Source organism: Enterovibrio qingdaonensis (assembly GCF_028683135.1).
Classification (GTDB): Bacteria; Pseudomonadota; Gammaproteobacteria; order Enterobacterales; family Vibrionaceae; genus Enterovibrio; species Enterovibrio qingdaonensis.
This window is the reverse complement of record NZ_JAJUBB010000014.1, coordinates 57,672-115,342: the sequence shown is the minus strand read 5'-3', so window position 1 is coordinate 115,342 and position 57,671 is coordinate 57,672. Positions and strand designations below refer to the sequence as shown.

Here is a 57,671-nt window from a genome sequence, read left to right as displayed (position 1 = left end):
CCGAAACGAAAAAAGCAGCCAATGGCTGCTTTTTTTGAATCCGTCGCATCATAATGCCGTTTTTTTGTGCACCGACACAGTGTCGAAAAATGCATCACAAGCTTCTTTAACACGAGAAAAGTCCCTAACGTTCTGTGTTCGTTAGCGACCTTAACCTCTTCATCTTGCAATACTTCCACAACACTCTTCAAGCACTTTATGGAAATTTAACGCCAGAGATTTTGGGATGATCACAAATAGCGTTTCCAGTCAAAAAACACAGACCAAACGTGATCAATATCACGTTTTTTCCTCACCAGAAACGTAATCTGAAAGTGAGCCCAGCAAAGGGCAAGCAAAAGAGGAAACATCTATGAGAGTTGAAATTACTGGTAAAAACATCGACGTCACAGCTGCCATCCACGAACGAATTACATCTCGCTTTGAAAAGTTAGAGAAATGGCAGGTCGCTCTCATTAACCCTCATGCCGTTATCAGCGAAGAGCCTGGTAGCAAGTTTAAAGTCGAAGCGGGTGTTTCCGTTCCAGGGGCAAAACTGATTGCATCAGCAGAGCATGAAGACATGTATGCAGCAATTAACGAAGTCGGCCAAAAATTGGAGAAACAACTGAATAAGCAAGCGCACAAAGGCGAAGCACGTCGAGCCAGCCATGTGGAAGTCCCAGCAGAAGAGCCTGACGTGGTATAAATTCACCATCGGAATAAATCAATGTCTCAGCCCTGCATTATGCAGGGCTGATTCGTCTTGACATGAAAGCGTCAGCCCAATAAGGTTGAGTAATATTACGCCAATCAACAGACTATCGATGACACCGACTATCTCGTTTTTCTTTCGCATTTTTAACTGCTTCTAATGAGGCGGGGCTAAGGGCGAGCATCGATAACGAAAGATTCCCAGAAGCCTCCCTCAAATAGGGAGGCTTTTTTGTATCAGTCAGGGTCAGAATAACCAGCACAGGAAGAGGGAATGACCAAACCAACATTGTCACTGGATGAAATCCGCGTCGGCGTCAGTACGATCGATCAACAAATACTGTCTTTGCTAGCTGAACGCAGAAAACTGAGCCTTGAAGTTGCGAAAAGCAAAATTCAAACGCAAAAGCCAGTGCGCGACATAGAACGCGAGCAAGCACTACTCGAAAGGCTGGTTGCCGATGGTCGTACCCATGAGCTTGATCCTCAGTACGTCACCAAAATTTTTCACACCATCGTCGAAGACTCAGTCCTTTATCAGCAAGCCTTCCTGCAAAGATTGGCAAATCCAGACAATGAACAACCGCTAGCGCGCGTCTCTTTTCTGGGTGGTAAAGGATCTTATTCTAATCTGGCTGCACGTAATTTCTTTGCGCGCAAACATACGACGCTAGCTGAGATCCAGTGCCAGAGCTTTAAAGAGGTATTGGAAATGGTCGAGACGGGCAATGCCGACTACGGTGTGCTTCCCATCGAGAATACCAGTTCCGGCTCCATCAACGATGTTTATGACCAGCTTCAACACACGCGATTATCTATCGTCGGTGAAATTACTCAGCCTATTGAGCACTGCCTGTTAACCGCTGTTGATACAGATATTGATCAAATTCATGTTCTATATTCACACCCGCAGCCACACCAGCAATGCAGCGAGTTTCTGCACTCTTTGGGCGACATAAAACAAGAATATTGCTCAAGCACTGCCGAAGCGATGAAAGAAGTAGCTGCGCTGAAAAATCCGAATGTGGCTGCCATTGGAAACGCCACCAGTGGTGAGCTATACGGACTGAAACCACTGAAGTTTGGTATTGCCAATCAACAGGAAAATCACACGCGCTTTATTGTCGTCGCAAGAAAGCCAGTTGACGTTAACGCCCTGATCCCAGCAAAAACCACATTTATCATGTCTACTGGGCAAAAAGCCGGTTCTTTAGTTGAATGCCTGTTGGTACTTCGTAGCCACGGTATCAATATGACCAAGTTGGAGTCTCGCCCTGTTCTGGGAAACCCTTGGGAAGAGATGTTTTATGTCGACGTCGAAGGAAACATGCGTTCTGACGTTATGAAGCAAGTCGTCGAAGAGCTGATTTCACTTACCCGCTATATCAAAGTTCTGGGTACCTACCCAATTGAGAACGTTACTCCAACGGAAATTGACGTTTAAACTATGAGCGTCCAAGAAAAAGCCTGTGAAATCACACCACAGGCTTTTTCTATTTCCGTATTTAATTAAGCAGCTACTTCACCTTCCCCCAAAGTTGGGTAGTCGGTATAACCTTTGTGGTCTCCCCCATACAGCGTTGAGGGATCCATCTGATTAAGTGGTCCATTGTCGCGAATACGCTCAACCAAGTCCGGATTTGCAATAAACAAAGCACCAAACGCGACTCCTTCACACAACGCTTTTTCCAGTACATCGCTAGCAATTGCCCCAGAAACGGAACCATCTTCTGCGCGGCAGTGCGGATTAAGAATCAAAGGGCTCTTGAGCCTCTTCGTTAAGCTTTCCGTCACATCACGCACGTTCGCTTCCATGATGTGGACGTAGGCCAATATCGGCAGTTTTTCGACGAGTGCCGTGTATATCTCCAACGTGTCATCTTCTTGAATATCGTTATAAGGATTCGCGGGAGAAATTCTGACGCCCGTCTTATCAGCTCCGATTTCAGCAATAACAGCGGCAATCACCTCTCTTGTGAATCGCAGTCTGTTTTCCATGCCACCTCCATATTCATCAGTACGTTGGTTGGCATTTGACGACATAAATTGATGCAACAAGAAGCCATTGCCTGCGTGAATCTCTACGCCATCAAAACCCGCTTCAATGGCATTTTTAGCTGCTTTAGCAAAACCTTTAATCGCCAAATCAATGTCTGTTTTTGTCATAGCTTTCGGCATAGGAAAATCCGCCATGCCCGCTGGCGTATAGGTTTGACCTGCTGCCTTCAACGCTGAGGGCGCAATGGACTGGTGCGCTGATGGATAAAGCGAGGGATGGCCAATCCGTCCACAGTGCATGAGCTGAGCAACTATTTTCCCGCCCCCTTTCTTCACTGCATCGGTAACCATGCGCCAACCCGCGACTTGCTCCTTAGAATGCAGACCCGGTGAGTTGATAAAGCCTTGACCCAACACATCAGGTTGAATGCCTTCTGATACAATGAGTCCCGTAGAAGCTCTTTGTCCGTAATACGTTGCCATCATCTGCGTAGGCACACCGTATTCCGTTGCACGGTTGCGACTCATCGGTGCCATAACCAGACGGTTTTTCACGTGAATAGAGCCATAAGAAGTTGGCGTAAAGAGTGTATTCATTGTTCAAATCCTTTCGTTACTGAATGAGCGTCTTGCTGGTTGTGGCGATGGTGTCGATGTGTTCTCCGCACTTTTACCTGCGCGTTGAGCCATAAACATCGCGCTAATAATCAAAGCAGCACCAATGCCTTGTTCTATGTTGAGCTGTTCATCCAATACCAGATATCCCAACACAGTGGCAGACAGTGGACTCAACAGCGTAATAATTGACACGAGGAACGCAGGCAGACGCTGAATGCATCTAAACCAGATGATGTAAGTCATCAGTGCCCCTACTAAACAGAGGAACCCGAGACCAACGTAGTTTTCCATTGTCATGGATTGCGGAAAGGGCTCACTCCACATCGCCAACGGCATCAATACTATGCCACCAACGGTCAACTGCCAGCCTGTCACATCTAACAGGGACACGCCTTCCGGTTTACCCCACTGCTTGGCCAACACAACGCCCAGTGCCATACAGATTGCACCAAGGATGCTTGCAGACACACCAACTGCATTAAGAGAAGCATCAGATTGAATGACCAACCCAGCGACACCGAGTGCACCGACAACACATGCCAAGATATGTTGAGCCGTGAACGCTTGGCGCAAGAGCGAAGCCCCAAATAGCAGCACCCATAATGGTTGCGACGAAATCAGCAGTGCTGCAATGCCGCCAGGCATGGAGTAGGCAGCTAAAAACAACAGATAGAAAAACGCACCGATATTCAGCGTTCCTAGCACCAACGCTCGCCACCACCATTGTCCCTGCGGGAAACGACGACAAAAAACAAGCAACAGCAGACCTGCAGGCAAAGCGCGAAAAACGGCACTCCATAGCGGCGCTCCCTCAGGTAACCATTCAGTGGTAATGACGTAAGTGCTTCCCCAAATGATGGGTACCAACATTGCCAACAACATATTAGGTAGCATTGCGTGCATCCTTCCCTCCTTGCGCAATCGCTCCAACGTTTCGGTTGGTAAACCGTCGTTCTTCCTTTTTATTACAAGGACTCGCATCCTTCATTGTATTTTCCATTAGCGTTCTCACTGATACGTTGAATCGCAGGTAGCAAAAGAAAAAATAAATTTCCCATCTTTGCTTCGAACAGGGATAACTATAAGGGGGAGTAAGTGAGAGGGTAAGCTGGAAGATATATCAGGTATGTCCGCATTTTTGACTATGCAGGTTGAAGAGAAAGACAAAAACCTTTCAAGGTTTAGGGATGAAAAATTATTAGAATGTGCAGCCAGAGTATGGGTGATTTTATTTATAAACACCTCAGACAGATGTAAATATATATAGTCCAGAGGAAATCTATTGCGTTGGCGTTAGATCATGGGCCGTATAATCCCAAGTATGATGGCTTTAGAAACAGCTTGATAACGGTTTGTACAGCCCAGCTTGTTGGTTGCATTAGTCAAATGAAAAACGACAGTTCTTTCAGAACAACCAATAATAACGGAAATTTCCCAAGAGCTTTTTCCTTCAGAGACCCAAAGCAGACACTCTTTTTCCCGCTTCGTTAAGCTGATATCAATGGGGGCGTTAAAGTTTTTTAGTTTATCCAGCAGCACAGGAGCAACAACCTGCGCTTTCACAATGGCCGAATTGAGCATTGAATGATCGCTGCTAGAACTGCCAAAACTGAACATACCAAATTCACTCTGCGCACCATGCAGCGGAATGCTGAAGCCTGTCTTCAATCCAGAGTCTTTGGCTTGACTCATGACGTCTTTTTGTGAGTTTCTCAAGGGTAATTCACCGATCTGGTGCCATGTTATCGGTGCGGATCGCGACAAGCTATATTCCACAGTAGGATCGTGCTGAACGAGATTTTCATTGTCGTAAATCGCGCGCCAATCTGATGGGTAATTATCAATGATAGTTGTTTCAGATGAGATCATGGATTCAGCTTTGGTATAACCCAGTAAGTAATACTCCAACCCAATAAGTGAAGATAACTCTTCAACAATTCCACTAAGTTCATCTTTCGACTCAGCAACTCTTATATTTTCGATGATTTCGATAACGTCTTTCATGAATCCAACAGCTATAAGTACTTAGCGCAATGTTAAATCATTCTTAACGTAAAAGCTGTCCTCATCCCTCCCGAACTTTATCGAATATCTGACTTTCATTATTTTGCAATGCACTTGGTGAGATTGGTTATAATATCAACACCGCTCTAATTCCATAAAAATAACAGGGAAATATAGCAAACACACCAATGATGCATTTATAAACAAACGATGCGTCATTTGAATTGTTTTAAAATTCGATTTTACATATAAAAAAGCCAAGCCCTAGATGGCTTGGCCTTTTTATCATGTGATTATTTAACTTCGGTGGGTAGTATCGTTTGCTTGCCTTAGCAGCGTCTGACTTTCTTTCATAAAGCGAGGCGCAAAGTCGCCAAACCACCCCTCAACCTGATTAAAGGCGGACACAAACCCATCCTTATCCTGCTCATCCAGCAGGTTGATGGCTTCACCGAAGCGCGCATGGAAACGCTTAATCATGTCGATGTTCTGCGAAGATGACATGATGATGTCACCGTAAAGCTGCGCATCTTGCGCGAATAGACGCCCAACCATAGCGAGCTCCAAACGATAGATGGGAGAGCTCAATGCGGTGAGTTGATCAAGGTTAGGGTTCTCTTCTGCCAGGTGAACACCGTAAACAAACGATGTAAAGTGGCGCAGTGCCTGAATAAGCGTCATGCCCTGATCGTGCTCGATAGCACTGATGCGGTGTAAGCTCGCCCCCCAAATACGGAACTGCTCCAATAACCATTGATATGACTCAGGGTTGCGGCCATCACAGTAAACAATGACTTGCTTTGCAAGGCTGCTGATATCTGGACCAAACATCGGGTGCAAACCCACAACTGGCCCTTTGTGTGATTCCAGCATCGCCTGCAGTGGTTCGCTTTTGATCGACGTTAAATCAACCATTAAGCAGTCATCTGGCAAATTGCCTAGTTGATGGATCACAGAGCTCGTCTTATGAATAGGAACCGTGACAACAACCATACCGGCATCAGCCAGAATCTCATGAGCGTTATCCCAATCTTGGCTACCCAGCACTTTCACCGTGTAACCTGACAAGCGGAACAATTTGCCAAACAGCTTTCCGAGTTGACCGTTCCCCCCCACAATCACGATAGGGCGAAGATCTGGGTTTAGACACTTGAAGCCGGAATCATTTTCACTGGCGTAAGATTCACGCATCGTTCTACGAAGAATGTCTTCTATCAAATCTGGCGGAACACCTTTTGATGCGGCTTCTTCACGGCGGGAAGCTAGCATGGCGGCTTCACGATCAGGCGCATAAATTGGCAGCCCATGTTCGCTTTTCACTTCACCGACTTCTGCAACCAGAGCCAAGCGACGGGCCAAGAGCTCCACCATTTGTTTATCAACTTCATCAATCTGATCCCTCAGACGGGACAACTCTGCAACCATGTGGCTTATTTCCCTTGTAAACGCTGTTCTAAGAAGGGTGTCAGTTCATCGTGTGCGCGATTGAGCAAGTTTTCCGTATCTTGCCAGTCAATACACGCATCCGTGATAGACACGCCATAAGCCATCTCTTCACGAGGCAGTTCCGCTGACTGGTTACCTTCATTGATGTTACTTTCAATCATCAAACCGATAATGGAGGTGTTCCCTTCACGGATTTGATGGAAAACATCTTCCGCAACCAACGGCTGACGACGGAAGTCTTTGCGAGAGTTAGCATGGCTGCAGTCTACCATCAGCGACGCTTCTAGCCCTGCTTGGTGCATCTCATTTTCGCATTCCGTCACAGAGACGGAGTCGTAATTTGTTTGCTTACCCCCACGAAGGATGACATGACCATCAGGATTTCCCTGCGTAGTGAGAAGTGCGACTTGCCCTTCTTTGTTGATACCCATAAAACGGTGACCAGATGCCGCAGCCTTCATTGCGTTGATGGCAGTAGAAAGACTGCCGTCTGTACCATTTTTAAAGCCGATAGGCATTGAAAGGCCGCTCGCCATTTCGCGGTGGGTTTGCGATTCTGTGGTGCGTGCACCAATTGCCGCCCAGCTAAACAGGTCGCCAATGTATTGTGGGCTGATAGGATCCAATGCTTCTGTCGCCAAAGGTAATCCCATGTCCGCCAACGTGATAAGTAGCTTACGCGCTTTATGTAAACCAGCTTCCACTTCGAAAGAGCCATCCAAATTCGGGTCATTGATAAGGCCTTTCCAGCCAACGGTAGTACGTGGCTTTTCGAAGTAAACACGCATCACGATGTAGAGTTGATCACCCACTTTCTCAGACAGAGCTTTGAGCTTTTTCGCGTATTCAATCGCAGCTTCAGTATCGTGAATAGAGCAAGGACCGCAAACAATCAAAAGACGGTGGTCCTTCTTATGAATGATGTCTGCAATTTCCTGACGGCATTTTGAGATAAACGCCAACGTCTCTTGTTTGACGGGCAGTTTCTTTCTCAGTTGCTCAGGGGTAATAAGTACGGTTTCGTCCTGAATATGTACGTTAGTCAGTAAATCTCTTTCCATGAAAACTTCCTGCGACTTTTGCTATTGGTGCGTGGTATTCATCATTGCGCCATGCGCTTTGATTCACACCTTAACAGCCTGACAGATGATTGCAACCACTTTGTAAATATATGAGTACAATGTAAATATACATTTACATTAACCATTTTCATCTGATTTACATGGGATTGGGAAGAGGTTAAATGATTTATTGGAAAATAAAATGAACAAAGACCGACAAGCGGCCTTTGTGTTTAACATGCATTGCGCGTTGTTTAGAACGTTTGATCAGCCGATTGGAAGTCTTCAAAACCGCGTTGCCATTCCAGCTCGAAACGAACGCCGTTTTCCATATTCGCACACACACCGAGGTACTGCATGCCTGACAAGCCGATTTCGTACGCGTTATTAACGTCACAATATCTGTCGACACCCTCGTTATAACCTTGCTCATACTCGGCAACGTTTACGGCATCAACCCCTGCTTTAGCAGCCAAGGCTTGAAGATCGGACATGGAGCGAGACGGAAGCCCTCTTACGCCATCCCTTTCTCCAACAGCCGTCCAGTCGCCCTGTTGTACTAGGTTCGTGGTATCTTCAATACCTGCGCAACCAACCATCAACGCTGCCAGAAACAACACTCCGGATTTTTTCAGCATCCTATTCCTCAACTCTTTGGGTAAGCAGTCCGTGTTTCGTCCATTGTATACCCAAACACCCTGAAGATGCAGGATTCAGCGAGATTGGGTAAATTGGTTCAATGCACGATTCCCTAAACGGTATTTGACTTAAATGTCACTTTGCTCGGGTTTAAAACTTTTCAATTTAAAAGCCAAAGCAATGAATAGCGCACCAAAGACAAAGGCATACATGGCGATAATCCAAATCAAGGTCAATGCTCCTGCTGCAGGGTTTGCCATCAAAAAGCCACCAAACACAATAGAGATTAGGCCCAACAACACCAATAACCACTCACCTTTGATCTCTTTTCGCAATCTGATTGCAGCAATGATTTCCAGTACACCTTTTGCAATCGCCCACACTGCAATATAGAAAAGCAATGCAACTGCAGTGAGCCCAGGAACGGTGAATGTCATAATACCGGCCGCAATACCCACCAAGCCCCAAAGTACCAACACGACCCAGTTATCGTGAGACTTTCGGTCCATCACCGCCGTCCATACTTGCAAAGAACCATCGACAAAAGCAAAAATACCAAATACAAGGATCAGGGTTTCAACCGATTCTTGGGGAGGCAATGTCCAAAGCATGACAGCAAATAAAATGGACGCCACACCACGTAACGCCAGCACCCACCAATTCTTTGATAAAGAACTTACCATTTGTCTAGCTAAGGTTTCCGGTGTACTCATCGCTTGTCTCCTCACTGAACGATGTTCGATGGTGCGCTGCCTGCATCATGATTAACACAAGCACCATTCAACCCATCCTGATGGAAAAATGATACGCCCATCGCAACTATTCTGTAAGCGCGTAAAATGAGAAAGTCAGTGATTTTGACGGAAACTTATTTTTCAATCAGTGAGATACAAGAAAGGAGAAGCAATAAAAAAGCGAGTAGCTATCCACTCGCTTTAGGCTGGATGTGCAAAAATTATCCGAGCAAGGCCTTACGCATTTCGGCCCATGATGTGACTGTAAACGTGGGTACAACGCCATCTGGTAGCGGTTTTGCATCAACATTGAGCCAGCAGGTGTCAATGCCTGCATTGTTACCACCGAGGACATCTGACGCAGCGTTGTCGCCAACCATCAATACACGAGATTTTTCAGGATGTCCTGCAAGAGACAATGTGTGCTCAAAGATCGCTGCATCCGGCTTAGCGACACCCACTTCTTCTGATATCACCACTAAATCGAAAAAGTCGGCCATTCCCGTGCGTTCAAGGCGAACTTGCTGGAGCTGAACAAAACCATTGGTGATGATGCCAAGTTTCGCCTTTTGAGCGAGCTCAGGAACAATGTCTTTTACCCCTTCCAATGGCTGGCAAACATCGGCCATGGCATCGAGAAACAGGCGATTCAATTCTGCAGGAGAGATGCTCAGTCGCTCTGACCAAACATTAAAGCGATCTTCTTGTAGTTGTTTCGCTGTGATCTCGCCGTCTTGGTATTGGATCCAAAGTGGCTTGTTGACCAATTGATATTCGGCGAAGTCTTCAGGGGTGAAATCCACACTGAGACTGGAAAACATGGCTTTTAAGCCCGCATACGCATCAAATGAAAACAAGGTTTCATCGGCGTCAAACAAAATCCAATCGTACTGCACGCGTAATCCTCCATTGCGAGGAGACGATTATGCCTTACTTTCCAAATGGCAGAAACGAGAAAAGCCCGCCAAATGGCGGGCTTTTGCGAACCCTTTCGGGTAATAAACGCCGGAGCGATTATTTCTTAGCCAGACGCTCTTTGATACGAGCTGCCTTACCAGAACGCTCACGCAGGTAGTACAGTTTGGCACGACGTACTGCACCGCGGCGCTTAACAGTAATGCTGTCAACAACTGGTGAGTGAGTTTGGAATACACGCTCAACGCCTTCACCGTTAGAGATCTTACGAACGGTAAATGCAGAGTGCAGACCACGGTTACGCTTAGCGATTACAACGCCTTCGTAAGCCTGTAGACGAGAACGCTCGCCTTCTTTTACTTTAACTTGAACTACAACAGTGTCACCTACGTTGAACGCAGGAACGTCTTGTTTAAGTTGCTCATCTTCGAGCGCTTTGATGATGTTACTCATGTTTTTTACCCTAGAATAAACTGATACTAAATATCTTTAGGTACTTGAACTGTGTTCACTAATGAACTCAGCAAGTAGTAATTCCTGTTCGTCAGTCAGAGCTAGGTTTTCCAGGAGCTCTGGTCTTCTGAGCCAGGTTCGGCCCAGCGATTGTTTCAATCGCCAGCGACAAATGTCCTTGTGGTTTCCAGACTTCAGCACCGAAGGCACTTCCAGTCCATCTAACACTTCAGGTCGCGTGTAGTGAGGGCAATCTAGCAAACCATTTGCGAAAGAATCTTCTTCCGCTGACGCAAAGTCTCCGAGTACACCCGGAACAAACCGAGAGACTGCATCGACTAACGTCATGGCTGGCAGTTCACCACCACTGAGCACAAAATCCCCGATAGACCATTCTTCATCGACTTCGGTTTGTATAATGCGCTCATCTACCCCTTCATAGCGTCCACAGATAAGAATCAGGTTCTCGTTCTGCGCTAGCTCCTCAACACCCGCTTGGTCAAGCTTACGGCCCTGAGGTGACAGGTAAATCACTTTTGTCTTACCGTTGGCGGCGTTTTTGGCTGCATCAATGGCATCGCGCAATGGCTGTACCATCATTAACATGCCCGGGCCTCCACCATATGGGCGGTCATCAACCGTCCGGTGCTTGTCGTGAGTAAAATCGCGGGGATTCCACGTTTCTACTTCGAGCAGGCCTTTTTTCACCGCCTGGCCAGTTACCCCAAATTCAGTAACAGCACGGAACATTTCAGGAAAAAGGCTGATAATACCAACCCACATTTTTCCGCTCCTATTGCTTTAAATGTTACTGGGGGAATTAAAATCCAGGATCCCAGTCAACTTCGATCCGTTGAGCAGAGCGATCAATCATCTTGATGACTTGCTCATCGAGGAACGGCACTAGGCGTTCCTTCTGGCCAAAAGCATCTTTTGGGTTAGCAGTCACGACCAATACATCGTTCGAGCCTGTTTCTAGAATGTCAGTGACTTTACCTAGGTTGTAACCTTTGGTAGTCACCACTTCCATTCCAAACAGTTCGCGCCAGTAGAATTCTTCATCTGACAGCGAAGGCAGAACGTCTGCGTTGATGGCGATCTCTGCATTTGTCAAAGCGGCAGCATCTTCACGCTGATCCAACCCTTTCAATTTGCAGACATAACCCTGACCGTGGCGTTTCCAGTCTTCAAGACCGGTCTCTTTCCACTCGCCACGCACCTTGATATACCAAGGTGTGTAGCTAAAAATGCTTTCAGCGTCTTCAGTGTAAGAAAAAACTTTGAGCCAGCCACGGATGCCATAAGAAGCACCTAGCTTGCCTACTACAACCTTCTCTTGCTCACTCATGTTCTTTTCTTTTAACCCTGACACTAATCAATTAAGCAGCTTTCGCCGCGTCTTTGATCAGACGTGCTACGCGGTCAGAAACAGCTGCACCTTGGCCAACCCAATGGTTAACACGGTCCAGGTCCAAACGCAGTTTCTCTTCTTGACCTTGTGCAACAGGGTTGAAGAAACCTACTTTCTCGATGAAGCGACCGTCGCGAGTTTGACGGCTGTCAGCAACAACGATTTGATAGAATGGACGCTTTTTCGCGCCGTGACGTGCCAAACGAATGGTTACCATATCGTCCTCTTTGCATTACTGAATTAAATTGGCCCCGTGCTAATACGGGGCCTCGTGCCAAAATAAAGCTCCGGAATTTTACGCTTTCTGTGATCGAATGCAACTGCTTTAGCTAAAAAAGCATCAGCAGAGAGAAACAATCAATCACTTAGCGATTCCTTCGCTTTACGTTTTATCGGCGGGGGTTTCCCCGCCAAATTGAAATGGGGTTTTCGCAGCTTAACGCGGGAACATGCCGCCGCCGCCACCCATGCCGCCCATCATGCCTTTCATATTGCGCATCATGTTCTTCATTCCGCCCTTCTGCATTTTTTTCATCATCTTTTGCATCTGGGTGAATTGCTTGAGCAAACGGTTAACGTCTTGAACCTGAGTACCGGAACCCGCAGCAATACGCTTTTTACGGGAACCTTTGATCAGGTCTGGGCGTGCACGCTCTTTTGGTGTCATGGAGTTAATGATGGCTTCCATCTGAACAAACATTTTGTCGTCCACTTGGTTTTTCACATCATCAGGCAGATTCGACATGCCAGGAAGCTTGTCCAGCATTCCCATCATACCGCCCATGTTTTTCATCTGCTGAAGCTGGTCGCGGAAGTCCTGAAGGTCGAAACCTTTTTTCTCTTTAAACTTCTTCGCCAGTTTTTCTGCTTTATCTTTATCTACATTACGTTCTAGGTCTTCAATCAGTGACAGTACGTCACCCATACCCAGAATTCGGCTCGCCACACGATCAGGGTGGAACGGCTCTAACGCGTCGGTCTTCTCACCAACACCCAAGAACTTAATTGGTTTACCCGTGATATGACGAACGGACAGTGCAGCACCACCACGTGCATCACCATCCACTTTGGTCAGAACAACACCCGTCAACGGCAACGCATCGTTGAATGCCTTTGCCGTGTTTGCCGCATCTTGACCTGTCATTGCATCAACAACGAACAACGTCTCGATTGGGTTAATTGCCGCATGAACGTCTTTAATTTCGTCCATCATGGCTTCATCAACATGCAGGCGGCCTGCAGTATCGACAATCACCACGTCATAGAACTTCAGTTTACCATGTGCAACGGCCGCAGTGGCGATATCAACTGGCTTTTGATCTGGCGTCGATGGAAAGAAATCGATACCCACATCGTTAGACAGAGTTTCCAACTGTTTAATCGCCGCAGGGCGATAAACGTCAGCGGACACCACAAGCACTTTCTTCTTGTGGCGCTCTTTAAGCATTTTACCCAGCTTACCTACGCTGGTTGTTTTACCTGCACCTTGCAGACCTGCCATCAGAACAACGGCTGGCGGTTGGGTTGCCAAATCCAATTCTGAATTGGACTCACCCATGATGGCTTCAAGTTCAGATTGAACGATCTTGATGAATTCTTGGCCCGGCGTCAGGCTCTTAGAAACTTCCAGACCGACTGCGCTCTCTTTTACTTTTTTTACAAAGTCACGCACAACCGGCAACGCGACATCTGCTTCCAGCAGTGCCATGCGCACTTCACGCAGTGTTTCTTTAATGTTGTCTTCAGTGAGACGTCCACGACCGCTGATGTTTTTTAGCGTTCGGGATAAACGATCCGATAAGTTTTCAAACATGTCCTACTCGCTCTCTGCGCGGCGACACCACTCAGCTTTGCTGATTCGTCTGGTGGTAATAAACACAAAATTGAGGTGATTATATCTTATTATCTGCTCAGCTTACATGATGGCGGTGAGTAATGTTTTAAAGTGCACACCGCGATTTCACCAAGTTTTGTAATGTGTGCCTCAGCTTAGAAGCAAAGTTTATTTGTCCATCAATAGCGACGCAGATTTGTGCGCGGTATACTGAATGCTTTCATTTCGCTCATTGTTGTTGAAAGACACATGGATATTTTCTTAGCCATATTGGCTGCAGTGCTTTATTTTTCTGCTCTTTTGCAGATTATTCCCGGGTTATCAGGACCGGCTCAAATCCCAGCAAAGAATGTATTCTTTACTGCGTGTGGTGCGTTAGGGCTCCATGCTTACCTTCTTGCCGATCTCATTTTGGCTGACGGCGGACAGAATCTCAGTATTTTAAATGTCGCCTCACTCATCAGCTTTATTATCTCCGCCATTACAACTGGCCTGATGATTCGCATGCGGGTCTGGATACTTTTGCCTGTTGTCTACAGCTTTGCGGCCATTAACCTCACAGCAGCAACGCTTCTTCCTGGTGCATTCATCACCCATCTAGAAGCTAACCCACACGTGCTTCTTCATATTTCACTGGCATTGTTTTCCTACTCAACGTTAATGATCGCGACGCTTTATGCTATTCAACTTGCTTGGCTTGACCACCAGCTAAAAGCGAAGAAGAAACTCGTTATGAACCCCAATTTACCGCCGCTCATGGCGGTAGAACGTCAGCTTTTCAACATTATCCTTATTGGTGAAGTATTGCTGACACTGACCCTGCTTTCTGGTATTGCTTTTGTGCATGACATGATTGCCCAAGGAAAGGCGCACAAAGCCGTCCTTTCTGCAATGGCGTGGGCCGTTTATGGTGTGTTGCTATGGGGACACTACCGCTCGGGTTGGCGTGGTAAGCGCGTTATCTGGATAAGCATCGTCGGTGCATTTTTGCTTACGCTTGCCTATTTTGGTAGTCGCTTCGTGAAAGAAGTCATCATCTCGGCGTGACAATATTGTTGTATTTGCGCCATCTGGTTTGACAGGGAACCTACTTTACGCCCTTAATTAGGGCTGAACTTTAAAAAAGGGATTTGAAATTTGGACGACATATCGACGGGAACACTTGTTTCCCTTTTGGTATTGCTCATCGTCATCTCTGCGTACTTTTCCGGCTCTGAAACCGGAATGATGGCATTAAACCGTTACAGACTGAGACACCTTTCAAATCAAGGTCACAAGGGTGCCAAGCGAGTAGAAGCTTTGCTTGAGCGCCCAGACAGACTCATTGGCCTGATCCTCATTGGTAACAATCTCGTCAATATCCTCGCATCGGCCATTGCAACCATTCTTGGTATGCGGTTATACGGCGATCTCGGTGTTGCCATCGCAACAGGTGGCCTCACCCTCGTTGTTCTCGTGTTTGCCGAAGTCACACCAAAAACCATTGCAGCTCTCTATCCTGAACGTGTGTCATACACCAGTTCGTTACTGCTCTCTGTGTTGATGAAGTTGCTTTATCCCGTCGTCTGGATGGTCAATGGCATTACCAACGGCTTTCTCCACATCGTGGGTTTAAACAAAAACACCGATAACAAAGATCACCTCAGCTCAGAAGAACTTCGAACGGTTGTTAATGAAGCAGGGAGCCTCATTCCTCGTCGCCACCAAGACATGCTGATTTCAATTTTGGAATTGGAAGAAATTACGGTGAACGACATCATGGTGCCGCGTAATGAAATTACTGGCATTAATGTCAATGACGACTGGAAGGCCATCTTGCGTCAGTTGACCCATGCGCCGCACGGCCGAATGGTGCTTTACCGCGACAACATTGATGAAGTTGTAGGGATGCTTAGGGTAAGAGAAGCGTATCGCGAGATGGTGGAAAACGAGTTCACCAAAGAGCACTTGCTCCGCGCCGCTGACGAGGTCTACTACATTCCTGAAGGCACACCGCTCAATGTGCAGATGTTGAAGTTTCAACGTAACAAGGAGCGCATTGGCCTGATTGTTGACGAGTATGGGGACATTATTGGCCTTGTGACGCTGGAAGATATTCTTGAAGAGATCGTTGGAGAATTTACAACATCACTGTCGCCTAGCCTCGCAGAGGAAATCACAGCGTTACCCGATGGTAGCTATATGATTGAAGGCAGTGCCAATATCCGAGATTTGAACAAAAGCCTGAATTGGGAGCTACCCACTGACGGTCCAAGAACACTGAATGGACTTATCCTCGAACACCTCGAAGATATCCCCGATAGTGCCCTTAGCATTGAAGTTGAAGGCCATCAGATGGAGATCATCGAAGTGGCAGAAAATATGGTCAAGCAAGTCAAAATCCTCCCTGTACCAAAAACCTCCAAAGCCTAACCTTCAATCTAGAAATAAAACGCTGGTCAAAAACTGGCGTTTTATTTCACTCGTTACTCAAAAAATTTCATTGGTTGGTCACGAGATTACCGGGTCAGTTTGTAGACTACATATTGTTTATTAAACTCTTTATTAATAAGAGATCTTCTCTTGATATTGCGCCATTACTCAATGAGCTGCTTGATGACAACTGAGTTCACGTTTAAGGGTTACTGCATGTTCAACGGAAAACTAAAACAAGAATTAGAGTCGCTCAAAATAGAAGGGGCTCACAATAAAGCACTTCTAGACGCCATTAATCGCAGCGTCGCTACCATCTATTTCACCCCAGAAGGCGTCGTTAAACACGCGAACAATAATTTCCTGAGTGCGGTTGGTTTTTCTCTGGAGCAATTAACAGGGAAACATCACAGAGAGTTGTGTGATCGGGACTATGGACAAAGTGTTGAATACCAACGTTTTTGGGAGCGTCTCCGTGCGGGTGAAGTCATTAGTGGCAGCGTGCCAAGGCTCAACGCGAAAGGCGAGCGTCTTTGGCTAGAGGCGACGTATTTCCCCGTCAAAGAAAACGGTATTGTTACCGAAGTAATGAAGATCGCATCTGACATCACGCAAGAGAAGGTAAAGCTTGATGACCAAAAAGCGGTATTTAATGCTCTGAATAAATCCATGGCAGTGATCGAGTTCTACCCAGATGGCACCATCATTAAAGCTAACAATAACTTCCTTGGCGCAGTGGGTTATTCTCTTGATCAAATCCAAGGCAAACATCATCGTATGTTTTGCCCCGACAAGTTCTATCAGGACAATCCTAACTTTTGGCAAGAACTGGCTTCAGGGGATTTTAAAGGCGGCCAGTTTGAACGCAAAGACAGTACCGGGAATGTTCTTTGGCTGCGTGCAACGTATAACCCTGTCTTCGATGAAAAAGGCAACGTGGTGCGTGTTGTAAAATTTGCCAATAATATTACCGATAAAGTTGTGCAGGAACACGCCATCCGTGAGGCGGCAAAAGTGGCTTACAGTACCTCAGTGAAAACAGCGGAAATCGCAACACGAGGGTCGAGTGTTTTAGAGTCCACCGTCGCCACTTCTCAATCCATTTCTGATCAAGTGGTTGAAACGTCCTCATCCATCTCGCAATTGAATGAACAATCCAAGAGTATCGAAGCGATCGTTTCCACGATTAGTGATATTGCAGACCAAACGAACCTCTTGGCATTAAATGCCGCCATTGAGGCCGCCCGTGCTGGGGATCAAGGAAGAGGTTTTGCCGTTGTTGCCGATGAGGTTCGCCAGCTCGCTGCCAGAACGAGCCAATCAACCTCTGAGATCGCAGATGTCGTTAAAAAGAACCGTGAACTCACCTCGGAAGCTACCCGTAAAATGTCCAGTGTTTCTGAGTCAGCAGAAAAAGGCACACAACAAATTGCTGAAGCATCTGCAGTCATGGATGAAATCAAAACCGGTGCAGAAAACGTTGCCCAGACGGTATCTGGTCTGAATGTGGGCTAGTCACTTCGTAATCAAAAGGGCACATACGGACGTGCCCTTACTGATTTAAACCCGCTATCGAATCCGATGACCCGTCTTGGTATCAAACAACACCAACTTTTCAGGGTTAAAGCGAAGCTCTGTAATGTCTCCTGCTTTTAATCCCGCATTCGCTGGCATTCTCGCTACCACCTCTTTTCCACCTAACGAGGTAATCACGTACGTATCTGCGCCTGTGGGCTCAGTCACGTCCACTTTGCAGGTTAGCGTATCAACCCCTTCTCTATCACTCTCGGTAATGTCTTCCGGACGCACTCCCAAGTGCACGGTTTTCCCAACATAACCTTCTAACCCGCGCACAGTGCAATCGAGTGACACGAGTTGTGGCCTTCCGTCATAGCCTTCTAAAACGAGTTGCACGATACCCGTATTTGCAGCCTCCACTTTTGCATCAATCAGGTTCATGGAAGGGCTCCCCATGAATGTCGCTACAAACGTATTGGCAGGATCGTCATACACTTGTGCTGGCGACCCTAATTGCTGTAACTCTCCGTCTTTCATAACAGCGATTTTTGTCGCAAGCGTCATTGCCTCAATTTGGTCATGAGTTACATAAACAATCGTGGCATTCAGGCGTTGGTGAAGGCGTTTGATTTCCGTACGCATGTCTACGCGTAGCTTGGCATCAAGATTAGACAACGGTTCATCGAAAAGGAATATCTTGGGGTCTCGAACCAACGCTCGCCCCATGGCAACACGCTGACGCTGCCCACCCGAAAGTTGGCCAGGTTTGCGCTTAAGAAGATGCTCAATTTGCAACATGGCAGAGACGTCGCCAATCTTCTTGTCACGCTCAGGCTTGGGCACTTTACGCATCTCCAAACCAAACGAGATGTTCTGCGACACCGTCATGTTGGGGTACAGGGCGTAAGACTGAAACACCATGGCGATATCCCGATCCGCTGGGTGCAAATCATTGATGACCGCATCTCCAATCGATACATCCCCATCACTGATACTGTCGAGACCTGCGATCATGTTTAACAACGTCGATTTACCGCAGCCAGATGGCCCCACTAACACCAGAAAATCACCATCATCAATGGCGATGTCGATGCCTTTAAGTACCTCGACATGGCCAAAGCGTTTTTTTACATTTTTAAGCGTCAAAGATGCCATTCAGATTATCCTTTTACTGATCCTGCCATCAGACCGCGAACAAAGTAACGCCCGGCCAGAATATAAACTAATAGTGTCGGTAACGCGGCAATCATAGCCCCCGCCATGTGCACGTTATATTCCTTCACGCCAGTCGACGAGTTCACCAAATTGTTAAGTGCGACCGTGATAGGTGCCGTACTGCCAGAGGAGAAAGAAGCCCCGAACAAAAAGTCATTCCAGATATTGGTAAACTGCCAAATGATGGTGACCACAATAATGGGGCCCGAACTTGGCAGCAAAATACGGAAAAACATCTGAAAGAACCCCGCACCATCAATCATCGCGGCACGGATAAGTTCGCTGGGAAACGCTTCGTAGTAGTTGCGAAAAAAGAGCGTGGTAAACCCCAATCCATAAATAACATGCACCAACACCAGTCCCGGTGTCGTGTTCGCAATCCCCAATGTGCCGAGTACCTGACTCATCGGCACTAACACAACTTGGAACGGAATAAAGCAGCCAAACAACATGAGGCCAAAGACCCACTTGTGTCCGGGAAAGCGCCATTTCGTCAACACGTACCCGTTAAGAGCACCAAGGATCGTAGAGATCAGCACCCCAGGCACAGTGATCATGATTGAATTGGAAAAATACCCACTGATCCCTTCACATGTCAGGCCAATACAGGCGGTTCCCCATGCTGAAATCCATGGCTCAACCGTCCAAACCTTCGGTAACGCCAGCATGTTGCCTTGGCGAATTTCATCCAATTCTTTAAATGAGGTTACCAGCATGACAAACAAGGGAAGCAGATACATACAGGCAAACACAATCAAAGTGGTGTAAATCAGTGCCCGCCAAAATTTTGCTCCCTGAAATGGCGACTTGCTATCAACGCTATTCATGCTTGCTCTCCTTCAGTTCACTGTAGAGATAAGGCACGATAATCGCGGCGATCGTCATCAGCATCACAATGGCACTGGCAGAACCCACCGCCATTTGATTTCGGGTAAAGGTGTAGGAATACATAAAGGTCGCAGGTAACTCTGTGGCGTTACCCGGGCCACCGCCAGTTAGTGCAATCACTAAGTCGTAGCTTTTAATGGCCATGTGCGCGAGCACAATGAAGGCACTGAGGAACACGGGCCGCAGTTGGGGAATGATGATACGCCGATACATTTGAAACGAAGACGCACCGTCTAACTGCGCCGCTTTTAGCATTTCACTGTCTATACCTCGAAGCCCAGCCAAGAACATGGCCATCACAAACCCCGATGTTTGCCAGACACCCGCAATAACAACGGTATATATCGCCATTTCAGGGTTGATGAGCCAGTCAAAACTAAAACTCTCCCACCCCCATTCATGCATGGTTTTTTCAAGCCCAAGGCCTGGATTTAAAAACCATTTCCATGCTGTACCCGTCACGATAAAACTCAACGCCATAGGATAGAGAAATATGGGCCTTAGCCCACCTTCAATACGAATTTTCTGGTCGAGTAAGATAGCCAATAGCAAACCAAGAGCACAGCATATGACGATGTAGAGAATGCCAAAGATGGCGAGGTTTTCGAGTGCCACTTGCCAATTAAGGCTGTTCCATAGCTTCTCATAGGGGCGCGTGCCATCGAGGTTGTAGTTGGGCAGCATGCGCGAACGGCTGAATGAAATGTAGGTCGTCCAGGCAATGAAGCCATAAACGAAAAAGAGGATCAGCGCGAACGAGGGAGCGATAACGATTTTCGGCAATAGCTGCTGCCAAAATTGCCGCGAGCTGTATTTTCCTGAAGCCATAGTTGATCCTTCAAACGGCGAAGTGCGACTATCCGTCAATGTCTCAAGCACGAAAAAGAGGAAGGGTTCCCCTCTTCCTCTTTTCGTATTTGTTACTGCGCGTCCTGAACTGCTGAAACTAGTGCTTTGGTCGCTTGTTTAGAGTCCATCCCACCGTTGAAGTGATTAGTCACTACGTCATACACGGCGTTTTTCACCGCAGCAGGTGCCGCGTGACCATGCGCCATGCTACCCACCAGCGTGCCGTTTTTATTCGCTTCGGCTAAATCTGCCATGCCTTTTTTACCGCACGCATCAAACGCTTCATTGGACACATCTGTGCGCGCTGGCACGGAGCCTTTCACAACATTAAATGCAGACTGGAACTCCGGTGACATTATGGCTTTCGCCATCGCTTGCTGCGCTTTCGAATCACCCACATCAAACATCACAAACTGGTCGGCGTTAAAGGTCACCATACCTTGTGTGCCCGGCATACGGAAACAAATGAAATCTTCATTCGGTACCTTGCCTGCCTTCAAGAATTCACCTTTCGCCCAATCACCCATGATTTGCATGCCCGCTTTATCTTCTATCACCAACGCTGATGCTAAATTCCAATCACGGCCGGGGAAGTTCTTATCTACGTAACCACGCAGTTGTGACATACGGTCGAACACTTCCACCATAGTGTCGGAGCCCAACGCCTCCGGATCCAAATCAATCATGGCTTTCTTATAAAAATCAATGCCACCCGTCGTCAATACCACACCGTCAAAAATGGTCGCATCTTGCCAAGGTTGACCGCCATGTGCCAAGGGGATGTAACCCGCCGCTTTCAATTTCTCCAAGGTCGCGATCAATTCATCCCACGTTTCAGGCTGCTTAGCCCCCACCTTATCTAGCACTTTTTTGTTCGCCCAGATCCAGTTGGTGGAGTGCACATTTACTGGCGCAGACACCCACTTACCATCGTATTTAGCGAAGCCTTGTAAAGCATCTGGCACAACGGCATTCCACCCTTCTGCATCTGCCACGCTATTCAGGTTCGCAACCACGTCTTCTGCTGCCCAATCCTGAATATCGAAACCCAGCATTTGTACCGCAGTAGGCGGGTTACCAGAGGTAACACGTGCTCGCAGTACCGTCATGGCGTTACCGCCACCGCCACCAGCAACAGGCATGTCTTGCCATCCAATTCCTTGTCCGCCAAGGTCTTCTTTCAGAACGTTGAGTGCGGCCGCTTCACCGCCAGATGTCCACCAATGCAGAACCTCTACGTCTTCTGCCTGAGCAACAGTTGCCGATAACAGCAAAGTGCCTGCGAGGGGCAGGGTTTGCATCATGCCTGTTTTTTTCATGATTTTTGTCCCATCTTTGTCGTTGAACTGCGTTCCCGCAGCGTTCCTTATCACACCGGGAAAACCTAGACTCATCATCCAGCCCGTTCCCCCACAGAGCAGCACGAGGCTCGCACTACCAGTTCCACACCCACGAGGGCACTTTCCGGCACGCTGTTGTTCTCTCGCCATTGCTGCAAACGCTCACATGCCACCCGACCAATGTCCTCTGCCCTCACCTTTACGGTGGTAAGTGCTGGTGACATCAACCGGCTGTCCTCTAAGTCATCAAAACCGACAACCGCAATTTCTTTTCCCGGGGTCAGTCCGCGCTCCATTAAGGCACTGTAGACCCCGTACGCCACCACATCGGTGAAACACATCACCGCCGTGATGCTGTTGTCACTGTCGAGCACGCGATGCAGTGCGACCTTTCCGCCTTCACGCTTGGTCGAACTCGGCACAATGTCTTCAGCCTTAATTGGCAGTTGCGCCTCTTCCATCGCACGAATAAACCCTTGCTTACGTTCCTGATAATCGGAAATCGTTTCTACCCCACCCACAAAAGCAATGCGTTTGTGGCCAAGGCTGATCAGGTACTGGGTGGCGAGATACACCCCTTTCACGTTATCCGGCATCACATAGGGCACGTCGCTCCCTGCCACATCACGCATCAAGCAGATCACTGGGTGATCACTGGATGCCAACCCCTTTAGCCAGGACGCCTGTGTTTCGGGTGCTGGCGTCATGAAATACCCCGCCACGTTGTGCTCTCGAAGCGAAGCAATCATGGTGGTTTGCCTTGCGACGCTTTCGTTGATGTTCACCACCACAGGCATAAAACCGCGCCGTTCAAGCTCGGCCTCTAGTGCCATGATGACCTGTGCCAGATAAGGATTCGCCAAATCATTCGCCACTATCGCAATCAGGTTTGACTCTTTGTTTCTCAAAGACGCAGCGTCTCGATTGTAGACATAGCCTAATTGCTCAATTGCGATGTTCACCTTGGCAACAGTTTCCGCTTTGACACCTTCGCTACCACGAAGCACTAACGACACGGTTGATTTGGAAACACCTGCTGCTTTTGCCACATCAATCACTGTCGCTTTTCGGACTTCTGCGAGTCGTGGAGATTTGCGTTTTACCAATGGAAAACCCACCGTTTATTCACGAATCCTCGCCAGATGAAAAACATCCTTATCAATTACAACTATATACGAGCCAAATCGCGACTTGGTTAAAAAATAAACTGGAACGTTCCAGTAAACTTAGTATATTTATGCGAGCAATGTTGCCATTTTGTTAACGAGCAACACCAAAACAAGGGATAGATCACGCCATCAGATTTTCAATTAATGCTGAATATGCATTCCGGCGCATCGATATCCCCTGACGCTTGAACTGCCCTTGGTGTTGGTGACTGATAAGTGAGAAAACAGGTAGGAGGTTAAGATGGCTCTCTCCACGGAAAACTTGCCGCAGCAGATCAGAGAATTTAAAACAGCCCTAAAATTACAGGCTCCCGATTACAAAGCGCGCTTTGCAGACGTTACCAACGCCATGGAGACAGAAATCGAGCGCATTCAGCGAGCAGAGCTTAACGGTTCGGCGATCCCTCAATTTGCCTATTCAGACATTGCGGGAACAGGGTTCAACGACGAACAAAAGCAGCAGGTACTGAAAGCTGGTTGCTGCATTATTCGAGGCACCCTTCCAGAGGCAGAAGTTACTTCGCACAACGAGAAACTGTCTCGATATATCGTCGAAAATGGCTACTACGAACATACGCCAACCGTTGAAGATAATTACTTCAGCCAGCTGAATTCGGATAAACCTCAGATCTTTGGTCTTTACTGGTCGCCGGCACAAATCTGGGCGCGTCAACACCCCAACATGGCAACCACACGCCGTCACCTCAATCATTTATGGACATGGAAAGATGGCGATCAAACCTTTTTCAATCCGGATTTAGAAGCCAGTTACGCCGATCGCGTCAGGCGTCGTGAGCCGGGTGATGCCACACTCGGACTGTCTCCACATGTTGATTCCGGGTCCATCGAACGTTGGATAGAGCCGCATTATCGCGAGGTCTACCACGATGTTTTCCAAGGTGATTGGCACAACTATCGTGCCTTTCATGGCGCAAACCGCATTGACGTTGAGGAATTCCCCTCTCCTGCAGTGTGCAGTGTATTTCGTACCTTCCAAGGCTGGGTGGCATTAACGCCACAAGGAAAAGGTGATGGGACTCTGCAAATGGTGCCTTCAACCCTCGCTATGCCTTACATGTTGCTGCGCGCGATTCAGGATGATGTCCCAGAAGATGATCTTTGTGGTGCCGCGCCAGGTCGCGCACTAACGGTCTCAGCTCAGTGGCATCCCTTATTGCTAGAAGGGTTGGTTTCAATTCCAAAAATGCAACCGGGTGATACCGTGTGGTGGCACCCAGATACAATCCACGCAGTGGAAGATAAACACAATGGGGACGGTTTCAGCAATGTCTTGTTTATCGGTGCGGCACCGGACTGCGAAAAAAACAGGCAATTTCTGGTGAAGCAACGCCAAGCCTTTCTGGCCGGTGAGAGTTGCCCCGACTTTGCCCCCGAGCACCATGAGAGGACCTATTCTGGCAGAGCGACAGAAGCGGATTTATCCCCCCTAGGTCGCCAACAAATGGGGTTTGACTAAAACGAAAAAAGCACCGATAAATCGGTGCTTTTTACTGCTATCGCTTTGAGTGCTGGCTATTAGAACGGCCACCAACTCCGGTTGTCTTCAAGCTCTTTACGGCAACTTCTTAGCTGACCACCATACGTTTTCGCCTGACGGTCCACTTTTCGTGCGACCTGCATTACCTTAGGTTTGGCTTTGTAAGACCCTCGCTTAAAGCCACCACGACCTTCATGGTAAGCAAGGTATTGGTTATACGCATCCCATTTTGAAATACCTAGCTGACGCTGTGTTTCCGAGGTATACCAGCCAATAAACTGCAGCGCGTCACCAAAGTCGGTCCGCGAGCCCCCGTTGTTGGTCGCTTTCTGGTAATCCGACCACGCAGGGTCTTGCGCCTGAGCATAGCCATAAGCACTGCTCACGCGTCCCCAAGGGATAAAGCCCAGTACGTAGTCCCTCGGTGGCAACGCATCATGAATGTAGGAGCTTTCTTGCTTCACAAACGCCATTGCTATGTGTATTGGCGTTCCCCAGTCATCTTCCATGTCGACCGCATCTTCATACCAGTCATCATATTCACGAAAGATACTGCAAATGTTATCGGGATTGTTAGGAGGTGGTGCAGCACAGCCTGACAACACCAAAGGCGCAAGTAACAGCAGCCACTTGGAAGAAAAACGCATAGCGGTCCCTAGTTTTTACACATGGATTTTCAGACAAAAAATAGGCTGGAAAATACCAGCCTATTCATTATTTTATCTGTAAAGGCATCATATTAAAGCGATACACTATCACCAAAGTACTCAGCTAGGTACTGTTCGAAGCTGATAGCGTCGCCTTGCTCCACATCTTTTTGGCGCGACAAACTCGCTGCACTTTCATCAATGAAAGCTTGCTCAGAGAACACATCATAGTCGCCGTTGGCAAACAGTTCTTTGTTTTGCGCAGCAATGGAAAGACCAACTTTACCAATACTTTCGTTCGCAATGATCTGCTTGAGAAGACGTGCTGACAGCGTTTTGTCTGGGTCTTCAAACCAGCTCGACAGCTCACGGCATACTGACTGGTACTTGTCTCCGCCGTAAGCGTTATCCATCAACACTGCCAACTCGGACAAGTCTGCAAACACGCGTTTGCCCCATTCAGCTTGTGTCAGTTGCTCACCTTCACAACCAATTTGAAGGGTCAATCCAGGCTTGCGACCTTCCAGAACAATCTTATTCCAGTTCTCACGCCAGCAGTGAAGTTCACAATCCGTCATAGGCTCTGACTCAGAGAGCACACTCCACGTCAGGAACAAGTCGAGGAAGTAAGCCTGGGTTTCATCAATACCAGTTGGGCTGAAAGGGTTAACATCCAATGAGCGAACTTCAATGTACTCGACGCCGCCTCGCTCAAGAGCTTCAGACGGTTTTTCACCACTTTTCGCCACACGCTTCGGACGAATGGGAGCATAGAGCTCATTTTCAATCTGCAGCACATTGGCATTTAGCTGACGATAACCCGCCTCATCTTTCACGCCCATTTTTGCGAAATCTGCTGACGGTGTACCAATCGCAGCGCGCACGCCTTGAAGATATTCGTCAAGGCTATTAAAGCCGATTTTCAGGCCACTTTGCGCACTGTTGGTGTACCCTAAATCGCTCAAACGCAGTGAGGTTGCGAAAGGCAAATAACACGTGCCTTGGCCGATGGTTTTGAAATCCAGTGAGGAATCGGTTTTCTTGATGAAGGAGCCACACAATGCTGGTGACGCACCGAACAGGTAAGGGATCATCCAACCAAAGCGGTAGTAATTTCGGATCAAACCAAAGTAGGCATCAGAGATTGATTCTTGACGCGCATACGGAGTTTGATCGCCAAACAACTGCTGCCAGAAACTGCTGGAGAACGAAAAGTTGAAATGCACACCTGAGATGATCTGCATCACGCTACCATAGCGATGCTTCAAGCCTTGACGGTACAAGGTTTTCATTCGTCCTACGTTTGAAGAGCCGTACTGGGCAAGCGTAATATCATCCTCTTGCGCCACGTAACACGGCATCGACAACGGCCACAATGACTCATTGTCCATTGCGCGATAGGTAAACTGATGGATGTCTTTCAACTGAGTCAGCATTTCAGGCACTGAATGGCTTACTGGTGTAATAAACTCCAATAACTGCTCAGCAAAGTCAGTGGTAATCCATTTATGGGTTAGGGCTGACCCTAACGCTTGAGGATGAGCGGCAGACGACAAGGTACCTTTTGGCGTAATACGCAGGGCTTCACGCTCCACGCCTCGGCCAATACCTTTTAGCGCTTCCGGATGTTCAGAAAACGCCGCCAACCTTTGGGAAAAACTAGTCAAGGCTGTACTCGTTTATAATTTTAAACAGTAAGATGGCTAAGCATAATCACTCTTTTCTGCAAAAGCCATCTCACTCTTTTTTAACTTTGCCTAACTATCTGTAAAAAGTTATTCAATTCTCAATCAATAAACGTTTCACAGGCAGCCCCAATGCTTTTAACGACGGCTCAAGCGACGTGGCATCCCCCACAATGATCACTTGATAGTCGTCTGGCATGAACCATTTTTGCGACAGTGCGTTCAAGGTTTCTGAGCTAACAGCTTCGATGATCGCTTTTTGCTGCGCTTTGTAATCAGACGGCAAATCATGACGCATGATGTTGGCAATAAGACCGGCTTTGTCACCCGGTGTTTCATAACTCAACGCATCTTTTTGTCCAACAGCCAGACGAAGGAATGCCAGCTCATCATCTGTGATGCCATTGGTTGCCATATTACTGAGCTCTTTGCGCATTTCTTTGACAGTATCAACCGTGCTGTCAGCACGAACTTGGGCCTGAAAAACAATACGTCCCGAGTTATCACCACCAATCACATAACCGCCAGCACCATAGGTATAGCCTTTATCTTCACGCAAATTGAGGTTCAATCGCGAATTGAAGTTGCCTGCCAGATTAAAGTTCGCCAACTGAGTTTTGAACATCTCACCGGTTGCATCATACGGCATAGCGTGGCGCACCATTTGCACCACACTCTGCGGCGCACCTGGCTTATCCACTAACCAGATTTGCGGCTTGGTATAGTGCTTTAATGCCGCTTTTTCAGGCGAGCTTGCCACTTTACCTTTCCAGCGATTAAGGCCATTTATCTTGGAAAGCAGTGTCTGCTTATCAACGTCCCCAACGACAATCAATCGGGCTTTATCTGGCGTATAGTGGTTCGCGTAAAATGCTTTCACATCGTCTAACGTTAAATTATTCAGCGTTTCTTTTGTTCCCTCCGCTGGCAATACATGCCAAGGGTCGCTGTACAACACTTCACGTCGCGCCTGTCCTGCCTGCCATTGCGGCGTTTGATGGCTGAACTGAATACCTTCCAATGTTTGCGCCTTCAAACGATCGAAATCTTCCTGACTAAAACGCGGGTTGAACAACATATCACCCGCAATCATCAAGGTTTCGCGCAGGTTTTTGGTCAGTGAAGATACGCTGACCGTGGTGCCTTTTGCCGACGCGCTAATGCTGACTGACGAGCCCAAGCGATCCAGCTCAGCGGCAATCTGCTCGCTGGTTTGGTTGGTGGTGCCTTCAGCAATAAGATCCGCCGTCAAAGACGCCAGACCATTCTTCCCTTGAGGCTCCATCAAGCTACCCGCAGGAATGATAAGATGCATGGCGACGGTTGGTGTTTCGTCTGACACGGCCCCCGTAATCTCGATACCGTTACCGAGTTTAGAGTGATACAACTCAGGCACTTTCACCGTAACGGCACCGTTTGGTGACGGTACGACACTTCTGTCAAAGGTTTCTGGCGTTTCACGCATGGCGGTTTTTTGGGGTGCCTTTTCGTCACGCACTGCGCGAACAGGCGTGAAGTTTTGTACGTCCGCCTCAAGTAATTTCTTTCCTAACGGCACGACAGACACATTCACTGACGGTTTGTGCCAAATGTATTCATCAAATGCCTGCTCAACATCTTCTGTTGATACGGCATCGAGTTCCTTCAGCCATTTGTCCAAACGATCGGGTTCGCCATAGAAGGTTTCATTCGCGGCTAACTGGGCCACTTTACCGTGCACACTCTGCAAGCCAAATACAGCACCCGCCTCAGCACTGCCTTTCACCTGCTCAAGATCGTCTTGTTTGATGCCACGAACCTTGAGGGCATCGAGCACTTTCATCACATCCTGACGAATATCTGTCAGATCTTCACCTTGATTACCTAACACATAAAGTTGGAAGTTACAGGCAAGCTCACCACAGTCTTGGTAGGCACTGGCACTCAATACTTTGCCAGGTTTCACTAGGTCTTGGTAAAGCAGGCTATTTCGACCCTGCCCTAAAACAGAGGCCAACATATCCAGCGACAATCGTGCCTCCGCGTCGGGATATTCGGTCGGCCAGCTCATCACCAACATCGGTTGCTGTATTTTGTCTTCAATCGTGACAAAACGATCGGCATCAATCGTCACGGGCCACTTGTCCGCTTTTTGCACATCAGGACCTTTTGGAATGTCACCGAAGTACTTTTCAACCCATTCGAGTGTTTGCGGTACATTGATGTCGCCACCAATAGTCAAGGTGGCATTGTTCGGCCCGTACCAACGTAAGAAAAAGTTTTTCAGATCGCCCACATCAACACTGTTGAGATCGTCAACGTAACCAATGGTTGGCCAGCTATACGGATGCTGAGGCGGGTACAAGGTCGCCGCCAGCGTTTCTTGCACCAAACCATACGGTCGGTTATCAAAGTTCTGCGCTCGCTCGTTTTTCACCGTGTCGCGTTGAATTTCAAACTTGCGCTGAGACACAGCATTGAGCAAAAAGCCCATGCGATCCGACTCAAGCCACAGCATTTTTTCTAGCTCGTTAGCCGGAACCGTCTCGTAGTAATTGGTACGATCGCGATTGGTAGTACCGTTCACACTGCCGCCCGACTCAGTGACCATTTTAAAGTGTTGCTGATCACCTACATGCTCAGATCCTTGAAACATCATGTGTTCAAAGAAGTGTGCGAAGCCTGACTTACCCGGAACCTCCCGCGCAGAGCCAACGTGATACGTGACATCCACATGAACCAGAGGATCGGATTTGTCTGGGTGCAATATAACGGTCAGTCCGTTATCCAATGTATATTTCTGATAAGGAATGGCAGGGCCGTTACCCGCTGCCTTGTGCTCTTCAACGAAGGTAACGCCTTCAGGAAGCGTCATGGTGGTGGAGGCTTGATAAACTCCGCATCCGGACAGTCCTAACGCAACTGCCGTGAGTAAAATATAACGCACACGCTATCCTTCAATTTTCAATGACAACACGAGAGGACATAGACCGTCCCGCGTTGTTTTTACTTTATTTATCCCCAAACAACCTGAAAATGCAGGATTCAGCCCGCCCAAAGGGAGGCCTTCAATGCGCCCACTTCATCGTTAAATTCTTCGGAAATAGAATGACTATTCCTCGCGAAGTTCGCCTCACATTGAACGCATTGATAACCGCTGAATGCGAGCAGTATCAGTTCATTTGGGGATACGTTACAAACTGAGTAGTCCGCGCGTGATCAGGGCGAGCAATAGGTATCTCAAACCCTTTCCAAACGCAATCAGCAACCAGCACCAACGCTGCTTAAGACGAAGCCAGCCTGCCGCCAGACACAAGGGGTCACCAATAATCGGTAACCAACTCAGCAATAATGTCCAATAGCCATACTTTTGAAGCCAGCTAATGGCCTTTTGACCGTGTTTTTGCGATAGGGTTCGCTCTGGAATAAATCGGCCAATCCAATAGTTGGTCATGCCGCCTAGCGTATTTCCTAACGTTGCCACCAAAACCAGCATTGCTATGCCGTAGCTGCTCTCTTTTAGCAAGAAGATCAGATTCGCTTCTGATCCCCCCGGTAACAACGTGGCACTGAGAAACCCTGTTGAAAACAGAACCCACAGTGCCGAATCACCACTAATCCAATCCAACGTCTGTCACCCGCACATCAATCACATCCATACCGGCGGCATCGGCGGCGTCTAAACCAAACTCAGCATCTTCAAAAACCAAACATTTAGCAGGAGCAACATTGAGAAGCTCTGCGCAGCGTAAGAAGGTATCAGGTGCGGGCTTGTGAGCCTCAACATGCTCAGCACCTACAATCACGTCAAACAGATCGAACAAACCGGCTTTTTTTAGCATGTCTGTGGCAAGCCCAGACAAGGTACCAGTCCCCACTGCCATCGGTTTCTTTCCCGCGTAACGGCGAGCAACGTCGGCAAACGGCAACACTTCCACAGACTGATCAAGCAGGCTAACAAAGTGTTCTGTCTTACGCGCTGCTAGTACTTTAGGGTCTAAATCTAGCCCAAATTCCTCTACCACAGATGTTGCTGTGACCAATGTTGGGCTACCAAAACGGGTTAAATACCACGTTTCATCAACTTCAAAACCAAAATCTGACGCGGTCTTTTGCCAAGCACCAAAGTGGCCCGGCATGGAATCAATCAAGGTTCCATCCATATCAAAAATCAACGCGTCATATTGGTCATAACGACTCATTCAGGCATCTCCAGCAGAATTTTGCCGCGGGTGCGGCCAGTTTGAATATCTACGTGCGCTTGAACGCCCTGCTCAAGCGGGTAGGTTTTGGTAATTTCTATATGCAATGTTTTCGTTTCAATCGAAGCCAAGAGCGCATCGAGTTGCAGTGTGTTGGGTTGGACCAGCATACCTTGAGCACTAATGCCCTTCGCTTCAGCCGCTTCAATAATGCGCGGCGCAGTGATGGTAGGCACGGTGACAACACGGCCGCCATTTTTGACACAGGCAAGAGCCGCTTCCCCAACATCGCCACCCATAAGATCAATCAACACATCCACATCGCGCAATTGCTTCTCTAAAGCACTTTCGGTGTAGTCGAGTGCCGTCGCACCCAGTGAAGACACAAACGCAGTATTTACCGAAGAGACACTGGCAAACACCGTCGCCCCTTTGGCTTTAGCCAGTTGGATACCGATATGGCCAACACCGCCGGAACCAGCAAGAATCAGCACACGGTCTCCCGACTCGACATTCGCCAGCTCCAGTGCTTGCAATGCTGTTAATCCCGCAACGGGCAGACAAGCAGCTTGCTGGAAAGATACCGCGTCAGGAATACGTGTTAAAGCAGAAACATCAGCAAGGAGATGCTGGCCATAACCACCACCTTCAACGATACGCCCGACGACACGGTCGCCCGCGTTAAATACTCCACTGTCTAACACGACCGTGCCAGCTGCATCAAAACCGGGCACCCAAGGTAAGCTGTCTTTAATTTTCTCCGCTCCCCACCCGAGTCCGGCGCGTGTTTTGGCATCAATAGGATTAACGCCAGCAAACGCCACTTTCACCAAAACTTGATTTTCAGTTGGTGTGGGAACAGAAGTGTGTTGAAGCTTGAGAGTTTCTGGGCCACCAAATGCGGTGATCGCCAGTTGAAGGTTTTGAGACATACCTGTCGTCCTTACTTGCTCTGTCAGTGACGAACAGTGTTAATAAAAAAGGCGGAAGACTCAATGCCTTCCGCCTGTTTATTTTCGTTTCTGCTTAGTTAGCCAACCAGAGCCAAGAGAACACCGGCTGCAACGGCTGAGCCCAATACACCTGCAACGTTTGGCCCCATCGCGTGCATCAACAGGAAGTTTTGAGAATTCGCCTCAAGACCTACTTTGTTCACCACACGTGCGGCCATCGGTACTGCCGATACACCAGCGGCACCAATTAGCGGGTTAATGGCATCTTTGCTGAACTTATTCAGAATCTTCGCCATCAGAACACCTGCACCGGTACCGATGCTGAATGCAACCGCACCCAGAACCAGAATGCCCAAGGTTTCAAACTGCAGGAATTCATTGGCCTGAAGCTTAGAACCTACCGCCAGTCCCAAGAAGATGGTCACGATGTTGATCAACTCGTTTTGTGCCGTATTCGACAGACGGTCAACCACACCACTTTCGCGCATCAGGTTACCCAGACAGAACATACCTACCAACGGTGTTGCTGAAGGCAGGAACAGAATCGCCATCATCAGCACAGCCAGTGGGAAGATGATCTTCTCAGTTTTCGAGACATGACGGAGCTGGTCCATCTTGATCTTACGCTCTTCCGGCGTTGTCAGTGCTTTCATGATTGGCGGCTGGATAATAGGTACCAGAGCCATGTAGCTGTATGCCGCAACGGCAATCGCACCCAGTAGATCCGGTGACAATCGGCTCGCCAGGAAGATCGCTGTCGGTCCGTCTGCACCGCCGATGATCGCGATGGACGCAGCATCAGCCAATGTGAAGTCCATACCCGGGATCAAGTTCAGCATAATTGCACCAAATAAGGTGGCGAAAATACCAAACTGTGCCGCTGCACCTAACAGCAGAGTACGAGGATTAGCAATCAAGGCACCAAAGTCCGTCATTGCCCCCACGCCCATAAATATCAGGAGCGGGAAAATACCGGATTCAATACCCACGTAGTAGATGTAGTAAAGCACTCCACCTGGCTCAGTGAAGCCCGCATTCGGGATATTTGCCAACACTGCGCCAAAACCAATCGGCAGCAACAGCAAGGGCTCAAAGCCCTTGCGAATTGCTAAGAAAAGCAGCACACAGCCGACGGTGATCATCACCAGCTGGCCAAAGTCAAAATTTGCCAGACCTGTTTCAGACCAGAGGATCAATAAACCTTCCATGTTTACCCTCTTACGCTAGGCTCATCAGTGGTGAACCTACAGTGACCGAATCACCCTCTTTCACCATGACATCTTGAACCACACCAGAGCGAGCAGCACGGACTTCCGTTTCCATCTTCATCGCTTCAAGGATAAGCAGTACATCGCCTTCCTGAACCTCGTTGCCTTGTTTAGCAACCACTTTGAAAATGTTACCCGCCAATGGTGCTGCAACCGCTTCAGCAGTACCCGCAGTTGGAGCTGGCGCAGGCGCAGAAGTTTGCGTTGCCGCAGCTGGCGTAACAGATGCCAGCTCGCCTTGAGGGCCAACCACTACGTCGTATACCTGACCATTCACCTGAACGCTGTACGCTTCTGTTGCGCATGCTGCTGGAGCAGGAGCTGCAGCGGCTTGAGCAACTGGCGCAGGCTCAGTGCCAGGTACTGGCTCGAACGCATCTGGGTTGCCACGGTTTTTCAGGAACTTCAGACCCACTTGTGGGAACAAAGAGTACGTCAGCACATCATCTACCTGAGCTTCCGCCAGCAAGATGCCTTCTTCTTTCGACTTCGCGATCAGCTCGTCAGTCAAAATGTGCAACTCAGGCTTCAGTAGATCCGCAGGACGACACGTGATGGGTTCACCACCATCAAGCACACGCGCTTGCAGTTCTTTGTTGACCTCGGTAGGTGCTGCGCCGTATTCACCTTTCAGCACGCCAGCTGTTTCTTTGGTGATGCTCTTATAACGCTCACCAGTCAATACGTTGATAACCGCTTGGGTTCCGACGATTTGTGACGTAGGGGTTACCAGTGGAATGAAACCCAGATCTTCACGAACGCGTGGGATCTCAAGCAGAACTTCATCCATGCGATCTGCCGCGCCTTGCTCTTTTAGCTGGCCTTCCATATTGGTCAGCATACCGCCTGGTACTTGAGCAATCAGGATGCGCGAGTCGATGCCTTTCAACTGACCTTCGAACTTCGCGTATTTCTTACGTACTTCACGGAAGTAAGCGGCGATTGGCTCAAGCTTCTCAAGCTCCAAGCCTGTATCACGCTCAGTGCCTTGCAGCATTGCAACCACCGTTTCGGTTGGCGTATGGCCGTAGGTCTGGCTCATAGAAGAAATTGCGGTATCCAGAATATCAATACCCGCTTCTACTGCTTTCACAGCAGTCGCTGTAGAAAGACCCGTGGTCGCGTGACAGTGCAGTGCCAGAGGAATATCTGTAGACGCTTTAATGCGAGAGATCAGCTCTTCCGCTTCATACGGCTTGAGCAGACCAGACATGTCTTTAATACACAGAGAGTGACAGCCAAGGTCTTCAAGACGCTTCGCCAAATCGGTCCATGTTTCTAGGGTATGGTAAGGGCTGGTGGTGTAAGAAAGTGTACCCTGAGCATGGGCGCCAACTTTAACGGTCGCTTTTACAGCACGTTCAAAGTTACGAACGTCGTTCATCGCATCAAAGATACGGAACACGTCCATACCATTGGCGTGTGCTCGCTCAACAAACTTATCAACGACGTCATCGGCGTAGTGACGGTATCCCAACAAGTTTTGGCCGCGCAGCAGCATTTGCATTGGGGTTTTAGGCATGGCCTTTTTCAATTCGCGCAGACGAACCCACGGATCTTCACCCAGAAAACGAATACATGAATCAAACGTTGCTCCGCCCCACGTTTCCAATGACCAGTAGCCAATATCATCCAACGCTGCGGCGATCGGTAACATGTCATCAAGGCGCATACGAGTTGCGAATAAAGATTGGTGCGCATCGCGCAAGACAACATCTGTTATAGCGAGTGGCTTAGACATACGACATAACTCCTTGTAATTGTATGTTTCGCATCAGCTAACGCTGGCGACTACGGTATTTGTGCACTGCAGCAGAAATTGCTGCGATAGTTTCCCCCGGAATTTGCCCGCTCGCGTTGCTAGAAGGCGTTGTTGTCGAGGCAGTTTGAGGCGGCAGTTCTTCAGGGACAAGCTTGGACATCAGTTTGACCAAGCCAATCAAAATGGTGAGAAAAATGAAAACGACCGCCATGCCTGTAGCCATGAGTGCGGCAGCTTGCTGGAGTGTACTTCCCAGATCCATATAGTTGCTTCCTTTGCATCCTACTGACAAAACATAAAGCCAGTCAGTCCCGTCAATCTCGAAAATTGAGTGTCACTTTTATTAGAGATTTTACTTATTCAATTAAGTAGGTGGTCAAAATACTAACAAATGGCAATGATGACAATCCTGTAATGTTCACCAATTGCGCCATTTTCGGCCTCTGACGCAATAAAAATACGCAGTTGTTGCCATTATGTTAATTCTCGATTGAAGAATGGCTACTGAATTTGTTGCCAAAAAAACATGCTGAAAATTAGTGATTTATCGATATATCTGTATGGTTTTTTGCGGTTTATGCGAAAGGAAAAGACTGAGTTAGGGGGAAAACACAGAAAAGAATTGGGCTATAGAAGCTAGGAATGAAAAAGATATGGAAAATTATTCTTTAGATCTGCATGAACATGCAAAAAGAAGAAATGGCGCGACCGGGAGGATTCGAACCTCCGACCGCCTGGTTCGTAGCCAGGTACTCTATCCAGCTGAGCTACGGTCGCGCAGGCATGATTGAAATAGGTATCAATCAGGTTTTGAAAGTGAAGATGGCGCGCTCGGGAGGATTCGAACCTCCGACCGCCTGGTTCGTAGCCAGGTACTCTATCCAGCTGAGCTACGAGCGCGCAGGGTATCACTTCATGCATCATCCGGATGCTAAGTGCTTCGTCGGAAACGGAGCTTCGTCCTTGGAAAGGCTATTGCCTTAAAGAGGTCACAGATAAGAATGGCGCGACCGGGAGGATTCGAACCTCCGACCGCCTGGTTCGTAGCCAGGTACTCTATCCAGCTGAGCTACGGTCGCACATCTTACTTGCTAATGGCGGTGAAGGAGGGATTCGAACCCTCGATACGGCTATAAACCGTATACTCCCTTAGCAGGGGAGCGCCTTCAGCCTCTCGGCCACCTCACCGCACAAATCATGGCGCGCTCGGGAGGATTCGAACCTCCGACCGCCTGGTTCGTAGCCAGGTACTCTATCCAGCTGAGCTACGAGCGCGCAACAATTCGGTTGCATTTCCTGACGCTATCAGGAAATAAAAATAATGGCGCGACCGGGAGGATTCGAACCTCCGACCGCCTGGTTCGTAGCCAGGTACTCTATCCAGCTGAGCTACGGTCGCGCAGTGCAAGAATGGCGGTGAAGGAGGGATTCGAACCCTCGATACGGCTATAAACCGTATACTCCCTTAGCAGGGGAGCGCCTTCAGCCTCTCGGCCACCTCACCGTCTTGCGGAGGCACATATTACTGTGACCCGAAAATATGTCAAACACTTTATCCTGAAAAAATCACTTTCATGATGCGTTTGCACACTTCTCCGCCATTTCACGATATGGCAGCATAAAAAACCCGCTAATTGCGTTTTAAATGAACAGCCTATCTTTAACAAAAAGGCCGATCAAAAATCGGCCTTAAGTAAATCACATTGCACTTAATTTAGAAGTTGCCGCCAGTTGGAGCTGGGTTGCCCTTCTCTGCTTGTATGCGCATGTAGATTTCTTCACGGTGTACAGAAACCTCTTTTGGTGCATTTACACCAATACGTACTTGGTTGCCTTTAACGCCCAGTACAGTCACGGTAACTTCATCACCAATCATCAGCGTTTCACCTACGCGACGAGTCAAAATCAGCATTCTTCTACTCCTTGAGTAATTACAACTTTCTTTTCGTTGAGTCTGTTTGGTCTTCTTACTGCACGAAGTAAACTCATACGGCAGCTTAAGCTCCGAGATGGACGTTCAACTACTTTCCTTCCTTGCGAGCATCCTTTTGTCAGACACGTCCTTCAATCAATCGTGTCTGTCTGGTTTTTCAATATGGCTTATTTCTTTGGCCAACTCCAGTTTGCCAATGAGATTTTGCACATAGAATCCAGACATTGTGACCCCTGTGCCCAGAAGATCACGTAGTCAGATACTGCGAGGTAAGAAAAGTTCATCCTACCGGCGCAAAAAAATCTGGTGAATTTGGCTCCAAAAAAGCCTCACACACATTAAGGCGATGCACTATACAGAGTTCAAAAAAAAGTGCAAAGAATAAACTTAACAAACAAAAAAAACGAAAAAAGGCTTCCAGAGGAAGCCTTTCTTTACGTATTGTTTTCTTAACGTTTTTTATTACAAACGTTCAGTCAACCAAGGTGCAACAGTCTCCATCGCAGCTGGTAACGCAGCAACGTCTGTACCGCCAGCCTGAGCCATGTCAGGACGACCACCACCTTTACCGCCAACTTGCTGTGCAACCATGTTTACAAGCTCACCGGCTTTCACGCTGCCCGTCAGGTCTTTAGTTACCCCTGCAATCAAGCTAACTTTGTCGTCAGCAACATTGCTCAGGAACACCACACCGCTGCCCATTTGGTTTTTCAGATCGTCAACCATGGTACGCAGTGCTTTGCTGTCAGCACCGTTCAGTGCGCTGATCAGGACCTTAACGCCGTTAATCTCTTTAACGTTGTTAATCAAGCTTGCGCTCTCTTGTGCCGCCAGTTTCTCTTTCAGCAGTTGGATCTCTTTTTCCAGTGCTTTGGCACGGTTTTGAGAATCCGATACTTTCTGAGCAAACTCTTGCTGCTGACGGTAGAACGCGTCTTCTGCGCCCTGACCGGTTACCGCTTCGATACGACGTACGCCTGCTGCGATACCGCCTTCAGATACGATTTTCAGCATACCGATGTCACCGGTACGGTTTGCGTGAGTACCGCCACACAGTTCGATAGAGAAGTCACCCATGGTCAGAACACGCACGTTGTCGTCGTACTTCTCACCAAACAGAGCCATCGCGCCTTTTGCTTTCGCAGACTCGATATCCATGATTTCAGTGCTTACCGCGTGGTTACGACGAATTTCTTCGTTAACCATCTTCTCAACTGCGCGCAGCTCTTCTGGCTTCACCGCTTCTAGGTGAGAGAAGTCAAAACGCAGGCCTTCAGCGCGAACCAAAGAACCTTTCTGTTGAACATGTTCACCCAGAACAAGACGCAGTGCTTCGTGCAGAAGGTGCGTCGCTGAGTGGTTCAGCGCAATGGCTTGACGACGCTCCGCGTTTACATTCGCTTCTACGTTGTCGCCAACACTCAAGGTACCGTCAACCAGCTTACCGCGATGGCCGATAGCCGCGCCGTATTTCTGGGTATCGATAACTTCAAACTTGCCTGCGTCTGTCATCAGGAAGCCTGCGTCGCCGCACTGACCGCCTGACTCTGCATAGAATGGCGTTTGATCCAGAATGATAACCGCTTCGTCAGCTGTCGCCAGCGTCTCAGATGCCATGCCATCAACGAAGATGTCTGTAATTAGACCCTTGCCTTCAGTCGCACCGTAACCGGTGAATTCAGAATCGCCTTCCACTTTGATCACTGAGTTGTAGTCAGTACCAAACTGGCCAGCTTCACGCGCACGCTGACGCTGTGCTTCCATCGCCGCTTCAAAGCCTTCTTCGTCGATAGAGAAGCCGCGCTCACGCGCAACGTCGTTCGTTAAGTCAGCCGGGAAGCCATAGGTGTCGTACAGTTTGAATACGGTCTCGCCGTCCAGTACATCACCGTCCATTGCTTCCAGCGCGTCATTCAGGATCGTCATACCACGGTCCAGCGTACGACCGAAGTTTTCTTCTTCGATCTTCAGCACTTTCTCAACCAGTGCTTGTTGCTTCTTCATCTCTTCGCCAGCAGTGCCCATGATCTCAGCCAGAGGACCTACAAGCTTGTAGAAGAATGCACCGTTAGCACCCAGTTTGTTACCGTGACGTACTGCACGACGAATAATACGACGCAGAACGTAGCCACGGCCTTCGTTTGACGGCATTACGCCATCAACGATCAAGAATGCACATGAACGAATGTGATCAGCCACAACGCGCAGAGATTGGTTAGACAGGTCGTCGTAGCCAATCACTTCCGCTGCTGCTTTGATCAGCGTTTGGAAGATGTCGATTTCGTAGTTTGAGTGAACGCCCTGCATGATTGCGGCAATACGCTCAATACCCATACCGGTATCAACAGACGGTTTAGGCAGTGGTTCCATCGTGCCATCAGCATGACGGTTGTACTGCATGAATACGTTGTTCCAGATCTCGATGAAACGGTCGCCATCTTCTTCTGGTGAACCCGGAGGGCCACCCCAGATGTGGTCGCCGTGATCGTAGAAAATTTCAGTACATGGACCGCAAGGACCAGTGTCACCCATTTGCCAGAAGTTATCTGACTCATAAGGCTTACCGCCTTTCTTATCACCAATGCGAACGATACGCTCAGCAGGGATACCCACTTTTTCGTTCCAAAGCGCGAACGCCTCGTCATCGGTTTCGTAGACGGTAACCATCAAACGGTCTTTTGGCAGTTTCAGCGTTTCCGTCAGAAACTCCCACGCGTATGCGATAGCGTCTTCCTTGAAGTAGTCACCAAAGCTGAAGTTACCCAGCATTTCAAAGAAAGTGTGGTGACGGGCAGTGAAACCTACGTTTTCCAGGTCATTATGCTTACCACCAGCGCGCACGCAGCGTTGCGCAGTCGTCGCACGCGTATAGGCGCGCTTCTCTAGGCCAAGGAAGCAATCTTTAAACTGGTTCATACCTGCGTTTGTGAACAACAGCGTTGGGTCGTTTGCAGGCACGAGCGATGAGCTAGGCACGATTGTGTGCCCTTTGCTTTCAAAGAATTCGAGATACGCAGTGCGGATCTCGTCGGTGCTCATGTACATTGTCTAATCCTGAAATTGGAGTTGTAGTAATCACTGAATCGCATCAAACGCGACATGATCAGAGTCAATTGGCCGACATTGTAAACAACCTGACCTGTTGCGAAAAGAGGCAGAAACAAGATAGCTCGCAGTATAGCGGAGGAAATTGTCCTTATTCGGTATCGTTTGCGGCTAATGCGTAGTTGATTTGGTCGAACGTGAAGCCACGGCTATTGAGATATCGAACCCATTTTGCACGTTGTTTGAAGTCCACATCGGCGAAGTTGCCATCTAAATCACCAAAGCGTCGTTGCGCCAGTTCTTTAGCAAGCTCATACCAATCGTGCTGCTGATTTTCTTGGGCTGATTCTAATTGAACCGTACTGATACCCTTTCGTTTGGCATCAAAACAGATACGCTGCCAGCCATGTCCTTTATAGACACCGTGGCGAAGAAGGCTTTCGGCAAATCGCTGGTCATCAAGCCATTTATGATAGAGGCAGTTTTCTATCGCGGCATCAATGTCTTCGGGAGTGCACTGTCGCTGCGCCAGTTTTTGACGAAGCTCCAGCTCAGAATGATCGCGGCGGGCAAGCATGCCCACCGCCAGTTCTCGTGCAGTTAAACTCAGAACGCTTCCTCTTCTGGCAGTTCTGCGTCGTCACTATCCGCTTTCGCGTCATTCGTTTGCAGCAGCATGTCGCGCAAGGTTTTATCCAGCTCTTTCGCGAGCTCTGGATGTTCTTTCAAGAACTTACAAGCATTTGCTTTACCTTGACCGATTTTGTCACCGTTGTAGCTGTACCAAGCACCCGCTTTCTCAACCAGCTTGTGTTTTACACCTAGGTCGATGAGCTCACCGTAAAGGTTGATACCTTCGCCGTACATGATTTGGAATTCAGCTTGCTTGAACGGTGCCGCGATTTTGTTTTTCACCACTTTAACACGCGTGTCGTTACCGACGACTTCGTCGCCTTCTTTGATAGAGCCAATACGACGGATATCAAGGCGAACAGATGCGTAGAACTTCAGTGCATTACCACCAGTCGTGGTTTCTGGGTTACCAAACATTACGCCAATCTTCATACGAATTTGGTTGATGAAGATCATCAGCGTATTGCTGTTTTTAATGTTCGCCGTCAGCTTACGCATTGCTTGAGACAGCATACGCGCCTGCAGAGTTTATCGAAAGCATAAATGTATAACGAACGACATATGACGCAGATGTTAATAATCTTAATCCTTGTTAATCATACCATTACCACCATAAAACACAACAAAACCGATAGTCAGATTACAGTTACATGTGTAAGGTAGGAAAGGTAACTATATGTAAGGTAAGAAATTCAAGTGAAGAGCACTAGTCCTGTAGTCAGTGACATTCATTGCCATACAATCATGGCGCATAGATATGCTTCAAATATGAATAACACCATCGAGAGTGTTATTGCCGGAAAGTCGCCTGCCTACAAAGCACGTATAACAAGGATATTGAAAGAGTTCTTCGCATTCTGCTTTGAAAGGCATTTACGGATTACAACAGGTACTGATGTGTCGCTCTGTTTCTCAGCATGGCAAGAGGATTTCTTTAGCGGTGTCAAAAACAAACAATCCCATACATTGATTAGTGACGCCAGAGCATTGAGAGTGACATTGGCTAAGCTATGCAGTCGCTCAGTTGGGGGGTTGCCTGAAACAAACCACATTGCTCCATTAAGGCGACTACATACGATGGTGTTCTCGGACACGGTAAACTCCCGAGACAAGGTTCTCGGTGGTTTTGACTTATCTATGAGTAGAAAGGGTGAAAGCCTTACCTTAACTCTGGAAACAGATGTCGATACATTCCTAGGTAATTTGATATCAACGATGAAAAAGCATCGCGATGTCATCTACAAAGTATCAAAACGTTACCTGCTCGATGCTTCAGATAGATTCAATCTTAGAGAAGATATGGTAGCCAATGTAGATTGCAGCATATTTGATAACAACCCTCACCTATACCATCCACACCTTGTATCTTGCAAGGGTCAACCCTACAGCCTTTTTAATTCCAATTTGCCAAACGGTGAATGTGGAAAATCCAATTTGCTTGCATACCTCTGGCATTGTAAGAGTGGATACGTTGATCGTCATTTTTCTGGTGGGGGGAGCCATCTTTACAAGTTTTCAAAGAACCAATATGAGCTTCGGGAGCACTTTGGTTTATCTACACTATCTGCTGTTGCTTGTTGCAACATCATTATCGTTGAGTCCGGCATTAATGTTGACAGCCTCCGTGGTTTACTGCTGTCGTCACAAGGCTCCATCCATCAGATTTTCGAAGCAACGCCAAACGGGTTTCGAGTCGGTTATCATAAGGCTAGAGCCAAGGCGCATTTTAAACGCCACCTAAAACATGTGACTAGCACCCCCTTCATTGAGCAGGCTTTTAACTACCTAGCCAACGCAACATCACATCACCGTTCTCTCGTGTCGGGAAACACTGCCAAACGCCTGTTTTTGTACCAGACAAATACAGACGCCAATAAAATCATGCCTATAAGTGATATGGCATTTAAGGATGGTTTCGTTCGACTTTTGGAAGAAGCAAAAGACCTCTTAGAGCAAGATCCGAGTTGGTGTGAAGGTTTGACAGTTGAGTGTATTAATGAAGTGCTAAACGCCAACCCTAACGCAAAAAAACTTAGGGCAACAGAAGGTGTCATTCGCTGGTATGAGAGTGGTGGCAACCCTGCTGTTGCAGCGAAATATCTTGGAAACTCTGAAGCGGTGTCTATAAGGAATTACCTACCTAAAGAGCTACAGTTGGCGGTTTACAATCAGCGCGTTAGACGGTTCCAAAATATTTTGGTCGCGAGTGCTACTGATGGGCAGGATTACCAAATTAAGGCTCTAAACCTGACAGATCAAGCAGAGTTAAACGAGTATTTGTCGCGCCTAGAGAAGCGTATTCCTCATTGGAAGACGGTAATGAAAACCGCATCTGCTAACAATGAGAAATCCAACGCAGCCAGCAAAGCAAGAGTTACCCTAAACATCTGTCCAGAGAACATAGCTGTAATGAAGGCTTGTCATGTAATTGAGATGCAACGCATAGAGTCGGGCGAGTCTGTGGATGACAGCATCAAGGAATTGTCCTACGTGTATCAGGCTTTGAGTGATCATTTGCGAACGCATCCAGATAGGAGGCTAAAACGCACTGTGCACAAAGGCGACCTACTCTACGAGAAAAAAACTGGAAGTTATTCTGACATAAAAATAACCAAGCAAGAGGTCGGTTGTGGCTCTAATTAATATCACCAATGACGCTCTGCGTGAGGGCGCGGATTGGTCTTATAAGTCTGATGACACCCAAAATTGGTGCTTTTCATGGCTCGTTAGTAACTTCAATGACCATGTGTGGTTCATTAACGATGGGTCTGATGCTGAAAACCTGCCGTATATCTCTTTCGATGACTATATCCCAGCTACAGGCGGTACGCTGAGAGACGAAAAGTATCTGATCGTAACTAACGCTATAAAGAAAGTGCTCGCGTTGAGCAGAACGGGGCATTTAGCAACAGAAGATGGTGGAAAAACCTTGCTGACTCGTTTTGCAAGCATGGTTGAGAACGCAACTGCTCTCAAAACATTAGCAATATTCCTAATCAAAGAATACGGCGAGGATGCGGTGTGCAAAGAAGGATTCAGTCTTTTGACCACCTCAGACATAAAGAAATTCCACTTGGAAATTGCGACAGGGAGAGCGGATAAGGCAACAGGTTTCACTGAGCTTATTCTTAATAAAATATCACTGATGGATAGCGAAACTATCACGCATCTTTTTGGCGTTAACTCAGATGACGAAGCTGAATTATCAATTGGACGCTTTTTGGAAAAGCTCGGAGTGTCGAAAGTTCGCGTGTCGAGCTTCACAAGGCATTTAATTTCTGAAAAGTTAAATGAGCTGTTTCCTGACCTACCCTTAGCAATCACAGTCAGATCTAACCGTAAAGTTACTGAGTTCCCGAACTCATGCCCGATGTCATTCACCGGAAAGGAGGCAACGGTTGGCGATAACACTTTTGATTGCTTGATTAAAGCCCCAAACCTATTGAAGAGGTATTCACACTACCTACCTGAACTGGTCAATTACTGCAATCCTACTGTTACGGTAACTGAATCCTTTGCGAACACATACATAAGGCCAAAAGAGCGCACGCCAAACATTCCGACGCAGACCGCCCTGTATTATTTGGATGAAGCAATTCGGATAGTTACTGTTTATGGGGAGGACATTGTAGAAACAAAGAAAAACTGTGAATTTCAGCTCAATAGAATCCACAAAGAAAACCCCAAGTTTCGCCGCGATTATATTTTCGAAGGCCGTTGCCCTCACAAGGTTGTCATTCCTGACAACGGGTTCACTAGAGACTTTAAGGTAACTAGGTACAACGATCTGCCCACAGGCTCTTCACCTAAGGAGCTTCGCGAAAATGTTACTGTGTTATTCGGGTACAAAATGCTACTGGCGGCAACCTATATTCTCGCTCACACCTTCTGTATAAAGCGTGTTTCGGAAATACTTGAGCTAAAAGAGTCTAGCTTAGAGCATGGCCTTTGGGGGGGGTATGAGCTGTTCTTTGGAATCCGAAAATCCGCACCAACTGATAACTCGACTCTGGTTACTGGGCGACCAATACCTCATGTGTTATTTGAAGGCATTACATGCTTAGCTGAAGCGAATAGTCATTACTACGCTGAACATGAAGACCCATTTCTCTTCCCTTCAAACCACACATCAACTGGTAAAGGGGGGTTCCCTAAGAACCAGAAAATGAATCGAGCTAAAATTACTGGCTATCTGCAAGCGTTCGCAGACTTCATTCAAGTTCCAACAGAAATTGTTAATGGCGTTGAGTCCCGCTTCTATCTAACTCGAACGCACGTTCTAAGGCGTTTCGCCGCACGTGCCTTTTATGCACTTTCCGACATTAGTGACTTCCCTGCACTTTCTTGGCTAATGGGACACCGGAGTACAGAGGAGACTTGGCATTATTTGCTAGAAGAAGTGGGCAACGAACACTTGTCAGAAGAAGAAGCCCAATGTGTATTGGATGCCATTTACAAAAGTAATGTCGACACATCACAGGTTGAAGACACCATCAAATCTAATCTGAATATCATGTTCAACAATCAGTCCGATGACGTGGCTAGAGAGTTTATTAGAGAGCAGATTCTCTCTGGCGCAAAAATTTATAACTACACCGATGCTTCGGGCAAAGTAATTCTATGGATGGACATTAGTGATGAAGAAACATCAGAGTAAGGCATTATCCCCGAACCACAACGCGACAAAGAAACGAGCAGCAACTCTTGAGCAAGTTAAGCTCCGTGTAAACCTTCTAAATGACTTCATTGAGAATGGTGTACCTGATGGGTTTACCGCACATACTGGCCTGCTAAAACTGTTAGCGTATTCTGATGGGGGCGAAATAGAGAAGCGCACTTATCAATCCATCCTCTCTAAGAAAGATATTCCGATTGTCGATATAGATCCTTCATTTGAAGGTTCTGAATCGGCAGTTATGGACTGCAAGGACTACTTGCTGCTGAAAATAGAAGAGTTGAAATGTAAGCTCGAAATGCCACGCGTCCCGTTAGAGCAGAGTGATGATGTGGCTTTTGATTCTTGTCCTAACAGCTCAAAAGCAAAAACTAAAGGGGAACTGAGGGATACGATTAAGGAGCAGGCAGTTCTAATTGAGTCTTTAGCCAAGGAACTGTTAAAGCAACGCCGCGCAAACAACACCCTAATCTCCCTTATCAGGGAAAGAGATAGTCACGCCTCACGTACGTTAAAGGCTTACTTTGATGAACACCAAAATGAACTCTGTAAAGTTAGAGAGTTCATTAAGCCTGCGATCGAGAAAACGATATCAAACCTAAACGAGTTGTCTCGCGAGTTTGATCAAGTATTTGGTGACAGTGAAGACAAAGTTGTGCCGATTTTGGGGAAACGGTAGATGACAATGGTCAGTTTAAAAATCGACATTAAGCCCCTTCCTTCCGCAAGTGAATCTGACATCCATAACGATGAAGAGTCATGTTTGTTTTTGTATGGGAATGGCGACGTCAATTGGTTTGCTACAGACTTCTTAATGTCCAACAAAATACCAAAAGCCTCTAAAAAGGGTGCCAAAGGTTTTATTCGCTACTTTCTTGAATACTTGGAGTGTTATGAGAATTGGAAGCATGGCGACATGCAAGGAAAGCCTGTATCTGTTGGGACTGTAACTGATGCACACTTTTATGATTTCGTCCGATACATAGAAGACGATATTGGCCTTAACCGAAACGCTATTGGTAAGAGGGTCAGGATGGCTTTGCGTTTTTTGGAATTCATCCAAAATGACTACCATTTGGGTTATACCTTGATTGCTATCGCCAACCTTGATGGTCACTTCTCCTCAAAAGGGCTAGTCAACGCTCAACGTAAAACCACCTCTTATAGTAAGAAGAGCTTCTTACATCATGACTGCATACCTCATGGTGAAGACTACGGCAGCAGATTCCCAATAACCGAAGCTGCAATTGAAAGTCTTTACGATGATTTGGACGCATTGGAAGATGAAGGTGAAGAATTTCTGTTTGAATTTTTTTCGACACTTATTGGTTTACTTGAAGCGACAGGCATTCGTGTAAGCGAAGCCGCCAATATAGACGCTCATACAGTTGAGGTCTTACGCGCTCAGTTGAATGCATCATTAGCCAGTAAAGCGGTAGATCTCGATGATATTGTGAGACTAAACAAACTCACTGTTGATACGAAGAGCTTGAAGGCCGCTGAAGCTATTTATCGAAAGTCGGCTCTTGGCGGCGGCAACGCCCAATTTGTTTGGATTAAAATTAAAACAACCAAAGGCAAGAACAAAGACACGTTTCGGATTGTTCCTATTTCATTTACCGCAGCACAATACCTAGTCCGATTCTATGACGACTATATTCTCAATGAGTTAGACCGGGCTAACGAAGGTCTTGCCAAGGTGAATCGTGCAAAATTTGGAAAATTGTTTGTCCATCACCGTTCTCATTTGCCGATGACAGGAGCAATGATTTCCAGCCTGTTTTATGAAATTTTCAACAGGAAATATAAAAGTAAGCACAAACGAAACCCTCACCTTTTCCGACATCGCTTTATTACGCTTTTAACTCTTCAGCAGCTTAAAGCCCTCAAAAGCAACATGGGTGGAACGCAACTTGCCTGCCTAATCCTCAAGCGAATTCAAGGATTAACTGGACATGCCACTATCAATACAATGCTCCACTATGTGGAACTTGCCGAGGCTGAGCTATATGAAGCAGACAAACCAGCTACGGAAGGAGGTTTTGATAGCGTAGCTAGAGAACACTTGGTTTCACAACTAGGGGAGGACTATGTTGCGGAGCTAGAAGAAGGGCTGAAGCTAAAACAAGCAAAGAGTGCATTAGCTGCACAGTGTTAACCCTGAAAGGAGTCAAAATGGAATTAAATCTAACTAAGGATCAGGTGCAAACCTTACTGAATCTCGTAAATAGAGAGATGAGCGGCATTTGTGGTGATCTAGGGTATTTAGAGCTTTCAAAAATAAAGAGTATTTTAGAGCAGCAGTTGGATAGTAACTCTTCGAATAAGCCACCTACCCAATAACGTGAAAGACTATAGCTGGGTGAATGAAAAGCCCCCGACTGGTGCTCGGAGGCTATTCTAAGACACTTACGCGCCCTTCCAAACAGTTTTAATGGTAGAGTGTATGTCGTTGTTTTACAAGCTGCTTATGTTCAAATATAATACACGGTAGTTTGAAAGGATGTGCAAAAGTAGGCTCGGTGTACACCGCCAAGGACGCGGGATCATAATCAGGATGATTGTACCCAAATTTAGTGTTGCAATTTGTACAGGCTGGCTGTGATTCTTATCCCTCCGTAAGCCCTCAAAACGCACCTAAAGCCATAGGCCATATTTTTGGCCGAGTCAGTCTGTAGCGAGTGGTGTCGTCAGGCATCCCTAACCGGAAGCCTAAGCGCGCCCTTCCAAACAAAGCGGATAACCAACCTTAGGCGAATATAAGGGATAAGGTCGGTTAGCTTAGTCTTCCTCTGACCAGAGGATACTGCATTGTCCATTTATCCAAAATGGAAAGAGGAATTAGCAAAACTGGTATGTTCCGCCTTGCTAAAGGTCATCATCAACCAACTGCTAAACCGCTAGTGTAGTTAAAGACGGAAATACCCCCACTCCTTGAAAAAGGAGCGGGGGTTATTTTTTATCCACATCAGAAATAACTGGGCAGGCAAAATGCACTTTCAACAAGTGGGCTATAGACAATGGATTTGCGCAAGAACCCTATACTAAATTTAATTAAAACTAACTGGGGGATGCTAACCGCTATTGGGCTAGTAGCATCCCAGCTACTAGCAGTGTATATGGAAGTGAGAACGCTACAATATTTTGGCGTTGAGTATCTCACCATAGCTCAACCATCCGATCTCCCGATGATATTGTTTAGATACCCTGAAATGATATTGTTTGTTGTCTACGGAGGTGTAACGCTTTATGCATTTATTGACCTGTACGAAGCATATCTTTCTAAGAACTTATCTAGGGCAAACCTTGTTTCACCGAGACTCTTTAGCTCTCTAATGTTAATTCTATGTGGAGCGATAGTTATGCTCCTCTTTTGGAATACATCTACACCAGTTAAGCGTTCAGAATGGATAAGCAATAAATCTTTCCCAAATTCAGTTTTGATTAACAACCCTGAGTCAGGAAAAAGCAAATGCTATGGATTAATAACTGCCACCTCAACTCACCTTGTTCTTTATGACTCAACTTTAAAAGAAGCACTCACAATTCAAAAATCGAGCATAGACGAGGTTAGATGGCCTTACATGAAGGTAAAAGTAACCAGTAACGGAGAATGCTTGGTTTACGATAGCTTAGAAGACTACAAAGCTTCTAAAGATTGATACTCCCCGTTCCTGTACACATATTACATGCATTAGAAAAAAGGAAAATGACACATTCAGGGACAGAAACGGCTTAGAGTTGATGAACTAAGCCTATAGGTTCAGGCAAGCAGTATTTAGGTAGAATCTAGCCAGTTATGGCCTGCCTAGTCGGTGGTTATTCACAGACCTAATTCTGGTAATTCTTGATCTATGATTTTTTCAGCTTCCAGCAACCTGTCTTCAGCAAAATTTTGATAAATAGCAAAGTCATCATAAGTGAGCCATGAGTCAAGATTGTTAATATATTCTAAACACTGCTCAAGTGCTCGCTTAACCTCGCTGTAGCAAAGTACATTCTGCACAACATCCTCATCCCTAGATTTAAGTATGGCTTCTCTGGCAATTTCAATTTTCTTTAAAGTGGATGTTATAGCCAAGGTCGAAACTGATGGTTCATGCCTGCCTTCGATAATCTTAGTGAAATGGTGGTCTACAAATCTATCTTTCATTATTCTTCCTCATCCTTAATTAAGTCCACGTATGATGCGACTTTCACGTTCAGTAAAACGCTGTTGCACTTTAGTTCACGTCACGCAATACATTATCACTGTTTAAATTCGCCAGCCCTAATCTACCATAAAGTTAAAAATATGTGACTTGACCCGAGTCGCATAAAGAACTGGTGGGTAACTGTTTAGTAGACCAGCAATAAAAGACATTCATTTATCGAATAATACTGACAGAAATATTTAGCTCTTATAAGGAGAGGATTCGCATTTCAGCGAATTAAGGGAACACCCGAAAATAGAAAATGGGCAGAGGCGAGGTGCCACTAACCTTTCTATTGATTCATACGCTATAGCGTAAATATAGCGCTTCATACGCTATAGCGTATGAGGCCAAGCATTTCTAATTAGTCTCGCTGAGATGAATGGAGATTTTCTTGAAGCCTATTTTCTCAGCGTTCGCTACTGCTGAATCAATTGTCTTGAAGTGTCTTGGTTCACCATTGCTGCGTTGAGCTGTTAAAATATGCATCTTTGATTTACTGCTAGAAAGCATGAGATTGTAACCATCATTGAAGGCAGCAGGGCAGACCAATGCTTCTTTCAGCACGCCGTTTTCAAAAAGAGTCTTTAGCTCTTGCAACTCCATAACAAATCCTTTCTTGAATTCAAAATCGAAAAATGACACATCAAATTCCCGATACGATTCGATAATCAAAAACGAAATATGATGCATCAAATCTAGAATATGATTATATCATCAAAAGTTAAATATGACGTATCAAAAGAATAAAATGAATTGAGCTAATCCTTCATCTCTCTTTGGAGGCACTTTAAATCCCTATCATCAATAGATAGAACCATTGAAACTGGATCTTCTTCGGTTTCACCATTGACAATCCTTGCGGCAATAACTTGCTTTATAGTTTCAACCGACACTCCCATGCTACGTGCCTTAGCAGTCAATATTATTTTCATTTCAGCATCAATCATTACAACCTCCTATCTTAGATAGCTCAACTTGTTCAGGTTCTCGTAGCATCGACTATTTGTTTTCTTGAAGCTGGCAATCATACCTACCGCTTTGCTAAGCGCCTTATCTCGCATAACAATCAGTACTTTAGGGATGCCATAATCAGTGCCACCTACTGAGTGAGAGCCGAAGTCAGTTCCAAGATTAAGAAAAAACACGCTCAATCTTGGAATCGAGTGGACGCACACGCCAAGAAGACTGTATGCATATACAGTTACTTTTTCAAAGCTGATTTTTGTGATTTCCGCTTGTGTTCAATAAACTCAAAACGCTGAGCTTTTCGCCTACAACTGACTTATCAAGGATAATAAAAAAGGCAGCCAGATGGCTGCCTTTCTTCTGCTAGTGAAACGCTTACTTAAAACGCTTCTTCATCAGTAATAGCATCGGATTCGTCCTTGGATTCCTCTACTAGTTTCTCTGGCTGAAGCAGTAGCTCTCGCAATTTAGCATCAAGCTCAGCAGCGATATGGCTGTGTTCTTCAATGAACTTACAAGCATTGTTCTTACCTTGACCAATCTTGTCACCATTGTAGCTGTACCACGCACCCGCTTTCTCAACCAGCTTGTTCTTCACGCCTAGGTCAATTAGCTCACCGTAACGGTTAAAGCCTTTGCCGTAAAGAATTTGAGTTTCAGCTTGCTTAAATGGCGCGGCGATCTTGTTCTTAACCACTTTAATACGGGTTTCGTTACCAATAACCTCTTCACCTTCCTTGATGGAGCCAGTACGACGAATATCCAAACGAACAGATGCGTAAAACTTCAGTGCGTTACCACCTGTTGTGGTTTCTGGGTTGCCAAACATCACACCGATCTTCATCCTGATCTGGTTAATGAAGATGCACATACAATTACTGGCCTTCAAATTACCCGTCATTTTACGCATGCTTTGACTAAGAAGGCGGGCCTGAAGTCCCATGTGACTGTCGCCCATCTCACCTTCAATCTCCGCTTTTGGAGTCAAAGCTGCTACAGAATCGACCACAATCAGGTCAACTGCACCAGATCGTGCTAGTGCATCACAAATTTCGAGTGCCTGCTCACCAGTGTCAGGTTGTGACACTAGAAGCTCATTGATATTTACGCCTAGCTTCTGAGCATAGATAGGATCAAGTGCATGCTCAGCATCAATAAATGCACAGGTTTTACCATTTTTTTGCGCTGAAGCAATACACTCAAGCGTCAGAGTTGTTTTACCTGAAGACTCTGGACCGTAGATCTCGATGATACGACCTGTCGGCAAACCACCAGCACCTAGTGCGATATCCAGAGCAAGGGAACCAGTAGAGATAGTCTCCACATCCATCGCTCGGTTATCACCCAATTTCATGATTGAGCCTTTACCAAACTGCTTTTCGATCTGACCTAGGGCGGCAGCAAGTGCCTTTTGTTTGTTCTCGTCCATCTTTTACCTTCTGAATTCTTTTTAGAGTGCTTAATGCATATTCAATTTAGTCTTCGCTATTGAATCTAAAGTGAATACACATTCGATTAGCTAGCTGCCGATTAAAGTTAGATCTTTCAATCTTTGCATTCAAGGGGGAGCTATGAATTACTAAATACTGCCTTACACTTACGCTGCTAATTTCATTCCGATAAAATGCAGACCCATGTGCGAATCACCCATTTCACCTTCGATTTCCGCTTTCGGCGTCAGTGCCGCAACGGAGTCAATGATGATAACGTCAACCGCGCCAGAGCGCGTCAGTGCATCAGCAATCTCAAGTGCTTGCTCACCCGTATCCGGTTGTGACACCAACAGATTGTCGATATCCACGCCAAGTTTACGAGCGTAAACAGGATCCAGTGCGTGCTCAGCATCGATAAACGCACAGGTTTTACCAGCTTTTTGAGCTTCCGCTACTACTTGCAGTGTTAGCGTTGTTTTACCTGAAGATTCAGGGCCATAGATTTCAACAATACGACCGAATGGTAGACCACCGGCACCCAGTGCGATATCCAGTGATAGCGAACCTGTAGAGACAGTTTCGATATCCATAGTGCGGTCATCACCCAGGCGCATGATGGAGCCTTTACCAAATTGTTTCTCGATTTGACCAAGGGCTGCGGCTAACGCCTTCTGTTTGTTGTCGTCCATTTGAATCTCCAAAGGATGCAATAAATCGTTCAGATAACTAATCGTTAATTGCTGCTAAGTATACTGTCCATTTATACAGTGTCTAGCCCTGTGCAACAATTTTATTTCCAATCGTGCCACGGCTCTTATTTTTCGCCTTCCAGATAGGACAACAGACGACAAAGGCTATGAGCAATGGTATTGCGACGAATAGTATGGCGGTCACCATCAAACAAACACGTCTCTGTTACCACGCCCGCTTTGGTCGCCCAGCCAAAGCACACCATACCAACAGGTTTATCATCAGAACCACCTGTCGGGCCTGCAATGCCGCTCACCGCTAAGCCAAAATCGGCGTTAGCAGCATCACGAGCGCCAATGGCCATTTCAGCTACGACATCTTCGCTTACTGCGCCATGTGAAATTAATGTCTGGCTTTTAACCCCAACCAGCTCTTGTTTAGCGTCATTGCTGTAGGTAACAAAGGCACGTTCAAACCATGCAGAACTGCCTGCAACCTCGGTCAGTACATAAGAAATTCCGCCGCCGGTGCATGATTCGGCCGTTGTCACCGACTGCCCGTTAGCCACCAGATGCTCACCAATCCGCGTCGCGGTTTTTACGAGTTGTTCCATCTTCGTCCTCTTTCGACTTCATTTTTCCGTCATCGCGATATCGACACTTTACCCATTTACCGCGATTCACGTATCCTTGTTGCCTCTATTTCTCATTGTAATTTTGCAGGCCAGATCGTGACAGCACAAGCAATAGCAAATCACACCCCGATGATGCAGCAATTCCTAAGAATAAAGTCGCAGCATCCAGAACAACTCCTTTTCTATCGAATGGGTGATTTCTATGAGCTTTTCTATGATGACGCAAAACGCGCGTCACAGCTTCTCGATATCTCGTTGACAAAACGCGGCTCATCTAACGGCGAACCTATTCCGATGGCGGGCGTGCCTTACCATTCTGTAGAAGGATACTTGGCGCGTCTGGTTCAACTCGGAGAATCCGTCGCGATTTGTGAACAAATCGGCGATCCTGCCACCAGCAAAGGCCCTGTTGAACGTCAGGTTGTGCGCATAGTCACGCCGGGCACAGTGTCAGATGAAGCTTTGCTCAATGAACGTCAAGACAACCTGATTGCTGCTATCTACGCACACAAAGACCAATTCGGTTACGCAACGCTGGATATTACCTCCGGTCGATTCCTGCTAAGCGAGCCCGCAACTGAAGAAGAAATGCAGGCAGAGCTACAGCGTACGCGCCCTGCGGAATTGCTTTATCCGGAAGATTTTGGCTACGCGGCACTGACAGACATGTGCAAAGGCAGCCGTCGTCGCCCTATCTGGGAATTTGATTTGGAGACCGCCAAACAGCAGCTCAATCAGCAGTTTGGCACCCGTGACTTAGTCGGCTTTGGCGTTGAAAACTGCATGCTAGGATTGGCAGCGGCAGGCTGTTTGATGCAATACGTGAAAGACACGCAACGCACTGCCCTCCCACATATTCGTGCGCTGGTTAAAGAGAACAAAGATCAGTCTGTCATTTTGGATGCAGCGACGCGTCGAAACCTAGAGCTGACACAAAACTTGGCTGGCGGTTTTGAGAACACCGTTTCGTCAGTGCTTGATTGCACCACAACCCCCATGGGCAGCCGTTTGCTAAAACGCTGGTTACACCAACCAATGCGCGATTTTGTCATCGTTAGTCGCCGCCTTGATGCCATTACCGCCCTAAAAGACACGGGCCTTTACGTAGACCTGTCTTCGTCTCTGCGTCCGGTTGGCGACATGGAACGTATCCTCGCACGTTTGGCACTTCGTTCTGCCCGCCCGCGCGACATGGCAAGATTACGTGGCGCGCTGCAACAGCTCCCAGAAATAGAAGGCTTGCTGGAGGAAGTGCAAGACGACGCCATTGCACCGCTCAAGCAAGCGTGTTCGCCAATGCCAGAATTGACGAAGCTGCTGGAAGAAGCGGTGGTGGAAGCCCCGCCAGTGGTGATTCGTGATGGCGGCGTCATCGCACCTGGCTACAATGCCGAGCTCGATGAATGGCGCGATCTAGCAGACGGTGCCACGAAATACCTTGAAGAACTGGAAGCGCGCGAGCGTGACCGCCATGACATCGACACCCTAAAAGTGGGTTACAATCAGGTGCACGGATTCTTCATTCAGGTCAGCCGTGGTCAAAGCCATCTGGTACCGCCTTATTATGTCCGCCGTCAAACGCTGAAAAACGCTGAGCGCTATATCATCCCTGAACTGAAAGAGCACGAAGACAAAGTGCTGAATTCAAAATCCAAAGCGTTGGCATTGGAGAAAAAACTATGGGAAGAGCTGTTCGACAAACTACTGCCACACCTTGAGCAACTGCAACGTGCTGCCGATTCACTGTCGACGCTGGATGTACTCGCAAACCTTGCTGAGCGCGCAGAAACACTGAACTACTGCCGACCAACACTATCGGACTCCCGCGGTATTGATATCGCCGGCGGTCGCCATCCCGTGGTCGAGCAAGTGCTTGATGCTCCGTTTATCGCCAACCCTACGCTGCTGAATGCAGAGCGTCGCATGCAAATCATTACTGGTCCGAACATGGGCGGTAAATCGACCTACATGCGCCAGACGGCATTGATCACCCTACTGGCTCATATTGGTTCCTATGTACCGGCTGAATCTGTCACTTTGGGCCCTGTTGACCGTATCTTTACCCGTATCGGTGCGTCAGATGATTTAGCATCTGGCCGCTCAACCTTTATGGTTGAGATGACAGAAACCGCAAATATTCTTCACAATGCCACCGAAAATAGCTTGGTACTGATGGATGAAATTGGCCGTGGCACCAGTACCTATGACGGCCTATCACTGGCGTGGGCCAGTGCGGAATGGCTGGCTGAGAAGCTTAAATCGATGACACTGTTTGCAACACACTATTTCGAGCTAACCGAGCTTTCGGGACAGGTAAGCGGGCTCGTTAACGTGCACCTCGACGCGGTTGAGCATGGCGATGAAATTGCCTTTATGCACGCCGTTCAAGAAGGCGCGGCGAGCAAGTCTTACGGTCTTGCTGTAGCAGGGCTTGCTGGTGTGCCGAAAACCGTTATTCAACGCGCGAAAACCAAACTTCGCCAGTTGGAAGCCAGTGGTCATGAGGTGGTTACAGGGGAGCATGCACCACAGACACCTGCTGCGCAATTGTCACTGTTACCAGAGTTGAGTGAAGTGGAAAAAGTCCTCGCAGACATAGAACCCGACAACCTCACTCCTCGTCAGGCATTGGACGCTTTGTATCGCTTAAAAACATTACTCTAAGTTCTAAGCGACCAAAACTAAAAAAGCCCCTATTGGGGCTTTTTACTTGAGCACACGAAACGGTGAAAAAAACAGTAATTAGTGCTCAGTATTGAACAGCGACTCGATACTCAAGCCTTGATGAGTCAACATGTCACGAAGACGACGCAGCCCTTCTACTTGAATTTGACGAACACGTTCACGTGTTAAGCCGATTTCTCGACCAACATCTTCTAACGTTGACGCTTCATGACCCAACAAGCCAAAACGACGTGCTAGTACTTCGCGTTGTTTCGGGTTCAGCTCTTGCAGCCAGTGTACGATAGACTTTTTCATGTCATCGTCTTGGGTGGTACTTTCCGGGCCACCTTCTTTTTCATCAGGGATGATATCTAGAAGGGCTTTTTCGGAATCACCGCCTATCGGATTATCAACTGAGCTAATACGCTCGTTCAAACGAAGCATACGATTGACGTCTTCGACAGGTTTGTCCAACTGCAGCGCAATATCCTCAGCGGTCGGCTCATGGTCCAGCTTTTGCGCCAGTTCACGGGCTGTACGAAGATACACATTGAGTTCTTTCACGACATGAATCGGCAAACGGATAGTACGCGTCTGATTCATGATCGCACGTTCGATCGTTTGGCGAATCCACCACGTCGCATAGGTAGAGAAACGGAAGCCTCTCTCAGGGTCAAACTTCTCAACTGCTCGAATAAGCCCAAGGTTGCCTTCTTCTACGAGATCTAGCAACGCCAAACCTCGGTTCGAATAACGGCGAGAGATCTTAACAACCAAACGAAGGTTACTTTCGATCATTCTCTTGCGAGCGGCTTCATCACCACGTAGTGCGCGACGTGCATAAAGAACTTCTTCTTCAGCCGTCAGCAATGGCGAATAACCAATTTCGCTGAGGTAAAGTTGTGTCGCATCCAATGCTTTCGATGAAGCAGCAAATGACACTGACTCTTCGACTTCTTCTACTGATTCCGTTTCCTCATCGAGCTCCATTTGCTCCATGTCAACGTCTTCAACAGTTAGGTCTTCTTTCTTTGCAGTATTATTCTGACTCATAGCGCCTCCCAATTTGGCGTAGCAGCTAGACAGTACAGCAACCTCTGTCCCGGTCTACCGTTTAGGCAAATACCTAAGCGGATTCACCGATTTTCCTTTGTAGCGAATCTCAAAATGTAATCGAACTGTGTTTGTTCCAGAGTTGCCCATTGAGGCTATTTTTTGCCCCTTTTTGACGCTCTGCTTTTCCGAGACGAATATGCGGTCGTTGTGAGCATAAGCACTTAGGTAATCATCATTGTGTTTAATAATGATTAAATTACCGTAACCTCTCAGTGCGTTACCCGCGTAGACCACTTTTCCATCTGCAGAAGCTGTAATCGATTGACCTCGCTTACCCGCGATATCAATGCCTTTATTTCCCATCTCTGAGCTAGAAAAACCAGAGACCACTCTACCGCCCGAAGGCCATTGCCAAACTATTGCTTTATTTGACGTGGTAGGTTTATTTACAGGTTTGTCAGTAGATGGTTTACTTTTTGTTACAGCCTGACTGTACTCTTTCGGTTTCTTCGGTTCAACTTTTTTCTCGGCTTGAGTAGATGAACCAGGCTTTTT

Annotated in this window: 50 protein-coding genes, 7 tRNA genes and 2 pseudogenes (1 of these 59 only partly in view); 13 read left to right on the top strand and 46 right to left on the bottom strand. The window is 47.2% G+C overall.

All coding sequences use genetic code 11. The annotated features are described in order from the left end of the window. Positions 1–352: 352 nt before the first annotated feature. Together hpf and pheA are read left to right on the top strand one after the other, a co-directional pair. A complete protein-coding gene (gene hpf / locus LRP49_RS17695) occupies positions 353–688 on the top strand; it encodes a ribosome hibernation-promoting factor, HPF/YfiA family (protein WP_274143627.1) in 336 nt (111 codons plus the stop codon). Positions 689–967: 279 nt separating this feature from the next. Next, the gene (gene pheA / locus LRP49_RS17690; RefSeq protein ID WP_274143626.1) at positions 968–2,137 is read left to right on the top strand and encodes a prephenate dehydratase; all 1,170 of its coding nucleotides are present in this window, start codon (positions 968–970) and stop codon (positions 2,135–2,137) included. Between the two features lie 65 nt (positions 2,138–2,202). On the opposite strand, the gene LRP49_RS17685 is transcribed toward pheA, so the two are convergent. From LRP49_RS17685 to ffh, 13 genes are all read right to left on the bottom strand, one after another. Beyond that, complete coding sequence (locus LRP49_RS17685; RefSeq protein WP_274143625.1) at positions 2,203–3,288, bottom strand: alkene reductase; 1,086 nt, start codon at positions 3,286–3,288, stop codon at positions 2,203–2,205. A 3-nt stretch (positions 3,289–3,291) separates the two neighbouring features. Continuing rightward, a complete protein-coding gene (locus LRP49_RS17680) occupies positions 3,292–4,212 on the bottom strand; it encodes an EamA family transporter (protein ID WP_274143624.1) in 921 nt (306 codons plus the stop codon). A gap of 390 nt (positions 4,213–4,602) precedes the next feature. Next, positions 4,603–5,313 (bottom strand): helix-turn-helix transcriptional regulator, encoded by a 711-nt coding sequence (locus LRP49_RS17675; RefSeq protein ID WP_274143623.1) that lies wholly within the window; start codon positions 5,311–5,313, stop codon positions 4,603–4,605. Between the two features lie 297 nt (positions 5,314–5,610). Next, complete coding sequence (gene tyrA / locus LRP49_RS17670; RefSeq protein ID WP_274143622.1) at positions 5,611–6,738, bottom strand: bifunctional chorismate mutase/prephenate dehydrogenase; 1,128 nt, start codon at positions 6,736–6,738, stop codon at positions 5,611–5,613. A 5-nt stretch (positions 6,739–6,743) separates the two neighbouring features. Then, positions 6,744–7,820, bottom strand: coding sequence for a 3-deoxy-7-phosphoheptulonate synthase (locus LRP49_RS17665; RefSeq protein ID WP_274143621.1), 1,077 nt, complete (start codon positions 7,818–7,820; stop codon positions 6,744–6,746). 254 nt (positions 7,821–8,074) lie between these two features. Next, positions 8,075–8,458 carry a DUF2799 domain-containing protein gene (locus tag LRP49_RS17660; RefSeq protein WP_274143620.1) on the bottom strand — a complete coding sequence of 128 codons (384 nt, stop codon included), beginning with the start codon at positions 8,456–8,458 and terminating at the stop codon, positions 8,075–8,077. 129 nt (positions 8,459–8,587) lie between these two features. Beyond that, entirely contained in the window at positions 8,588–9,172 is a 585-nt protein-coding gene (locus tag LRP49_RS17655; protein WP_274143619.1) for an HdeD family acid-resistance protein, read from the bottom strand. Between the two features lie 242 nt (positions 9,173–9,414). After that, positions 9,415–10,089: a pyrimidine 5'-nucleotidase gene (gene yjjG / locus LRP49_RS17650; RefSeq protein WP_274143618.1), complete on the bottom strand. Its 675-nt coding sequence runs from the start codon at positions 10,087–10,089 to the stop codon at positions 9,415–9,417. Between the two features lie 118 nt (positions 10,090–10,207). Beyond that, entirely contained in the window at positions 10,208–10,561 is a 354-nt protein-coding gene (rplS, locus tag LRP49_RS17645; protein ID WP_067412051.1) for a 50S ribosomal protein L19, read from the bottom strand. A gap of 36 nt (positions 10,562–10,597) precedes the next feature. After that, positions 10,598–11,344, bottom strand: coding sequence for a tRNA (guanosine(37)-N1)-methyltransferase TrmD (gene trmD / locus LRP49_RS17640; protein WP_274143617.1), 747 nt, complete (start codon positions 11,342–11,344; stop codon positions 10,598–10,600). A gap of 37 nt (positions 11,345–11,381) precedes the next feature. Further along, the gene (gene rimM / locus LRP49_RS17635) at positions 11,382–11,909 is read right to left on the bottom strand and encodes a ribosome maturation factor RimM (protein ID WP_420791611.1); all 528 of its coding nucleotides are present in this window, start codon (positions 11,907–11,909) and stop codon (positions 11,382–11,384) included. Positions 11,910–11,940: 31 nt separating this feature from the next. Further along, positions 11,941–12,189, bottom strand: a complete 249-nt coding sequence (gene rpsP, locus LRP49_RS17630; RefSeq protein ID WP_274143615.1) for a 30S ribosomal protein S16 — start codon at positions 12,187–12,189, stop codon at positions 11,941–11,943. Between the two features lie 219 nt (positions 12,190–12,408). Beyond that, positions 12,409–13,785, bottom strand: coding sequence for a signal recognition particle protein (gene ffh / locus LRP49_RS17625; protein ID WP_274143614.1), 1,377 nt, complete (start codon positions 13,783–13,785; stop codon positions 12,409–12,411). Between the two features lie 270 nt (positions 13,786–14,055). Here ffh and LRP49_RS17620 point away from each other — a divergent pair, with 270 nt between their 5' ends. From LRP49_RS17620 to LRP49_RS17610, 3 genes are all read left to right on the top strand, one after another. Beyond that, entirely contained in the window at positions 14,056–14,853 is a 798-nt protein-coding gene (locus tag LRP49_RS17620; protein WP_274143613.1) for a cytochrome C assembly family protein, read from the top strand. 90 nt (positions 14,854–14,943) lie between these two features. Further along, the gene (locus LRP49_RS17615; protein WP_274143612.1) at positions 14,944–16,218 is read left to right on the top strand and encodes an HlyC/CorC family transporter; all 1,275 of its coding nucleotides are present in this window, start codon (positions 14,944–14,946) and stop codon (positions 16,216–16,218) included. 216 nt (positions 16,219–16,434) lie between these two features. After that, positions 16,435–17,733 (top strand): methyl-accepting chemotaxis protein, encoded by a 1,299-nt coding sequence (locus LRP49_RS17610; RefSeq protein ID WP_274143637.1) that lies wholly within the window; start codon positions 16,435–16,437, stop codon positions 17,731–17,733. Positions 17,734–17,787: 54 nt separating this feature from the next. On the opposite strand, the gene LRP49_RS17605 is transcribed toward LRP49_RS17610, so the two are convergent. The 5 genes from LRP49_RS17605 to LRP49_RS17585 form a co-directional block, all read right to left on the bottom strand. After that, complete coding sequence (locus LRP49_RS17605; RefSeq protein ID WP_274143611.1) at positions 17,788–18,891, bottom strand: ABC transporter ATP-binding protein; 1,104 nt, start codon at positions 18,889–18,891, stop codon at positions 17,788–17,790. 5 nt (positions 18,892–18,896) lie between these two features. Then, positions 18,897–19,778, bottom strand: coding sequence for a carbohydrate ABC transporter permease (locus tag LRP49_RS17600; RefSeq protein ID WP_274143610.1), 882 nt, complete (start codon positions 19,776–19,778; stop codon positions 18,897–18,899). Beyond that, on the bottom strand, positions 19,771–20,718 hold the full coding sequence (locus LRP49_RS17595; protein WP_476397339.1) for an ABC transporter permease subunit: 948 nt from the start codon (positions 20,716–20,718) through the stop codon (positions 19,771–19,773). The genes LRP49_RS17600 and LRP49_RS17595 overlap by 8 nt, the downstream gene beginning before the upstream one ends. Before the next feature lie 41 nt (positions 20,719–20,759). Beyond that, entirely contained in the window at positions 20,760–22,007 is a 1,248-nt protein-coding gene (locus LRP49_RS17590) for an ABC transporter substrate-binding protein (protein ID WP_274143636.1), read from the bottom strand. A gap of 74 nt (positions 22,008–22,081) precedes the next feature. Continuing rightward, positions 22,082–23,086 (bottom strand): LacI family DNA-binding transcriptional regulator, encoded by a 1,005-nt coding sequence (locus LRP49_RS17585; protein WP_420791615.1) that lies wholly within the window; start codon positions 23,084–23,086, stop codon positions 22,082–22,084. 352 nt (positions 23,087–23,438) lie between these two features. On the opposite strand from LRP49_RS17585, the gene LRP49_RS17580 reads away from it, so the two are divergent. Further along, positions 23,439–24,674 carry a YbiU family protein gene (locus LRP49_RS17580; RefSeq protein WP_274143607.1) on the top strand — a complete coding sequence of 412 codons (1,236 nt, stop codon included), beginning with the start codon at positions 23,439–23,441 and terminating at the stop codon, positions 24,672–24,674. Positions 24,675–24,733: 59 nt separating this feature from the next. On the opposite strand, the gene LRP49_RS17575 is transcribed toward LRP49_RS17580, so the two are convergent. The 20 genes and pseudogenes from LRP49_RS17575 to LRP49_RS17480 form a co-directional block, all read right to left on the bottom strand. Continuing rightward, positions 24,734–25,342: a transglycosylase SLT domain-containing protein gene (locus LRP49_RS17575; RefSeq protein WP_274143606.1), complete on the bottom strand. Its 609-nt coding sequence runs from the start codon at positions 25,340–25,342 to the stop codon at positions 24,734–24,736. A 92-nt stretch (positions 25,343–25,434) separates the two neighbouring features. Continuing rightward, the gene (gshA, locus tag LRP49_RS17570; protein WP_274143635.1) at positions 25,435–26,988 is read right to left on the bottom strand and encodes a glutamate--cysteine ligase; all 1,554 of its coding nucleotides are present in this window, start codon (positions 26,986–26,988) and stop codon (positions 25,435–25,437) included. A 133-nt stretch (positions 26,989–27,121) separates the two neighbouring features. Then, positions 27,122–29,953 carry a M16 family metallopeptidase gene (locus LRP49_RS17565; RefSeq protein WP_274143605.1) on the bottom strand — a complete coding sequence of 944 codons (2,832 nt, stop codon included), beginning with the start codon at positions 29,951–29,953 and terminating at the stop codon, positions 27,122–27,124. 246 nt (positions 29,954–30,199) lie between these two features. Further along, on the bottom strand, positions 30,200–30,634 hold the full coding sequence (locus LRP49_RS17560) for a YqaA family protein (RefSeq protein ID WP_274143604.1): 435 nt from the start codon (positions 30,632–30,634) through the stop codon (positions 30,200–30,202). Next, the gene (yqaB, locus tag LRP49_RS17555; protein ID WP_274143603.1) at positions 30,621–31,208 is read right to left on the bottom strand and encodes a fructose-1-phosphate/6-phosphogluconate phosphatase; all 588 of its coding nucleotides are present in this window, start codon (positions 31,206–31,208) and stop codon (positions 30,621–30,623) included. Before yqaB ends, LRP49_RS17560 begins: the two co-directional genes overlap by 14 nt. Next, positions 31,205–32,140, bottom strand: coding sequence for an NADP-dependent oxidoreductase (locus LRP49_RS17550; protein WP_274143602.1), 936 nt, complete (start codon positions 32,138–32,140; stop codon positions 31,205–31,207). Before LRP49_RS17550 ends, yqaB begins: the two co-directional genes overlap by 4 nt. A gap of 98 nt (positions 32,141–32,238) precedes the next feature. Then, positions 32,239–33,369, bottom strand: coding sequence for a sodium ion-translocating decarboxylase subunit beta (locus tag LRP49_RS17545; RefSeq protein ID WP_274143601.1), 1,131 nt, complete (start codon positions 33,367–33,369; stop codon positions 32,239–32,241). A 10-nt stretch (positions 33,370–33,379) separates the two neighbouring features. Beyond that, positions 33,380–35,170: a sodium-extruding oxaloacetate decarboxylase subunit alpha gene (gene oadA / locus LRP49_RS17540; RefSeq protein ID WP_274143600.1), complete on the bottom strand. Its 1,791-nt coding sequence runs from the start codon at positions 35,168–35,170 to the stop codon at positions 33,380–33,382. A 37-nt stretch (positions 35,171–35,207) separates the two neighbouring features. After that, the gene (locus LRP49_RS17535) at positions 35,208–35,453 is read right to left on the bottom strand and encodes an oxaloacetate decarboxylase subunit gamma (protein WP_274143599.1); all 246 of its coding nucleotides are present in this window, start codon (positions 35,451–35,453) and stop codon (positions 35,208–35,210) included. 438 nt (positions 35,454–35,891) lie between these two features. Continuing rightward, positions 35,892–35,968 (bottom strand) — tRNA-Arg (locus LRP49_RS17530). A gap of 46 nt (positions 35,969–36,014) precedes the next feature. Further along, a tRNA-Arg gene (locus LRP49_RS17525) sits at positions 36,015–36,091 on the bottom strand. Positions 36,092–36,193: 102 nt separating this feature from the next. After that, positions 36,194–36,270, bottom strand: a tRNA-Arg gene (locus tag LRP49_RS17520). 16 nt (positions 36,271–36,286) lie between these two features. After that, positions 36,287–36,379, bottom strand: a tRNA-Ser gene (locus LRP49_RS17515). Positions 36,380–36,389: 10 nt separating this feature from the next. After that, positions 36,390–36,466, bottom strand: a tRNA-Arg gene (locus LRP49_RS17510). Between the two features lie 47 nt (positions 36,467–36,513). Further along, positions 36,514–36,590, bottom strand: a tRNA-Arg gene (locus tag LRP49_RS17505). Positions 36,591–36,602: 12 nt separating this feature from the next. Beyond that, positions 36,603–36,695 (bottom strand) — tRNA-Ser (locus LRP49_RS17500). A 210-nt stretch (positions 36,696–36,905) separates the two neighbouring features. Further along, a complete protein-coding gene (gene csrA / locus LRP49_RS17495; protein ID WP_002537591.1) occupies positions 36,906–37,103 on the bottom strand; it encodes a carbon storage regulator CsrA in 198 nt (65 codons plus the stop codon). Between the two features lie 483 nt (positions 37,104–37,586). After that, entirely contained in the window at positions 37,587–40,169 is a 2,583-nt protein-coding gene (alaS, locus tag LRP49_RS17490) for an alanine--tRNA ligase (RefSeq protein ID WP_274143598.1), read from the bottom strand. Positions 40,170–40,320: 151 nt separating this feature from the next. Beyond that, positions 40,321–40,758, bottom strand: a complete 438-nt coding sequence (locus LRP49_RS17485) for a regulatory protein RecX (protein ID WP_420791614.1) — start codon at positions 40,756–40,758, stop codon at positions 40,321–40,323. A 17-nt stretch (positions 40,759–40,775) separates the two neighbouring features. Beyond that, a pseudogene (locus tag LRP49_RS17480) lies at positions 40,776–41,327 on the bottom strand (recombinase RecA family protein); the annotation flags it as partial. 243 nt (positions 41,328–41,570) lie between these two features. On the opposite strand from LRP49_RS17480, the gene LRP49_RS17475 reads away from it, so the two are divergent. The 6 genes from LRP49_RS17475 (at position 41,571) to LRP49_RS17450 (ending at position 49,139) form a co-directional block, all read left to right on the top strand. Then, entirely contained in the window at positions 41,571–43,445 is a 1,875-nt protein-coding gene (locus LRP49_RS17475; protein WP_274143596.1) for a hypothetical protein, read from the top strand. A 103-nt stretch (positions 43,446–43,548) separates the two neighbouring features. Beyond that, positions 43,549–45,459: a hypothetical protein gene (locus LRP49_RS17470; RefSeq protein WP_274143595.1), complete on the top strand. Its 1,911-nt coding sequence runs from the start codon at positions 43,549–43,551 to the stop codon at positions 45,457–45,459. Then, positions 45,440–46,156 (top strand): hypothetical protein, encoded by a 717-nt coding sequence (locus tag LRP49_RS17465; RefSeq protein ID WP_274143594.1) that lies wholly within the window; start codon positions 45,440–45,442, stop codon positions 46,154–46,156. Before LRP49_RS17470 ends, LRP49_RS17465 begins: the two co-directional genes overlap by 20 nt. Next, on the top strand, positions 46,157–47,635 hold the full coding sequence (locus tag LRP49_RS17460; RefSeq protein ID WP_274143593.1) for a site-specific integrase: 1,479 nt from the start codon (positions 46,157–46,159) through the stop codon (positions 47,633–47,635). It abuts the gene before it with no gap. Positions 47,636–47,652: 17 nt separating this feature from the next. Next, positions 47,653–47,820, top strand: coding sequence for a hypothetical protein (locus tag LRP49_RS17455; protein WP_274143592.1), 168 nt, complete (start codon positions 47,653–47,655; stop codon positions 47,818–47,820). Positions 47,821–48,596: 776 nt separating this feature from the next. After that, on the top strand, positions 48,597–49,139 hold the full coding sequence (locus LRP49_RS17450) for a hypothetical protein (protein ID WP_274143591.1): 543 nt from the start codon (positions 48,597–48,599) through the stop codon (positions 49,137–49,139). 161 nt (positions 49,140–49,300) lie between these two features. Here the strand turns inward: LRP49_RS17450 and LRP49_RS17445 are convergent, their stop codons facing one another. The 6 genes and pseudogenes from LRP49_RS17445 to LRP49_RS17420 all read right to left on the bottom strand — a co-directional run bounded on the left by LRP49_RS17445 (position 49,301) and on the right by LRP49_RS17420 (position 53,375). After that, a complete protein-coding gene (locus tag LRP49_RS17445) occupies positions 49,301–49,630 on the bottom strand; it encodes a hypothetical protein (RefSeq protein WP_274143590.1) in 330 nt (109 codons plus the stop codon). Positions 49,631–50,030: 400 nt separating this feature from the next. Then, the gene (locus LRP49_RS17440; protein ID WP_274143589.1) at positions 50,031–50,315 is read right to left on the bottom strand and encodes a hypothetical protein; all 285 of its coding nucleotides are present in this window, start codon (positions 50,313–50,315) and stop codon (positions 50,031–50,033) included. Positions 50,316–50,431: 116 nt separating this feature from the next. Further along, positions 50,432–50,620 (bottom strand): hypothetical protein, encoded by a 189-nt coding sequence (locus LRP49_RS17435; protein ID WP_274143588.1) that lies wholly within the window; start codon positions 50,618–50,620, stop codon positions 50,432–50,434. Positions 50,621–51,018: 398 nt separating this feature from the next. Next, positions 51,019–52,068: a recombinase RecA gene (recA, locus tag LRP49_RS17430; protein WP_274143587.1), complete on the bottom strand. Its 1,050-nt coding sequence runs from the start codon at positions 52,066–52,068 to the stop codon at positions 51,019–51,021. A gap of 198 nt (positions 52,069–52,266) precedes the next feature. Beyond that, positions 52,267–52,761, bottom strand: a pseudogene (locus tag LRP49_RS17425) (ATPase domain-containing protein); the annotation flags it as partial. A gap of 125 nt (positions 52,762–52,886) precedes the next feature. Further along, complete coding sequence (locus LRP49_RS17420; protein ID WP_274143586.1) at positions 52,887–53,375, bottom strand: CinA family protein; 489 nt, start codon at positions 53,373–53,375, stop codon at positions 52,887–52,889. A gap of 150 nt (positions 53,376–53,525) precedes the next feature. Between LRP49_RS17420 and mutS the strand changes: the two genes are divergently transcribed. Further along, the gene (gene mutS / locus LRP49_RS17415; protein ID WP_420791613.1) at positions 53,526–56,060 is read left to right on the top strand and encodes a DNA mismatch repair protein MutS; all 2,535 of its coding nucleotides are present in this window, start codon (positions 53,526–53,528) and stop codon (positions 56,058–56,060) included. A 78-nt stretch (positions 56,061–56,138) separates the two neighbouring features. On the opposite strand, the gene rpoS is transcribed toward mutS, so the two are convergent. Next, a complete protein-coding gene (rpoS, locus tag LRP49_RS17410) occupies positions 56,139–57,113 on the bottom strand; it encodes an RNA polymerase sigma factor RpoS (RefSeq protein ID WP_274143584.1) in 975 nt (324 codons plus the stop codon). A 54-nt stretch (positions 57,114–57,167) separates the two neighbouring features. Further along, positions 57,168–57,671, bottom strand: the 3' portion of a protein-coding gene (locus LRP49_RS17405; RefSeq protein ID WP_274143583.1) for a peptidoglycan DD-metalloendopeptidase family protein. The gene runs 435 nt beyond the window's last position; the window shows 504 of its 939 coding nt (coding positions 436–939); its start codon lies beyond the right edge, outside the window; its stop codon occupies positions 57,168–57,170.

Bases quoted from the DNA above. Each gene is read 5' to 3' on its own strand.
- oadA (WP_274143600.1), bottom strand. From the start codon at position 35,170: ATGTCTAAGCCACTCGCTATAACAGATGTTGTCTTGCGCGATGCGCAC.
- pheA (WP_274143626.1), top strand. From the start codon at position 968: ATGACCAAACCAACATTGTCACTGGATGAAATCCGCGTCGGCGTCAGT.
- csrA (WP_002537591.1), bottom strand. From the start codon at position 37,103: ATGCTGATTTTGACTCGTCGCGTAGGTGAAACGCTGATGATTGGTGAT.
- LRP49_RS17550 (WP_274143602.1), bottom strand. From the start codon at position 32,140: ATGTCTCAAAACCTTCAACTGGCGATCACCGCATTTGGTGGCCCAGAA.
- LRP49_RS17680 (WP_274143624.1), bottom strand. From the start codon at position 4,212: ATGCACGCAATGCTACCTAATATGTTGTTGGCAATGTTGGTACCCATC.
- LRP49_RS17460 (WP_274143593.1), top strand. From the start codon at position 46,157: ATGACAATGGTCAGTTTAAAAATCGACATTAAGCCCCTTCCTTCCGCA.
- LRP49_RS17420 (WP_274143586.1), bottom strand. From the start codon at position 53,375: ATGGAACAACTCGTAAAAACCGCGACGCGGATTGGTGAGCATCTGGTG.
- hpf (WP_274143627.1), top strand. From the start codon at position 353: ATGAGAGTTGAAATTACTGGTAAAAACATCGACGTCACAGCTGCCATC.
- LRP49_RS17535 (WP_274143599.1), bottom strand. From the start codon at position 35,453: ATGGATCTGGGAAGTACACTCCAGCAAGCTGCCGCACTCATGGCTACA.
- tyrA (WP_274143622.1), bottom strand. From the start codon at position 6,738: ATGGTTGCAGAGTTGTCCCGTCTGAGGGATCAGATTGATGAAGTTGAT.
- LRP49_RS17685 (WP_274143625.1), bottom strand. From the start codon at position 3,288: ATGAATACACTCTTTACGCCAACTTCTTATGGCTCTATTCACGTGAAA.
- alaS (WP_274143598.1), bottom strand. From the start codon at position 40,169: ATGTACATGAGCACCGACGAGATCCGCACTGCGTATCTCGAATTCTTT.
- LRP49_RS17620 (WP_274143613.1), top strand. From the start codon at position 14,056: ATGGATATTTTCTTAGCCATATTGGCTGCAGTGCTTTATTTTTCTGCT.
- LRP49_RS17590 (WP_274143636.1), bottom strand. From the start codon at position 22,007: ATGAAAAAAACAGGCATGATGCAAACCCTGCCCCTCGCAGGCACTTTG.
- LRP49_RS17450 (WP_274143591.1), top strand. From the start codon at position 48,597: ATGGAAGTGAGAACGCTACAATATTTTGGCGTTGAGTATCTCACCATA.
- trmD (WP_274143617.1), bottom strand. From the start codon at position 11,344: ATGTGGGTTGGTATTATCAGCCTTTTTCCTGAAATGTTCCGTGCTGTT.
- LRP49_RS17575 (WP_274143606.1), bottom strand. From the start codon at position 25,342: ATGCGTTTTTCTTCCAAGTGGCTGCTGTTACTTGCGCCTTTGGTGTTG.
- mutS (WP_420791613.1), top strand. From the start codon at position 53,526: ATGATGCAGCAATTCCTAAGAATAAAGTCGCAGCATCCAGAACAACTC.
- LRP49_RS17610 (WP_274143637.1), top strand. From the start codon at position 16,435: ATGTTCAACGGAAAACTAAAACAAGAATTAGAGTCGCTCAAAATAGAA.
- LRP49_RS17675 (WP_274143623.1), bottom strand. From the start codon at position 5,313: ATGAAAGACGTTATCGAAATCATCGAAAATATAAGAGTTGCTGAGTCG.
- ffh (WP_274143614.1), bottom strand. From the start codon at position 13,785: ATGTTTGAAAACTTATCGGATCGTTTATCCCGAACGCTAAAAAACATC.
- LRP49_RS17475 (WP_274143596.1), top strand. From the start codon at position 41,571: ATGAATAACACCATCGAGAGTGTTATTGCCGGAAAGTCGCCTGCCTAC.
- LRP49_RS17600 (WP_274143610.1), bottom strand. From the start codon at position 19,778: ATGAATAGCGTTGATAGCAAGTCGCCATTTCAGGGAGCAAAATTTTGG.
- LRP49_RS17545 (WP_274143601.1), bottom strand. From the start codon at position 33,369: ATGGAAGGTTTATTGATCCTCTGGTCTGAAACAGGTCTGGCAAATTTT.
- LRP49_RS17655 (WP_274143619.1), bottom strand. From the start codon at position 9,172: ATGAGTACACCGGAAACCTTAGCTAGACAAATGGTAAGTTCTTTATCA.
- recA (WP_274143587.1), bottom strand. From the start codon at position 52,068: ATGGACGAGAACAAACAAAAGGCACTTGCTGCCGCCCTAGGTCAGATC.
- LRP49_RS17455 (WP_274143592.1), top strand. From the start codon at position 47,653: ATGGAATTAAATCTAACTAAGGATCAGGTGCAAACCTTACTGAATCTC.
- LRP49_RS17665 (WP_274143621.1), bottom strand. From the start codon at position 7,820: ATGGAAAGAGATTTACTGACTAACGTACATATTCAGGACGAAACCGTA.
- LRP49_RS17580 (WP_274143607.1), top strand. From the start codon at position 23,439: ATGGCTCTCTCCACGGAAAACTTGCCGCAGCAGATCAGAGAATTTAAA.
- LRP49_RS17605 (WP_274143611.1), bottom strand. From the start codon at position 18,891: ATGGCATCTTTGACGCTTAAAAATGTAAAAAAACGCTTTGGCCATGTC.
- LRP49_RS17445 (WP_274143590.1), bottom strand. From the start codon at position 49,630: ATGAAAGATAGATTTGTAGACCACCATTTCACTAAGATTATCGAAGGC.
- LRP49_RS17435 (WP_274143588.1), bottom strand. From the start codon at position 50,620: ATGATTGATGCTGAAATGAAAATAATATTGACTGCTAAGGCACGTAGC.
- rpoS (WP_274143584.1), bottom strand. From the start codon at position 57,113: ATGAGTCAGAATAATACTGCAAAGAAAGAAGACCTAACTGTTGAAGAC.
- rimM (WP_420791611.1), bottom strand. From the start codon at position 11,909: ATGAGTGAGCAAGAGAAGGTTGTAGTAGGCAAGCTAGGTGCTTCTTAT.
- rpsP (WP_274143615.1), bottom strand. From the start codon at position 12,189: ATGGTAACCATTCGTTTGGCACGTCACGGCGCGAAAAAGCGTCCATTC.
- rplS (WP_067412051.1), bottom strand. From the start codon at position 10,561: ATGAGTAACATCATCAAAGCGCTCGAAGATGAGCAACTTAAACAAGAC.
- LRP49_RS17465 (WP_274143594.1), top strand. From the start codon at position 45,440: ATGAAGAAACATCAGAGTAAGGCATTATCCCCGAACCACAACGCGACA.
- yqaB (WP_274143603.1), bottom strand. From the start codon at position 31,208: ATGAGTCGTTATGACCAATATGACGCGTTGATTTTTGATATGGATGGA.
- LRP49_RS17660 (WP_274143620.1), bottom strand. From the start codon at position 8,458: ATGCTGAAAAAATCCGGAGTGTTGTTTCTGGCAGCGTTGATGGTTGGT.